General features: G+C 52.1%; 54 protein-coding genes and 1 pseudogene (1 of these 55 running past the window's edge). 27 read left to right on the top strand and 28 right to left on the bottom strand.

What is annotated here, in order from left to right; all coding sequences use genetic code 11:
- From ABDW13_RS11695 to ABDW13_RS11685, 3 genes are all read right to left on the bottom strand, one after another.
- Nucleotides 1-1,483, bottom strand: the 5' portion of a protein-coding gene (locus ABDW13_RS11695) for a DNA topoisomerase III (RefSeq protein ID WP_343552726.1). Its footprint begins 440 nt before the window's first position; 1,483 of the gene's 1,923 nt are visible here — the first part of the coding sequence; it begins with the start codon at nt 1,481-1,483; the stop codon falls past the left edge of the window.
- 21 nt (nt 1,484-1,504) lie between these two features.
- On the bottom strand, nt 1,505-2,548 hold the full coding sequence (gene selD / locus ABDW13_RS11690; protein WP_343552725.1) for a selenide, water dikinase SelD: 1,044 nt from the start codon (nt 2,546-2,548) through the stop codon (nt 1,505-1,507).
- 153 nt (nt 2,549-2,701) lie between these two features.
- Nucleotides 2,702-3,253, bottom strand: coding sequence for an NAD(P)H nitroreductase (locus ABDW13_RS11685; protein ID WP_343552724.1), 552 nt, complete (start codon nt 3,251-3,253; stop codon nt 2,702-2,704).
- A gap of 170 nt (nt 3,254-3,423) precedes the next feature.
- Here ABDW13_RS11685 and sppA point away from each other — a divergent pair, with 170 nt between their 5' ends.
- From sppA to pncA, 3 genes are all read left to right on the top strand, one after another.
- Nucleotides 3,424-5,283: a signal peptide peptidase SppA gene (sppA, locus tag ABDW13_RS11680; protein WP_343552723.1), complete on the top strand. Its 1,860-nt coding sequence runs from the start codon at nt 3,424-3,426 to the stop codon at nt 5,281-5,283.
- Between the two features lie 85 nt (nt 5,284-5,368).
- Entirely contained in the window at nt 5,369-6,382 is a 1,014-nt protein-coding gene (gene ansA / locus ABDW13_RS11675) for an asparaginase (protein WP_343552722.1), read from the top strand.
- 15 nt (nt 6,383-6,397) lie between these two features.
- Nucleotides 6,398-7,006, top strand: coding sequence for a bifunctional nicotinamidase/pyrazinamidase (pncA, locus tag ABDW13_RS11670; protein WP_343552721.1), 609 nt, complete (start codon nt 6,398-6,400; stop codon nt 7,004-7,006).
- A gap of 33 nt (nt 7,007-7,039) precedes the next feature.
- Here the strand turns inward: pncA and ABDW13_RS11665 are convergent, their stop codons facing one another.
- Nucleotides 7,040-7,321 carry a DUF1315 family protein gene (locus tag ABDW13_RS11665; RefSeq protein ID WP_343552720.1) on the bottom strand — a complete coding sequence of 94 codons (282 nt, stop codon included), beginning with the start codon at nt 7,319-7,321 and terminating at the stop codon, nt 7,040-7,042.
- A gap of 2 nt (nt 7,322-7,323) precedes the next feature.
- Nucleotides 7,324-7,734, bottom strand: a complete 411-nt coding sequence (gene msrB, locus ABDW13_RS11660; RefSeq protein WP_343552719.1) for a peptide-methionine (R)-S-oxide reductase MsrB — start codon at nt 7,732-7,734, stop codon at nt 7,324-7,326.
- 338 nt (nt 7,735-8,072) lie between these two features.
- On the opposite strand from msrB, the gene gapA reads away from it, so the two are divergent.
- Both gapA and ABDW13_RS11650 read left to right on the top strand, forming a co-directional pair.
- Nucleotides 8,073-9,071, top strand: a complete 999-nt coding sequence (gapA, locus tag ABDW13_RS11655; protein ID WP_343552718.1) for a glyceraldehyde-3-phosphate dehydrogenase — start codon at nt 8,073-8,075, stop codon at nt 9,069-9,071.
- 74 nt (nt 9,072-9,145) lie between these two features.
- Entirely contained in the window at nt 9,146-10,021 is an 876-nt protein-coding gene (locus ABDW13_RS11650) for a D-hexose-6-phosphate mutarotase (protein WP_343552717.1), read from the top strand.
- Nucleotides 10,022-10,045: 24 nt separating this feature from the next.
- Here the strand turns inward: ABDW13_RS11650 and ABDW13_RS11645 are convergent, their stop codons facing one another.
- Nucleotides 10,046-10,894: an aldo/keto reductase gene (locus tag ABDW13_RS11645; protein WP_343552716.1), complete on the bottom strand. Its 849-nt coding sequence runs from the start codon at nt 10,892-10,894 to the stop codon at nt 10,046-10,048.
- Nucleotides 10,895-10,978: 84 nt separating this feature from the next.
- The gene (locus tag ABDW13_RS11640) at nt 10,979-11,728 is read right to left on the bottom strand and encodes a MipA/OmpV family protein (protein WP_343552715.1); all 750 of its coding nucleotides are present in this window, start codon (nt 11,726-11,728) and stop codon (nt 10,979-10,981) included.
- Between the two features lie 407 nt (nt 11,729-12,135).
- Between ABDW13_RS11640 and yeaG the strand changes: the two genes are divergently transcribed.
- The 6 genes from yeaG to ABDW13_RS11610 all read left to right on the top strand — a co-directional run bounded on the left by yeaG (nt 12,136) and on the right by ABDW13_RS11610 (nt 20,879).
- Entirely contained in the window at nt 12,136-14,070 is a 1,935-nt protein-coding gene (gene yeaG, locus ABDW13_RS11635) for a protein kinase YeaG (protein ID WP_343552714.1), read from the top strand.
- A 91-nt stretch (nt 14,071-14,161) separates the two neighbouring features.
- Entirely contained in the window at nt 14,162-15,439 is a 1,278-nt protein-coding gene (locus tag ABDW13_RS11630; protein WP_343552713.1) for a YeaH/YhbH family protein, read from the top strand.
- 232 nt (nt 15,440-15,671) lie between these two features.
- On the top strand, nt 15,672-17,399 hold the full coding sequence (locus tag ABDW13_RS11625; protein WP_343552712.1) for a potassium/proton antiporter: 1,728 nt from the start codon (nt 15,672-15,674) through the stop codon (nt 17,397-17,399).
- 78 nt (nt 17,400-17,477) lie between these two features.
- Nucleotides 17,478-17,711: a DUF1480 family protein gene (locus ABDW13_RS11620; RefSeq protein WP_343552711.1), complete on the top strand. Its 234-nt coding sequence runs from the start codon at nt 17,478-17,480 to the stop codon at nt 17,709-17,711.
- Between the two features lie 377 nt (nt 17,712-18,088).
- Nucleotides 18,089-19,555: an undecaprenyl-phosphate galactose phosphotransferase WbaP gene (wbaP, locus tag ABDW13_RS11615; RefSeq protein WP_343552710.1), complete on the top strand. Its 1,467-nt coding sequence runs from the start codon at nt 18,089-18,091 to the stop codon at nt 19,553-19,555.
- Between the two features lie 130 nt (nt 19,556-19,685).
- Nucleotides 19,686-20,879, top strand: coding sequence for a multidrug effflux MFS transporter (locus tag ABDW13_RS11610; protein WP_343552709.1), 1,194 nt, complete (start codon nt 19,686-19,688; stop codon nt 20,877-20,879).
- On the opposite strand, the gene dadX is transcribed toward ABDW13_RS11610, so the two are convergent.
- Both dadX and ABDW13_RS11600 read right to left on the bottom strand, forming a co-directional pair.
- Complete coding sequence (dadX, locus tag ABDW13_RS11605) at nt 20,872-21,942, bottom strand: catabolic alanine racemase DadX (RefSeq protein ID WP_343552708.1); 1,071 nt, start codon at nt 21,940-21,942, stop codon at nt 20,872-20,874. The genes ABDW13_RS11610 and dadX overlap by 8 nt on opposite strands.
- A gap of 21 nt (nt 21,943-21,963) precedes the next feature.
- The gene (locus ABDW13_RS11600; RefSeq protein WP_343552707.1) at nt 21,964-23,265 is read right to left on the bottom strand and encodes a D-amino acid dehydrogenase; all 1,302 of its coding nucleotides are present in this window, start codon (nt 23,263-23,265) and stop codon (nt 21,964-21,966) included.
- Nucleotides 23,266-23,759: 494 nt separating this feature from the next.
- On the opposite strand from ABDW13_RS11600, the gene ABDW13_RS11595 reads away from it, so the two are divergent.
- Nucleotides 23,760-25,295, top strand: coding sequence for a SpoVR family protein (locus ABDW13_RS11595; protein WP_343552706.1), 1,536 nt, complete (start codon nt 23,760-23,762; stop codon nt 25,293-25,295).
- 37 nt (nt 25,296-25,332) lie between these two features.
- Here ABDW13_RS11595 and fadR read toward each other — a convergent pair whose 3' ends face one another.
- Nucleotides 25,333-26,052, bottom strand: coding sequence for a fatty acid metabolism transcriptional regulator FadR (fadR, locus tag ABDW13_RS11590; RefSeq protein WP_343552705.1), 720 nt, complete (start codon nt 26,050-26,052; stop codon nt 25,333-25,335).
- Nucleotides 26,053-26,367: 315 nt separating this feature from the next.
- Between fadR and dsbB the strand changes: the two genes are divergently transcribed.
- Nucleotides 26,368-26,898, top strand: a complete 531-nt coding sequence (gene dsbB / locus ABDW13_RS11585) for a disulfide bond formation protein DsbB (RefSeq protein ID WP_343552704.1) — start codon at nt 26,368-26,370, stop codon at nt 26,896-26,898.
- 40 nt (nt 26,899-26,938) lie between these two features.
- On the opposite strand, the gene ABDW13_RS11580 is transcribed toward dsbB, so the two are convergent.
- The 3 genes from ABDW13_RS11580 to ABDW13_RS11570 all read right to left on the bottom strand — a co-directional run bounded on the left by ABDW13_RS11580 (nt 26,939) and on the right by ABDW13_RS11570 (nt 28,650).
- Nucleotides 26,939-27,385, bottom strand: a complete 447-nt coding sequence (locus ABDW13_RS11580) for a YcgN family cysteine cluster protein (protein ID WP_343552703.1) — start codon at nt 27,383-27,385, stop codon at nt 26,939-26,941.
- Between the two features lie 64 nt (nt 27,386-27,449).
- Complete coding sequence (locus tag ABDW13_RS11575; RefSeq protein WP_343552702.1) at nt 27,450-28,109, bottom strand: fumarylacetoacetate hydrolase family protein; 660 nt, start codon at nt 28,107-28,109, stop codon at nt 27,450-27,452.
- A gap of 265 nt (nt 28,110-28,374) precedes the next feature.
- Entirely contained in the window at nt 28,375-28,650 is a 276-nt protein-coding gene (locus ABDW13_RS11570) for a YcgL domain-containing protein (RefSeq protein ID WP_343552701.1), read from the bottom strand.
- 153 nt (nt 28,651-28,803) lie between these two features.
- Here ABDW13_RS11570 and minC point away from each other — a divergent pair, with 153 nt between their 5' ends.
- From minC to minE, 3 genes are read left to right on the top strand one after another with little or no spacing between them, the layout of a single operon-like run.
- Complete coding sequence (gene minC / locus ABDW13_RS11565; RefSeq protein WP_343552700.1) at nt 28,804-29,520, top strand: septum site-determining protein MinC; 717 nt, start codon at nt 28,804-28,806, stop codon at nt 29,518-29,520.
- A gap of 33 nt (nt 29,521-29,553) precedes the next feature.
- A complete protein-coding gene (minD, locus tag ABDW13_RS11560; RefSeq protein ID WP_034828743.1) occupies nt 29,554-30,366 on the top strand; it encodes a septum site-determining protein MinD in 813 nt (270 codons plus the stop codon).
- Nucleotides 30,367-30,369: 3 nt separating this feature from the next.
- Entirely contained in the window at nt 30,370-30,639 is a 270-nt protein-coding gene (gene minE, locus ABDW13_RS11555) for a cell division topological specificity factor MinE (protein ID WP_007889661.1), read from the top strand.
- 55 nt (nt 30,640-30,694) lie between these two features.
- Here minE and rnd read toward each other — a convergent pair whose 3' ends face one another.
- The 5 genes from rnd to ABDW13_RS11530 form a co-directional block, all read right to left on the bottom strand.
- Nucleotides 30,695-31,816: a ribonuclease D gene (gene rnd, locus ABDW13_RS11550; RefSeq protein ID WP_343552699.1), complete on the bottom strand. Its 1,122-nt coding sequence runs from the start codon at nt 31,814-31,816 to the stop codon at nt 30,695-30,697.
- Between the two features lie 98 nt (nt 31,817-31,914).
- On the bottom strand, nt 31,915-33,591 hold the full coding sequence (gene fadD / locus ABDW13_RS11545) for a long-chain-fatty-acid--CoA ligase FadD (protein WP_343552698.1): 1,677 nt from the start codon (nt 33,589-33,591) through the stop codon (nt 31,915-31,917).
- A 209-nt stretch (nt 33,592-33,800) separates the two neighbouring features.
- On the bottom strand, nt 33,801-34,394 hold the full coding sequence (locus ABDW13_RS11540) for a Slp family lipoprotein (RefSeq protein ID WP_343552697.1): 594 nt from the start codon (nt 34,392-34,394) through the stop codon (nt 33,801-33,803).
- A gap of 60 nt (nt 34,395-34,454) precedes the next feature.
- Nucleotides 34,455-35,153 (bottom strand): tRNA (adenosine(37)-N6)-threonylcarbamoyltransferase complex dimerization subunit type 1 TsaB, encoded by a 699-nt coding sequence (gene tsaB, locus ABDW13_RS11535; protein ID WP_343552696.1) that lies wholly within the window; start codon nt 35,151-35,153, stop codon nt 34,455-34,457.
- Nucleotides 35,154-35,205: 52 nt separating this feature from the next.
- A complete protein-coding gene (locus tag ABDW13_RS11530) occupies nt 35,206-37,116 on the bottom strand; it encodes an ATP-dependent DNA helicase (protein WP_343552695.1) in 1,911 nt (636 codons plus the stop codon).
- A gap of 124 nt (nt 37,117-37,240) precedes the next feature.
- Between ABDW13_RS11530 and ABDW13_RS11525 the strand changes: the two genes are divergently transcribed.
- Nucleotides 37,241-37,585, top strand: a complete 345-nt coding sequence (locus ABDW13_RS11525) for a RidA family protein (protein WP_343552694.1) — start codon at nt 37,241-37,243, stop codon at nt 37,583-37,585.
- Between the two features lie 13 nt (nt 37,586-37,598).
- On the opposite strand, the gene ABDW13_RS11520 is transcribed toward ABDW13_RS11525, so the two are convergent.
- Nucleotides 37,599-37,796, bottom strand: coding sequence for a YoaH family protein (locus tag ABDW13_RS11520; RefSeq protein ID WP_343552693.1), 198 nt, complete (start codon nt 37,794-37,796; stop codon nt 37,599-37,601).
- A 110-nt stretch (nt 37,797-37,906) separates the two neighbouring features.
- Here ABDW13_RS11520 and pabB point away from each other — a divergent pair, with 110 nt between their 5' ends.
- The 4 genes from pabB (at nt 37,907) to ABDW13_RS11500 (ending at nt 43,175) form a co-directional block, all read left to right on the top strand.
- Complete coding sequence (gene pabB, locus ABDW13_RS11515) at nt 37,907-39,265, top strand: aminodeoxychorismate synthase component 1 (RefSeq protein WP_343552692.1); 1,359 nt, start codon at nt 37,907-37,909, stop codon at nt 39,263-39,265.
- A gap of 1 nt (nt 39,266) precedes the next feature.
- Nucleotides 39,267-39,836, top strand: coding sequence for a CoA pyrophosphatase (locus tag ABDW13_RS11510; RefSeq protein WP_343552691.1), 570 nt, complete (start codon nt 39,267-39,269; stop codon nt 39,834-39,836).
- Between the two features lie 190 nt (nt 39,837-40,026).
- Entirely contained in the window at nt 40,027-41,391 is a 1,365-nt protein-coding gene (locus ABDW13_RS11505; RefSeq protein ID WP_343552690.1) for an L-serine ammonia-lyase, read from the top strand.
- Nucleotides 41,392-41,612: 221 nt separating this feature from the next.
- Nucleotides 41,613-43,175, top strand: coding sequence for an EAL domain-containing protein (locus ABDW13_RS11500; RefSeq protein ID WP_343552689.1), 1,563 nt, complete (start codon nt 41,613-41,615; stop codon nt 43,173-43,175).
- A gap of 75 nt (nt 43,176-43,250) precedes the next feature.
- On the opposite strand, the gene ABDW13_RS11495 is transcribed toward ABDW13_RS11500, so the two are convergent.
- Complete coding sequence (locus tag ABDW13_RS11495) at nt 43,251-44,816, bottom strand: TerC family protein (RefSeq protein ID WP_343552688.1); 1,566 nt, start codon at nt 44,814-44,816, stop codon at nt 43,251-43,253.
- Nucleotides 44,817-45,325: 509 nt separating this feature from the next.
- Between ABDW13_RS11495 and manX the strand changes: the two genes are divergently transcribed.
- From manX to ABDW13_RS11475, 4 genes are all read left to right on the top strand, one after another.
- Nucleotides 45,326-46,309: a PTS mannose transporter subunit IIAB gene (gene manX, locus ABDW13_RS11490; protein ID WP_343552687.1), complete on the top strand. Its 984-nt coding sequence runs from the start codon at nt 45,326-45,328 to the stop codon at nt 46,307-46,309.
- A 58-nt stretch (nt 46,310-46,367) separates the two neighbouring features.
- Complete coding sequence (locus tag ABDW13_RS11485; protein ID WP_343552686.1) at nt 46,368-47,168, top strand: PTS mannose/fructose/sorbose transporter subunit IIC; 801 nt, start codon at nt 46,368-46,370, stop codon at nt 47,166-47,168.
- A gap of 14 nt (nt 47,169-47,182) precedes the next feature.
- Nucleotides 47,183-48,028, top strand: coding sequence for a PTS mannose transporter subunit IID (locus tag ABDW13_RS11480; RefSeq protein WP_097097131.1), 846 nt, complete (start codon nt 47,183-47,185; stop codon nt 48,026-48,028).
- A 97-nt stretch (nt 48,029-48,125) separates the two neighbouring features.
- Entirely contained in the window at nt 48,126-48,584 is a 459-nt protein-coding gene (locus ABDW13_RS11475; protein ID WP_343552685.1) for a DUF986 family protein, read from the top strand.
- Here the strand turns inward: ABDW13_RS11475 and rlmA are convergent.
- The 4 genes and pseudogenes from rlmA to ABDW13_RS11455 all read right to left on the bottom strand — a co-directional run bounded on the left by rlmA (nt 48,581) and on the right by ABDW13_RS11455 (nt 50,854).
- The gene (gene rlmA, locus ABDW13_RS11470) at nt 48,581-49,387 is read right to left on the bottom strand and encodes a 23S rRNA (guanine(745)-N(1))-methyltransferase (protein WP_343552684.1); all 807 of its coding nucleotides are present in this window, start codon (nt 49,385-49,387) and stop codon (nt 48,581-48,583) included. The two genes, ABDW13_RS11475 and rlmA, sit on opposite strands and share 4 nt — an antisense overlap.
- 140 nt (nt 49,388-49,527) lie before the next feature.
- Nucleotides 49,528-49,737, bottom strand: a complete 210-nt coding sequence (cspE, locus tag ABDW13_RS11465) for a transcription antiterminator/RNA stability regulator CspE (RefSeq protein WP_008110414.1) — start codon at nt 49,735-49,737, stop codon at nt 49,528-49,530.
- 86 nt (nt 49,738-49,823) lie between these two features.
- Nucleotides 49,824-49,895 (bottom strand): annotated as a pseudogene (locus ABDW13_RS11460) (DUF2627 domain-containing protein); the annotation flags it as partial.
- Nucleotides 49,896-50,578: 683 nt separating this feature from the next.
- On the bottom strand, nt 50,579-50,854 hold the full coding sequence (locus ABDW13_RS11455) for a YebO family protein (protein ID WP_343552683.1): 276 nt from the start codon (nt 50,852-50,854) through the stop codon (nt 50,579-50,581).
- A gap of 219 nt (nt 50,855-51,073) precedes the next feature.
- Here ABDW13_RS11455 and ABDW13_RS11450 point away from each other — a divergent pair, with 219 nt between their 5' ends.
- Entirely contained in the window at nt 51,074-51,310 is a 237-nt protein-coding gene (locus ABDW13_RS11450; protein WP_343552682.1) for a YobH family protein, read from the top strand.
- 35 nt (nt 51,311-51,345) lie between these two features.
- Here ABDW13_RS11450 and kdgR read toward each other — a convergent pair whose 3' ends face one another.
- Nucleotides 51,346-52,137 carry a DNA-binding transcriptional regulator KdgR gene (gene kdgR / locus ABDW13_RS11445; protein ID WP_343552681.1) on the bottom strand — a complete coding sequence of 264 codons (792 nt, stop codon included), beginning with the start codon at nt 52,135-52,137 and terminating at the stop codon, nt 51,346-51,348.
- Nucleotides 52,138-52,330: 193 nt separating this feature from the next.
- Here kdgR and ABDW13_RS11440 point away from each other — a divergent pair, with 193 nt between their 5' ends.
- On the top strand, nt 52,331-53,713 hold the full coding sequence (locus ABDW13_RS11440) for an MFS transporter (RefSeq protein WP_343552680.1): 1,383 nt from the start codon (nt 52,331-52,333) through the stop codon (nt 53,711-53,713).
- A gap of 48 nt (nt 53,714-53,761) precedes the next feature.
- Here the strand turns inward: ABDW13_RS11440 and htpX are convergent, their stop codons facing one another.
- From htpX to proQ, 3 genes are all read right to left on the bottom strand, one after another.
- Nucleotides 53,762-54,643, bottom strand: a complete 882-nt coding sequence (htpX, locus tag ABDW13_RS11435) for a protease HtpX (RefSeq protein WP_343552679.1) — start codon at nt 54,641-54,643, stop codon at nt 53,762-53,764.
- A gap of 219 nt (nt 54,644-54,862) precedes the next feature.
- Nucleotides 54,863-56,902: a carboxy terminal-processing peptidase gene (gene prc, locus ABDW13_RS11430; protein ID WP_343552678.1), complete on the bottom strand. Its 2,040-nt coding sequence runs from the start codon at nt 56,900-56,902 to the stop codon at nt 54,863-54,865.
- A 19-nt stretch (nt 56,903-56,921) separates the two neighbouring features.
- Entirely contained in the window at nt 56,922-57,605 is a 684-nt protein-coding gene (gene proQ, locus ABDW13_RS11425) for an RNA chaperone ProQ (protein WP_343552677.1), read from the bottom strand.
- Between the last annotated feature and the right edge of the window lie 66 nt (nt 57,606-57,671).

The following is a 57,671-nucleotide window of genomic DNA, read 5'->3' as shown; positions in this document are numbered from 1 at the left end:
TGGCATCGGTAAATGGACGCGGCGGCTGCGTTTGCTTAGCCAGCACTTCGCCGCGCTCACACAGCAGCTCATCCCCTTTGCTCACTACCGGCAGCGGCGTGCCGTCATTATCTTCATCGCGCTCTTTACTGCCTAACAATGCACGCCAACCCGCTTCCGCCAGGAAACGCGCCTTAGCGATGAATTTCCCCCCGCCGATTTCAAGATCGATGACACATTTACGGAATATCGCATCCGGGCAGAATTGCATCAGATATTGCCGGGCGATCAGTTCATAGATCTTAGCCTCATTATCGCTAAGGCTGACCTTGCTGGCGCGCGCCGTGGGAATAATCGCGTGGTGCGCGTCAACTTTTTTGTCGTCCCAGCAGCGGTTTTTTTGATCGGGATTGAAATCAGCGGGCGGCGTCAGATTGGGTTGATGTGCCTGAATCGCGTTTAAAACCGCATGCCGACCCGCAAAATGCTCATCGGGCAGATAACGGCTATCAGAACGCGGATAGGTGATCAGTTTATGGGTTTCGTACAGACGCTGGCAGCAATCCAGCACATTCTGCGCGCTAAGCCCAAAGCGTTTACCGGCTTCAATTTGCAGCGCAGAAAGAGAAAACGGCAACGGCGCCGTATCGGATTCGCGTTTGTCGTTATAGCCGGTAACCAACGCCGGTTTGCCGTTGATACGTTCAAGCACATGATCGGCCAGCGGACGATGCAGCAAGCGACCTTCTTCATCCTGCCACGGCTCGCACGCATCGCTTGGCACCCAGCTGGCGACAAAGCGCTCCTCTTTTGGCGTGACGATATGTGCTTTGACTTCAAAATAGTCTTTAGGAATGAAGTTCTCGATATCTTCATCACGCCGCACCACTAAGCCCAGTACCGGCGTCTGCACCCGCCCGACCGACAGTACGCCATCGTAGCCGGCATTACGGCCTAGCAAGGTAAAGGCTCGCGTCATATTGATGCCGTATAGCCAATCGGCACGCGCGCGCGCCAGCGCGGAAACGCACAACGGGATGAACTCGCGGTTTTCACGTAAACGCCCGACTGCGCGCTCGACAGCGGAAGGATTGAGATCGTTAATCAGGCAGCGCTGAACGGTTTTTCTTTTCTCGGGAGCCAGTTGCAGGTAATCCAGCACTTCGTCCACCAGCAACTGACCTTCACGATCGGGGTCGCCTGCGTGCACCACCATACTGGCTTGTTGCAACAAGCCTTCAATGACTTTCAATTGCTTGGCGACGGAAGGACGCGGCTGCAAACGCCACTTCTCTGGAATGATCGGCAAATCGGCCAGATTCCAGCGCGCGTAGCGGCTGTCATAACTGTCAGGCTGCGCCTGTTCGAGTAAGTGTCCAACACACCAGGTCACAACCTGGTCATTGCCGCAGGCAATATAGCCGTCACCACGTCGGTGTGGTTTCGGCAACACATCAGCAATCGCACGCGCTAAGCTGGGTTTTTCGGCAATAAACAAACGCATGGATGGCGTCGTTCCTTAACGTCAGGTGACTACAGTAATCAGGGGAAGATCGGATTCGGCGTTAAATAATTCGCCAATTGCTGTGGCTTGAACGCCAGCTTGCAGCGCGCAGCATTGAAATTCTTCTATCTCACCGGGTTGAACCGCAACCAACAGGCCACCGGACGTTTGCGGATCGCACAACAGTGCGCGCGTGGCATCATCCAACGGCGAAATATGTTCACCATAACTGGCAAAATTACGGCTGGTGCCGCCCGGCACCGCGCCTGCCGCGATATAGTCGTCCACACCTGCGAGGCGCGGCACCTGAGCGGCAATCACTTCAGCTCGTAATCCTGAACCGAGGCAGATTTCACTCAAGTGTCCGAGCAAACCGAAACCTGTCACATCGGTCATGGCGCTAACACCGTTTAGTTTGGCAAATTCTGCGCCTGCCTGGTTCAGTTGGCACATCACATCAGCCGCCAGCGACTGATGTTCCGGCCGCAAAAGACCTTTTTTCTCAGCCGTGGTGAGAATGCCAATGCCCAGCGGTTTAGTGAGAAACAACTGGCAACCAGCTTGTGCCGCACTGTTTTTCTTTACGCGCGCCACATCCACAATGCCTGTTACCGCCAGGCCAAAAATCGGTTCTGGTGCGTCAATCGAGTGACCGCCCGCCAGCGCGATGCCTGCGGCCTGACAAGCCGCGCGGCCACCTTCAACCACTTGCTGCGCCACTTCTGGGCTCAGCACATTCACTGGCCAACCTAAGATCGCGATCGCCATGATCGGTTTCCCGCCCATGGCATAAATATCACTAATAGCATTGGTAGCGGCGATGCGGCCAAAGGTAAAAGGATCATCAACGATCGGCATGAAGAAATCTGTCGTGCTTACTACCGCGGTACCGTTGCCGAGATCATAGACTGCGGCATCGTCACGCGTTTCATTGCCAACTAAAAGTTGAGGATCGTGAAACGGCGTTAATTCACTACGCAGAATGGTTTCCAACACCTGCGGCGAAATTTTGCAGCCGCAACCAGCACCGTGGCTGTATTGCGTCAGACGAAGAGGTTCACTCATGGCGGCTTCCTTATGCGCTGATCAGAAGGCGCTATGTTAGCCTGGCTGACAGTTGGTGGTAAGTGTTGCACGACCTAACCTCGATCTTTCGCACAGGCTATGTGCAATCTCTGCAACGACGCATAACCTGCCGCAAAAGCTCGCCGCTGTCTGTCAGAAATAACTGACAAACTCAGCAGTGTCGGGTGCGACCACTGTGGTATTGGCTTTCAATTGTGGTGTGCCGAGATAAAGGAAGCCGACAATCGCATCCTGTTCGCGGCAGCCAAAGGCATCTCGAACTAACGCATGATCGGTCCACGGGCCACTTCGCCAGATACCATTGAATCCTTGTGCCACGGCAGCCATCTGCATCGCCATCACTGCGCAGCCGGCTGAAATCAGTTGTTCCCAGTGCGGCACTTTGGCGTTTTCTTCGCAACGCGCGACGACGGTGATGATCATCGGCGCACGAAATGGCGCAGAAGTGGCTTTGTCGATCGCTTTCTCATCAAGTTGGCTTTCACGCGCGGCTTGCTCAAGTAACTGGCTGAAACGTTCGCGTCCTTCATTCTCAACAATCACGAAACGCCACGGCTGCATCGTGCCGTGATCCGGTGCGCGTAAGCCTGCATGCAGAATATTTTGCAGGGCTTCACCCGCAGGTGCCGGTTCGGCCAAACGTGAAGCTGAACGACGATTAACCAATAAGTCCAATGCATCCATTATTCTTCTCCCGTGAATAAAAAAGCGTGGGCTAATCCTGGCACAGCGGGATCTTTTGTAACAGTCTGGCGCGATTTCCTGCTGACATTTCGCACGCCGCTCTTTAGGATGAACCCGACATCGGGGCAGAGCACGTGCTGGCTGCCCTGCTACGTGAATATGGAGAGTTTATGCGCACATTGTGGCGAATTATTTCCGGTCTGTTCCACTGGAGCTGGCGGGTACTGAATTTTATTCGGGAATTTATTCTTAATTTATTTCTTATTGTTTTGATCCTTGCAGGCGTCGGGATCTGGCTGCAAGTGTCCAGTTCAAACAGCAGTGAACCGGTGCAACAAGGCGCACTGAAAATCGATCTGAGCGGCGTGCTGGTTGATAAACCTTCCGTCAGCAATCGTCTGAGTCGTATCAGCCGCCAGTTGTTAGGTTCCAGTAGCGATCGTCTGCAAGAGAACTCGTTGTTCGATGTGGTGGACGCGATTCGCCAGGCGAAAACCGACAAAAACATTACCGGCATTGTGTTAGAACTGCGCGATTTCGCTGGCGGCGATCAGCCTTCATTGCAATATGTCGGCAAAGCGCTGCGTGAATTCCGCGATGCGGGCAAACCGATTTACGCAATTGGCGACAGCTACAGCCAGGCGCAATACTACATCGCCAGCTACGCTAATAAAGTTTACTTGTCGCCACAAGGCACCGTGGATTTGCACGGTTTCGCCACTAACGGGCTTTACTACAAATCCTTGCTGGACAAGCTGAAGGTCAACTCGCACGTCTTCCGTGTTGGCACCTACAAATCTGCGGTTGAACCGTTCCTGCGTGATGATATGTCGCCAGAGGCGCGTGATGCTGATGGACGTTGGGTTGGCCAGCTTTGGCAGAACTACTTAAACACGGTTGCAGCCAATCGTCAGATTACCGCCGATCAGTTGTTCCCGGGCGCGGCTGGCGTGATTAGCGGATTACAAGCCGTTGATGGCGATACCGCCAAGTATGCGCTGAACAATAAGCTGGTGGATAAGCTGGATACGCGTGCCGCTGCCGACCAGGAATTGGTGAAAACCTTTGGCTGGGATAAGGCGAATAACGATTATCGTAACGTCAGCATTTATGATTACACCGTTAAACAACCGCCGCAAAGTCAGGATGGCAATATCGCGGTCATTCTTGCCAGCGGTGCGATTATGGATGGTGAAGAAAGCGCCGGTAATGTCGGCGGCGATACCACTGCGGCACAGATTCGCGATGCACGCCTGGATCCAAAAATTAAAGCGATTGTACTGCGCGTGAACAGCCCCGGCGGCAGCGTGACCGCTTCAGAAGCCATTCGTGAAGAGTTGGCGGCAGCGCATGATGCCGGCAAACCGGTGGTGGTTTCAATGGGCGGCATGGCAGCATCCGGTGGTTACTGGATTTCAACGCCAGCCGACTACATTGTTGCCGCACCAAGCACCTTGACCGGTTCCATTGGTATCTTTGGCGTGATTAACACGGTCGAAAACAGCCTGAACAGCATTGGTGTGCACACTGATGGCGTGGCAACCTCGCCATTGGCGGATGTGGCGACCACCAAAGCTCTGCCAACTGAAGTGCAACAATTGATGCAGATGACCATCGAAAATGGCTATCGCAACTTTGTTGGTTTGGTTGCAGCCTCGCGCCACAAAACGCCAGAGCAAATCAATGCCATCGCGCAAGGTCACGTGTGGACCGGCAGCGATGCGAAAGCCAATGGCTTAGTCGATGCGTTGGGTGACTTTGACGATGCGGTGGCGAAAGCCGCCGAACTGGCGAAAGTCGATAAGGCGCAACTGAGTTGGTATCAAGATGATCCGGGCGTGATTGATTTGCTGCTGAACCAGATGAACGCATCAGCGCAAGCGGTATTGCCCGCAGCTCTGAAAGTTTGGTTGCCGGCGCCCATGTTAGATGTCATGAGCGCGGTTAAACAGCAACCTGGACTGCTCAATAACCTCAACGATCCGCAAAACCGCTACGCTTTCTGCCTCAACTGCGGCAACGTACGCTAATCTTTACAGCCCGGCCGCTGGTCGGGCTGCTTTTCGTTCGCAATCCACTTATACTGCGCGTTTTAAGGCAAGTCTGAGTTTCTTCATGCAAAAGAAAAATATCTATGTAGCCTACACAGGCGGCACCATCGGGATGCAACGCTCGGCGCAAGGCTACATTCCGGTTTCAGGTCATTTACAGCAGCAGTTGGCGAACATGCCAGAATTCCATCGACCTGAAATGCCTGCATTTACCATTCATGAATATCAGCCATTGATGGATTCTTCGGACATGACGCCGCAGGATTGGCAATCGATTGCCAATGATATTCAGCAGAACTACCACCTGTACGACGGCTTTGTCATTCTGCACGGCACCGACACCATGGCGTTCACCGCGTCAGCGCTGTCATTCATGCTGGAAAATCTTGCCAAACCGGTGATTGTGACCGGCTCACAAATTCCGCTGGCGGAATTGCGCTCCGATGGTCAGCAAAACCTGCTGAACTCGCTGTATGTCGCGGCAAATTATCCGATTAACGAAGTGGCACTGTTCTTTAACAACACGCTATTCCGCGGCAACCGCACCACCAAAGCGCATGCCGATGGCTTCAATGCTTTCGCTTCGCCGAACTTGTCTCCACTGCTGGAAGCCGGCATTCATATTCGTCGCCTCAATACTCCGCCTGCACCGCAAGGCCAAGGCGAACTGATTGTGCATCCAATTACTCCGCAGCCAATTGGTGTGGTGACCATTTATCCGGGCATTTCCGCCGACGTGGTGCGCAACTTCCTGCGTCAACCGGTGAAAGCCTTGATTCTGCGTTCTTACGGCGTGGGTAACGCGCCGCAAAATGCTGAATTTCTGGCCGAACTGCACGACGCCAGCGAGCGTGGCATCGTGGTAGTGAATCTGACGCAATGCATGTCAGGCAAAGTGAATATGGGTGGCTACGCCACCGGTAATGCGCTGGAACACGCCGGCGTGGTCAGCGGTTTTGACCTGACTGTTGAGGCGACGTTAACAAAACTCCACTTTTTGTTGAGCCAGAACCTCACCAGCGCCGAAATTCGTGCCAAAATGCAGCAGAATTTACGCGGCGAACTGACTGAAGATTGATACGGAGCGAAAGTAATGAAGCGGGCATTGATAATTATCGATATTCAGAACGATTTTTGCCCCGGCGGCCCAATGGCGGTGCGTGATGGTGACCAAACGGTCGCGGTAGCAAATCGCTTTGCGCGTGCGTTCCGCGACCGGGGTGAATGTGTGGTGGCCTTGCAAGATTGGCATCCAGCCAACCACGGCAGCTTTGCTTCAATCTCTGGCGAACCGGTGTATACGCTGGGTGAGCTCAACGGCTTGGCGCAAATCTGGTGGCCCGATCATGGCATTGAAAACTCTGTCGGAGCGGATTTCCATCCTGACCTCGATCGCAGCTTGATTGACGCCGTGTTCCACAAAGGCGGCGATGCAGACGTTGATAGCTACAGCGCGTTTTTTGACAACGGCCATCGCCGTAAGACTGAACTCGATAGCTGGCTGCGTGAGCGCGGCATCAGCGACTTAGTCATGTTGGGGATTGCCACCGATTACTGCGTAAAATACAGCGTGCTGGATGCGCTGGAATTGGGTTACAACGTTGAGGTAGTTAAAGAAGGCTGCCGCGGCGTGAATCTCAATCCTGATGACAGCGAAACGGCGTTCAAGCAGATGGCTGCGCAAGGTGCGGTATTAATCTGAAAAAAGGCTGGTGAGAACCAGCCTTTTTACTGCTCAATGCAAGTTAATCCGCGTGACATCCGGCTCGATTCCGAACTCTTCTTTAAGTTGTTTCTTCGATTTGGTCACCATATCGCCACCTTTACCGATGGACATATGTTGCGGATCGTCGTTGTGACGCGCTTGCCACAGCATCACTAGTTGCAGGCAATTGTCCTTTTGCTCTTGTGTCAGCGCCACGCCATCTGGCCATTTTCCGATTTCAACCGCCGTCGCTAACCGCTCGTACACTTCCGGCGTCATCGCTGCTAGCATCGCTTCCAATTCTTGTTTCATGCTCAACCCTCTTGCTGGTTGCCCTGCTCGTCAGTGAAATTCAACGAGGCTGAGTTCACGCAATAACGTTCACCGCTGGGCTGCGGGCCATCCGGGAACACATGCCCCAAATGCGCATCACAATTACCGCAACGAATTTCAACACGATGCATGCCATGCGAGTCATCTTCCAGATAGCGAATCGCTTCGTCATTGAAAGGTTGATAGAAGCTTGGCCAGCCGCAACCGGAATCGTATTTGGTTTCGGAGAGGAACAGCGGAGAGTTGCAAACCAGGCAGTGGTAAATCCCTTCTTGCTTGTTATGCAGCAAGGCGCCAGAAAACGGAGGTTCCGTTCCACGATGCTGAGTTACGTAGCGCTGCATTTCGGAAAGCTGCGCAATTTTTGCCTCGGGTGCGGTGTCTTTAGCCATTTTGAGTTCCGGAGTGTCATTCTGAAAAAATCGACTAGTATTCTAACAAACGATCAACATTTATCGGGTCTTTTTTCGTGCTAACGCTTTCGGCTGATCATCCACAGCGCGATTTTGTGACGCTGATCACCCTTTGCAAATCTCATCCCTTTTTAGCCCGCATTCGGCGTAACATAGGCGCGCAATAAGGGTGCTGCGCAAGCGGTTGCGCAACGAATTATTCCTGGCGTTGGAATTGACCTGTCGCAACAATTGACACGATTCCGCTTGACGCCTGGTAAGGTTTTTGTAATTTTACAGCCAACCTTTTATTCACTAACAAATAGCTGGTGGAATATATGACTATCAAAGTAGGTATCAACGGTTTTGGCCGTATCGGTCGCATCGTTTTCCGTGCTGCACAGCAGCGTTCTGACATCGAAATCGTCGCGATCAACGATCTGCTCGACGCCGATTACATGGCTTACATGCTGAAGTATGACTCTACTCACGGTCGCTTTGATGGCACTGTAGAAGTTAAAGACGGTGCACTGATTGTTAACGGTAAGAAAATCCGTGTTACCGCTGAGAAAGACCCGGCTAATCTGAAGTGGGACGAAGTGGGTGTTGACGTTGTTGCTGAAGCAACCGGTATCTTCCTGACCGACGAAACTGCACGTAAACACATCACCGCTGGCGCGAAGAAAGTGGTTCTGACTGGTCCATCTAAAGATGCGACCCCAATGTTTGTTCGTGGTGCAAACTTCGACAAATATGAAGGCCAGGACATCGTTTCTAACGCGTCTTGCACCACTAACTGCCTGGCACCGCTGGCTAAAGTCATCAACGACAACTTCGGTATCGTTGAAGGCCTGATGACCACCGTTCACGCAACTACCGCTACTCAGAAAACTGTTGATGGCCCGTCTCACAAAGACTGGCGCGGCGGTCGTGGCGCTGCTCAGAACATCATCCCATCTTCTACCGGTGCAGCTAAAGCTGTAGGCGTAGTTCTGCCAGAGCTGAACGGTAAACTGACTGGTATGGCGTTCCGCGTTCCTACTCCAAACGTTTCTGTTGTTGACCTGACTGTACGTCTGGAAAAACCAGCCACTTACAAAGAAATTTGTGCAGTGATCAAAGCTGAGTCAGAAGGCAAAATGAAAGGCGTTCTGGGTTACATCGAAGACGATGTGGTTTCTACCGATTTCAACGGCGAAACCCTGACTTCAGTATTCGATGCTAAAGCAGGTATCGCTCTGAACGACAACTTTGTGAAACTGGTTTCCTGGTACGATAACGAAACAGGTTACTCACACAAGGTTCTGGACCTGATTGCACTCGTTGCTTCTAAGTAAGCTAACCTGTGAACAGACAAGGGGTGACTTCGGTCGCCCCTTTTTTTTCGACTGGATGATGAGAAGGTCTGACAATGCAAGATACGCTCTATACTCTGCCGGTAGTAAACCAAATCACCCCGTATTTGTCTCAGCGCCAACTGGGCGATTTGCCGATTGTGGTGATCAGCCATCCTAAGGTACGCGCGGCGATTGCGCTGCAAGGTGCACATTTGCTGTCCTGGCAACCCAGCGGACAGCAGCCAGTTATCTGGCTCAGTGAGAAAACGCCATTTACTTCCGGTAAAGCGATACGTGGTGGCGTGCCGATCTGTTGGCCGTGGTTTGGCCCTGCTGGCGAGCCTGCTCATGGTTTTGCCCGCAATTTGCCGTGGACGCTGACCGCACATGATGAGAATGACGAAGCAGTGATGCTGACTTTCACCTTAGAAAGCAACGCCCACACCAAGAAGCTCTGGCCACATGATTTCACCCTGCTCGCCCGTTTCCGCATTGCCGAACACTGTGAGATTGAATTAGAAGCTTATGGTGATTATGAAGCTACCGCCGCTTTGCACACCTACTTCCAGATTGCGGATATTGCGCAAGTTGAAGTGAGCGGATTGGGTAATATTTACATCGATAAGGTCAATAGCAACGAAATTGGTACGTCTTCTGACGGTAAGCAAACATACTCGAGCCGTGTCGATCGTGTGCATACCGCCGCGGATGATTGCAACGTGATCCATGATAAAGCGGGTAAACGTCAAATCGAAGTTTATCACCATTATCAAAGTGACGTTGTCACGTGGAATCCAGGTCCAGAATTATCATGCAGCATGGCGGACATGGCCAATGAAGGCTACAAAACCATGGTTTGCGTAGAAACCGCGCGTATTAGTAAGCCGCTGAAAAGCACCGGCGAATCCCCAGCACGTTTGGGAACCACACTTCGCGTCGTCAATAAGTGATATTACAGCGACGCTGCGGCGTCGCTAAACCACATCCAGCGCCGTTTTGTGCTGCGGTGCTGGGAATGCGCGATCAATGATGGCGAGCTCATCGTTATTGAGTTGGATGTTCAATGCCGCGGCATTTTGTTGCACATGCGCGATGCTGCTGGCTTTAGGAATGGCCAACACACCTTGTTGTCGAATTACCCAAGCCAGCATTAACTGCGCCACGCTAATGCCCTTCTGTTGTGCAATTTGCTGCAACTTTGCGTCTTCAAAAAGCGACTGACGCAGACGTCCGGCTTGTGCTAATGGGCAATACGCCATGATTGGCATAGCGCGTTGCTGAGATTCAGGCAGCAAATCATATTCAATCCCGCGCGAAGCCAGATGGTAAAGCACTTGATTGGTTAAACACGCGTTCCCGCCCGGCTCATTCCACAATTCCAGCATATCGTCGCGATCAAAATTGGATACGCCCCAATGGCGGATTTTTCCTTGCTGCTGCAAGGACTCCATGGCGCGAATCGTCTCTTCCAACGGCACATCACCGCGCCAGTGCAACAAATAGAGATCGAGATAATCGGTTTGCAGACGACGTAAACTGCGTTCACACGCTTCAACTGCGTCCATTTCACCGGCGTTCCACGGATAAACTTTCGACACTAACCAAGCTTGATCGCGGCGTCCGCGTAGCGCTTCACCAACGATCTGTTCAGCGCCACCTTCAGCGTACATTTCGGCCGTATCAATCACTTTTAATCCAAGATCCAATCCCGCCTGTAATGCCGTCACTTCCTGATTACGCAGCGCAGCATTTTCGCCCATGTACCAGGTACCTTGACCGATTGCGGGTAATGCGTCTTCACCATGAAATGTAATGGTCTTCATCACTCCTCCTTCTGCTCCATTGTGGGGCGCGTTATTGGTGCAATGTAATAAAAACGCCTCATTGCGAGGCGTTGGATTTCATTATTAGAAGGTGTAACTGACACCGGTCCATAATGTGAACTGGCCGCTTTTGTCGACCATCGGACTGTCTTTGATTTCGCTGGCGAACTGGGTATAACGACCCGAAAGGCTGGCATTCCAGCTATCACTGATTTGGTAGCTGGCGTTCATCTCAACGTACGGTGACCAGCTATCATCAGGATGATACTCGGCGATGCCGGTACGCGCGCTTTCATGTGAAGAAACGCCGTAGTAGTAGCGGTTTTGATTGGCGCTGTTCCACAACGCACCGATGCCTGGCGTTAAGCTGAAGGCACCGAAATCAAAGCGATACAAATAAGTGATATCCCATAACATGCCGTTGCTGTTATTCAATACGTCACCGAGCAGCGCAGTGCGCACAATGCCCCAATCAGCAACATGGCGATAGCTGGCACCGGCCATCAGCGTCATACGGCGCTTATCCAACCCTTTCATGTCGCCCAAATCATTGTCTTTAGGATCGTACTGCTGCGGCGAGCCCAGCACCGTCAGCGACAGCTGATTCTGCGGATCTTTCCACAGGTAATAGCCGCCCTGTAGGCTGCGGAACCAGAAGTTTTCGCCTTCATAATTAATGACAGGAACCGGAATGTAACGGTCCTGTCCACCACGATAAGGTGACTCTGCATAAATGACCGATGCACCGAGAGATAAGGGTTCTGCATGAGTGCCGAACGCCGCAAAATAACAAGGAATAGCCAGAGCAAGCGCTTTAAGTTTGAATTGGTTCACAATTTAATCAGTCCATTAATATAACAATCACACGCAGAGTCTAACCAAATTTTAGCCATCGGTTAACGTTTAATGATGCTGTTCTTACTGGCCGGCGGAATTATCTGAGGCGACGTAAAGGCCGCTATGCTTAGGTTTAATGCCTCCGTGCTTATGAGACTTTGTTATTGATATATCGCTAAATAAGGAGAAAAGTGGCTGCAGATTTTCTGAATGCCTTCTACAGTTAAATGTAAGACGAGACTTTTTGTACGAGCAGAGTAACCATAGGAATTGTGTATCCCGATAAAAAAACGTCAGGTTGGCATAAGGGTTGCTGTACTCAATAAAGAATATCTTCCGGGAGCTGCTAGACCTTTTTATTACGCTCCTTTACCTGTGCTAAAAACGAAAGGACGGGCATCGCTATGAACATATTCGATCACTATCGTCAGCGTTATGAAGCTGCCAAGGACGAAGAATTCTCACTACAGGAATTCCTCGCCATCTGTAAACAGGATCGCAGTGCATATGCCAACGCTGCCGAACGACTATTAATGGCTATCGGTGAGCCGGTGATGGTTGACACTGCGCAAGAGCCACGCCTTTCCCGCATCTTTTCCAACCGCGTCATGGGACGCTATCCTGCCTTTGAAGAGTTTTACGGTATGGAAGAAGCGATTGAGCAAATCGTTTCCTACCTGAAACACGCCGCGCAGGGTCTGGAAGAGAAGAAACAGATTCTTTATTTACTGGGTCCCGTCGGTGGCGGTAAATCCTCACTGGCCGAACGGCTGAAAGCGCTGATGCAGCGCGTGCCAATCTATGTGTTGAGCGCTGACGGCGAGCGCAGCCCGGTAAACGATCATCCTCTTTGCCTGTTCAACCCGCAGGAAGACGCCAATATTCTGGAAAAAGAGTATGGCGTGCCGCGGCGTTATCTCGGCACCATCATGTCGCCGTGGGCGGCGAAACGCCTGCATGAATTTGGCGGCGATATCACCCGCTTCAAAGTGGTGAAAGTGTGGCCATCGATTCTGGAACAGGTGGCGATTGCCAAAACCGAACCAGGCGATGAGAACAACCAGGATATCTCCGCGCTGGTAGGTAAAGTGGACATCCGTAAACTGGAAAATCACGCGCAGAACGATCCTGATGCGTACGGTTATTCCGGTGCTTTGTGCCGTGCCAACCAAGGTGTGATGGAATTCGTCGAGATGTTTAAAGCACCAATCAAAGTGCTGCATCCGCTGCTGACCGCCACGCAGGAAGGTAACTATAACGGTACTGAAGGGATTTCTGCCCTGCCATTTAACGGCATCATTCTGGCGCACTCGAATGAATCAGAATGGGTGACTTTCCGTAACAACAAGAACAATGAGGCGTTCCTTGACCGTGTTTACATCGTCAAAGTGCCGTATTGCTTACGCGTTTCGGAAGAGATCAAGATCTACAACAAATTGCTGGATCACAGTGAGTTGACCACAGCGCCATGCGCGCCGGGTACACTGGAAACGCTGGCACGCTTCTCCATCCTGTCGCGTTTGAAAGAGCCAGAAAACTCCAGCATCTACTCCAAAATGCGCGTCTATGATGGCGAGAGCCTGAAGGATACCGATCCGAAGGCGAAATCCTGGCAGGAATATCACGACTATGCTGGCGTCGATGAAGGGATGAACGGCCTTTCAACCCGCTTCGCCTTTAAGATCTTGTCACGCGTGTTCAACTTCGACCATGCCGAAGTGGCAGCTAACCCAGTACATCTTTTCTACGTGCTGGAGCAGCAGATCGAGCGCGAACAATTCCCGCAAGATTTGGCCGAGAAGTATCTGGAGCACTTGAAAGGTTATCTGATTCCGAAATATGCGGAGTTCATTGGCAAAGAGATTCAAACCGCTTATCTGGAGTCCTACTCCGAATACGGCCAGAACATCTTTGATCGCTATGTAACTTACGCTGACTTCTGGATTCAGGATCAAGAGTATCGCGATCCGGACACCGGCCAGTTGTTTGACCGTGAATCACTGAATGCCGAGTTGGAGAAAATCGAGAAACCGGCCGGGATCAGTAACCCGAAAGATTTCCGTAACGAGATCGTCAACTTTGTGCTGCGTGCACGCGCGCAAAATAGCGGTCGTAATCCGAACTGGACCAGTTACGAAAAACTGCGCACGGTAATTGAGAAGAAAATGTTCTCAAACACCGAAGAGTTGCTGCCAGTGATTTCGTTCAATACCAAGACTTCAACGGACGAGCAGAAAAAACACGATGATTTTGTCGATCGCATGATGGAAAAAGGCTATACCCGCAAGCAAGTGCGTTTGCTGTGCGAATGGTATCTGCGCGTGCGTAAATCGTCATAATCGACGCCTGTAAGCGAAGCAGCGTTTCGGCGCTGCAACAGGAGGCCGGGGGGTCCCGGCCTAAGCTTGCAATGCAGTTTGGGGGATATTTATGGCCTATTTTATCGATCGGCGTCTCAACGGTAAGAATAAAAGCGCCGTCAACCGGCAGCGCTTTCTGCGCCGTTACAAGGCGCAAATTAAGCAATCGATCTCCGAGGCCATCAATAAGCGTTCGGTGACCGATGTCGAGAGCGGCGAATCGGTCTCGATTCCAATTGACGATATTAACGAGCCAAGTTTCCATCAGGGCCGTGGCGGCAGTCGCCATCGCGTTCATCCTGGGAACGATCACTTTGTGCAAAATGACCGCATCGAGCGACCACAAGGTGGCGGCGGCGGTGGCGGCAGTGGTCAAGGCAACGCCAGTCAAGATGGCGAAGGCCAGGACGAATTCGTCTTCAATATTTCAAAAGATGAGTATCTCGATTTACTTTTCGAGGATTTGGCGTTGCCGAATCTGCGCAAAAATCAGCATCGTCAATTGAATGAGTACAAAACGCACCGCGCCGGTTTCACCTCGAATGGTGTACCTGCCAATATCAGCGTGGTGCGCTCATTGCAAAACTCGCTGGCACGCCGCACGGCGATGACAGCGGGCAAGCGTCGCATGTTGCATGAACTCGAAGCCACCTTAGCTGAGGTGGAGAACAGCGAACCGGCGCAATTGCTGGAAGAGGAGCGTTTGCGCAAAGAGATTGCTGAACTGCGTGCGCGCATCGAACGTGTGCCATTTATCGACACATTCGATTTACGCTACAAGAACTTTGAAAAACGCCCAGAACCGTCCAGCCAGGCGGTAATGTTCTGTTTAATGGACGTGTCAGGTTCGATGGACCAGGCGACCAAAGATATGGCCAAGCGTTTCTATATCTTGCTGTACCTGTTCCTGAGCCGCACCTACAAGAACGTTGATGTGGTCTATATTCGCCACCATACGCAGGCGAAAGAGGTGGATGAACAAGAGTTCTTCTACTCGCAGGAAACCGGCGGCACCATTGTTTCCAGTGCGCTCAAGTTAATGGATGAAGTGGTAAAAGAGCGCTATGACCCTGCGCAATGGAATATTTACGCGGCGCAAGCCTCAGATGGCGACAACTGGGCTGATGATTCTCCGTTATGCCACGAGATTTTAGCCAAACATATCTTGCCGGTTGTGCGTTATTACAGCTACATCGAAATCACGCGCCGCGCGCACCAGACCTTGTGGCGCGAGTATGAACACCTGCAGGCAATGTTTGATAACTTCGCGATCCAACACATTCGCGAGCCAGAAGACATCTATCCGGTATTTAGGGAGCTTTTCCACAAACAAGCTGCCGAAGCCTAAGTTGTAAAGCCGGTCAATGACCGGCTTTTTCTTTTCCGCACCGCCACTGATTCCCCCGCAAAAACCTGTTGTTTTTTCATACAAAATTAACCTTATATGGGATGCTGGCCCATAGAATGAAAAAATGTGCAATTAAGCGCTGACAAGTTATTGATAAGGCATTATCTTTCCATCTTGTCTGTGTGAATTCCCCGCAGTTTGTCTTTTTAGTCCCCGCCGCAGGAGAACGCCGTTGAATACCAGCATGATTTACAGTGTGTTTATTATTGGTTCAGTGCTGGTTGCAGCAAGTATTTTGCTCAGTTCCTTTTCATCACGTTTGGGCATTCCAATTCTGGTGATCTTTCTGGCCTTAGGCATGTTGGCCGGGATTGACGGCATTGGCGGCATCGCCTTCGATAATTATCCGGTTGCCTATCTGGTCTCGAACCTCGCCTTGGCCATTATTTTGCTGGATGGCGGCATGCGTACCAAAGCCACCTCGCTCAAGGTAGCGCTTGGGCCAGCGCTATCGCTCGCCACCGTCGGGGTGATGATTACAGCGGGTTTAACCGGCGTGGCGGCGGCATGGTTGTTTAAGCTCGACCTGATGCAGGGTTTTCTGATTGGCGCGATTATCGGTTCAACCGATGCCGCCGCGGTATTTTCGCTGTTAGGTGACAAGGGCCTCAACGAACGCGTCAGTTCAACGCTGGAAATTGAATCAGGCAGCAATGATCCGATGGCGGTGTTTCTGACCATCACGCTGATCGACATGATTCAGCAAGGTCAATCCGGCCTAAGCTGGATGTTCGTGGTGCATCTGGTGCAGCAATTCGGTCTCGGCATCGTGCTGGGTCTCGGCGGCGGCTGGGCATTGCAGCAACTGATCAACCGTATCAATCTGGCGCAAGGCTTGTATCCGCTGCTGGCAGTGAGCGGTGGCATCATTGTGTTTGCGCTGACCACGGTGATGGAAGGCAGCGGCATTCTGGCGGTATATCTGTGCGGTTTCTTGCTGGGCAACAGCCCAATCCGCAACCGCCACGGTATTTTGCAAACCTTTGATGGCATGGCGTGGCTCAGTCAGATCGGGATGTTTATCGTGTTGGGCCTGCTGGTTACGCCATCTGATTTATGGCACATCGCCGTACCCGCCATGATTCTCTCGCTGTGGTTGATTCTGGTGGCGCGCCCGCTTTCGATTTTGGTGGGTTTGCTGCCCTTCAAAGGCTTTACCGGCCGCGAACGCATTTTCATCAGTTGGGTCGGTTTACGCGGCGCCGTGCCGATTATTCTTGCCGTGTTCCCGATGATGGCCGGATTGGAAAACGCCAAACTCTACTTCAACATCGCCTTCTTCGTGGTGCTGGTTTCATTAATGCTGCAAGGCACCTCGCTGGGCTATGCCGCCAAACGCGCCAAAGTGGTGGTGCCGCCAACGGCATCGCCGATCAGTCGCGTCGGTTTAGATATTCATCCGGAAAATCCGTGGGAACAATTCATCTATCAGTTAGGTGCGGATAAATGGTGCGTCGGCGCAGCATTGCGCGATTTACAGATGCCGCGAGAGACGCGTATCGCGGCCCTGTTCCGCGATAACGTGCTGATGCATCCCAACGGCAATACACGCCTGAAAGAAGGTGATGTGCTGTGTGTGATTGGGCGTGAACGTGATTTACCGGCATTGGGCAAAATGTTCAGCCAATCACCACCTGTCGCGCTTGATCAGCGTTTCTTCGGTGACTTCATCCTTGATGCCGAAGCGCGCTTAAAAGATGTGGCGCAGATTTACGGCCTCGAGTTGGATGAAAAAACCAACGATCAGCAATCGCTGGGGCAGTTAGTCATGAGCTTGCTGGGCGGCACGCCGGTGGTCGGCGATCAGGTGGAATGGAACCAGTTGACCTGGACCGTAGCCGAAAAAGAGGACAACCAAATCGTCAAAGTCGGCGTGCGCGTGATGGAAGAGAAGGAATAATCCGAGTCTGAAACGCTCGTAAACTGCGTGTCAGCGACTATGCTGAACTATTCAACCCAGTTAATACGGGAGAAAGTAATGGGACACGTGGTGAAGATTGGGCGTTACGAAATCGTGGATGCAGAGTTCAATACCGACAAGTTGGATACCGTCAGTATTCCCTGCCACACCAATCCCGGCCTGAGTCATCAACTCGACGGCTGGGATGTGGAAACAAGTGTACCTGCATGGATTGATGACGAAGCCGTTGATTTGCAGATCGGACATTATGACAAGCAGCATGATCTGTGGGTGCTAAAAAAACCGGCTTAGGAAACATTCGCCGCCATTACCTCTCATGGCGGTGATTCCGAAAAGTAGTCTTAAAATGAAGCGTTATATTCGCAGTAATTTAACTTTTAACCTTATTATTCAATTCGCTAGCGTTTTATTTCTTTAGTCATTTCTTTCCTTTTCAGACTATTTCCATATTAACTCTGTCAAATAACTCCTGCATACTCTTAAACGTTGCTGCAGCTTTTCGTGACGTGCATCACGTCTCAAACGGTCCTTTCCATGCAGCGCTTATGGCAGCATTGACTCATATCTCGCTGAAAATATTCTTCTTTATCCATTTCAGCAGACCACTCCTGAGCGCGTACTTGATTCTGGTCAGGCCATCTTTTACTTAAGAAAAGAGAGCAGGTTTTATGGCAAGTACTTTGATAATGAATGATGCAACCCGCTCATGGAGCGGACTGCGCAAAAACCTCATCGCAAAAGTCGCACTTAGTTTCTCGGATTTAATCGCATTAAATTTGGCATTGTTTTTATCTGCCGCTACCGTTCAAGGTATTTGGGGCGAATTGGATACCTTTATTCCGCCTCAGCAGATTGAATACCGTTTTATTGCACAATTAGGTTTATCCGTGCTTTGTACCGCGTGGTTTTGGGTACGCATGCGTCACTACACTTACCGCAAACCGTTCTGGTTTGAGTTGAAAGAAGTAATCAAAACCCTGTTTGTTTTCTCACTGCTGGATTTGGCGCTGATTGCCTTCTCCAAGTGGGATTTCTCGCGCATGGTTTGGGTGTTTAGCTGGACTTACGCCCTGCTGCTGCTGCCGCTGATGCGTGCGGTAGTGAAACGCGCGATTAACCGTGCAGGCCAATGGCAGAAGGAAACCATCATTATCGGTTCCGGTAAAAATGCTATGGAAGCTTACGCGGCGCTGCAAAGTGAGGAGATCCTTGGCTACAACGTGCAAGCATTTATCTCACTGGATGATGAGCAGCAGCCGGAAAAATGTAACGGTGTACCGGTGATTACCTGGAAAGATATCAACTGGCAAACCATGGATCGTGACAACACCCAATTTATCGTCGCCACCGAATTTGAGCAGCAAGTGGTGCGCGATAAATGGTTGAAGTTCTTGTCCAAAATGAAGTGCCGCTCCATTTCGGTGATCCCAACGCTACGCGGTGTGCCGCTGTACGGCACCGATATGTCCTTCATCTTCAGCCATGAAGTGATGATTCTGCGTGTGAGCAACAATCTGGCAAAACGCTCTTCACGCTTCCTGAAACGCACCTTCGATATCGTGGTGGCTTCACTGCTACTGCTGTTCCTCGGGCCGGTATTTGGTCTGTTGTGCGCGATGGTGAAACGTGATGGCGGCAATGCGATTTATGGTCATGAACGTGTTGGACAAGATGGCAAGAAATTCAAATGCCTTAAGTTCCGTTCTATGGTCACCAACTCGCAGGAAGTATTGCAAAACCTGCTCGCCACCAGCGAAGAAGCGCGTGCTGAATGGGATCGTGATTTCAAACTGAAAAACGATCCGCGTGTGACAAAGATTGGTGGTTTCCTGCGTAAAACCAGTCTCGATGAACTGCCGCAGTTGTGGAACGTGATTCGCGGTGAAATGAGCCTGGTTGGCCCGCGCCCAGTGATTGAAGCTGAACTGGAACGTTATGCCGGTGATGTGGATTACTATCTAATGGCTAAACCTGGCATGACCGGTTTATGGCAGGTTAGTGGCCGTAACGACATCGATTACGACACCCGCGTGTACTTCGATTCCTGGTATGTGAAGAACTGGGCGTTGTGGACCGATATCGCCATCCTGTTCAAAACCGCTGGCGTAGTAGTACGCCGCGACGGCGCTTACTAATACCCTCGACGCGATGCCTGTGCCGGCTGGCAGGCATCGCTTTTTCTTTCTGCCTTTCTCTATTCGGCTTTCTTTTTCCCGGCAATGTCATTACCCTTCCCGCTTGTTTAACTGGTCGTTTCGGTTCGTAATGCAAAAATTCACTCTAATACTTCTTAGCCTGGTGCTACTGGCACCGCTGGGCATTGATCTCTACCTTCCTACACTGCCGCAAATCGCCGAAGGTCTTAACAGCCCGGTGAGTTTAATCCAGCTTACCATTCCACTGTTTTTACTGGTGATGGGCATTGGTCAACTGGTGACCGGTCCGTTGGTGGACAACTTCGGTCGTAAGCCGATCGCGCTGATTGGTTTGGCGCTGTATATCATTGGCAGCGCGATTGCCGCTACCGCGACGCTTTGGCCGGTGTTTTTCCTCGCGCGTATCATTCAAGGCTGCGCAGTATGTTGTAGTGCGGTGGTGGCATTTAGCGGCGTGCGCGATCGTCTCAGCGGCGAAGATGCAGCACGTGCGTACGGTTTCCTCAATGGCGCGCTGAATATCGTGCCTGCCCTCGCCCCTTTGCTGGGTGGAATTCTGGCTGAAGCCTACGGCTGGCGCATGCCATTCTGGTTCCTGTGCGGCTATGCCGTGGTGATTGGCTTGATTGTGGTGTTGTGGCTACCAGAAACGCGCCCCGCGGATACGTTGCGAGTAAAAGGCTTACCGATTGCGCAATATGCCGCAATTGCCCGTGAACCGCGTTTCCTCGCCTTCGCTTTCGCCAATGCTGGCGCGCTGGGCATGGTGCTGACCTACGTTTCCTTAGCACCACACGTGTTGATGACCGAAGGCGGTTTGACGCCGCTGCAATTCTCCTTCGCCTTCGGCGCCAACGGCTTCTGGATCATGCTGGTCAGCGCCGTGGTGAATAAAACCATCCGTAAAGCCGGACGTCCGTTTTGTCTGGCGATGGGCTTCGCCTTGATGCTAGCCGGTGCAATTTTGTTGGTGATTGGCACCACGCTGTTTCCCGCCGCATGGCAAAACCATTGGGCGCTGTACATGATTCCGGTGGCCGTTTCGGTCGCCGGATTGGCGTTTACCATCGGCCCGGCCACCAGCTATGCACTGGAACCTTATCAGCAGCAAGCGGGCGTGGCGGCGGCATTGCAAGGCTTTATTCAGATGGCGTGTGGTGCCGGCGGCAGCATGGCGATTGTGGCATTGCCAGTGGCAGAAAAATCGTCACTGGCATTGATGATGTTGGTGGGTGCAGCGCTGGCACTGACGGCCTGGCGCTGCAGCAAGAACATGCATGGTCGCGTGACCGCGCTTAAATAACCTCAACCGGAACGCGTGGTGCGAGCGCACACATCAGCTCGTAGCCCACGGTTCCGGCGGCTTTCGCCACTTCATCGATCTTCACCTGATTACCCCAAAGCTCCACTTTTGAGCCAATCCCGGCCTGCGGGCAGGGTTCTAGATCGATCATCATCATATCCATTGAGATGGCGCCCAACGTTTGGGTGCGCACGCCATCGACAGACACGGGCGTACCGGTTGGCGCGTGGCGCGGGTAACCATCAGCATAACCACAAGCCACAATGCCAATGCGTTGCGCGCCGCTGGCGTGATAGCGATAGCCATAACCGACGCCGTCGCCCGCATTGAGTTGCTGCACGCCAATGATCTCACTGCTCAACGTCATCACGGGCTGCAATCCGGTGCTGGCGATATCTTGCCAATCCCCGCTTGGCGATGCGCCATAAAGAATGATACCAGGACGCACCCAATCATAATGCGCCTCTGGATGCCACAGCGTCGCCGCCGAGTTGGACAACGAGCGTGGGCAATTCAAACCTTCCGCCGCCAGCTCCACGCGTTTAAGCGGCTCAACCAAACCTTGTGGATTTTCTGCATCGGCAAAGTGTGCCATCAAGGTCATTTCGCCGACATTCGGCAAAGCGCGAAGTTTTTGCCACGCCGCGTGCGCCAGTTCAGGACGGAAACCGAGTCGATTCATGCCGCTGTTGATTTTGAGATAGACATCAATTGGCGCAGAGAGCTGTGCCTTCGCCAGCGCCTGAATCTGCCAGTTGCTGTGCACACTGGTGGTCAAACGATAGCGATCAATCAGCGTTAAATCTTCCGCATGGAAGAAACCTTCCAGCAGCAGGATCGGTTTTTTCCATCCCTGCTCGCGCAACAAAATCGCCTCTTCCATATTCAGTAGCGCAAAACCATCGGTTTCTGCCAGGCTTTGCCACACGCGAGCCACACCGTGACCATAGGCATTGGCTTTCACCACCGACCAGACATGAGATTGCGGTGCCGCCTGGCGCACCACCGCCAGATTATGACGCAGCGCCTGTTGATTGATGGTGGCACCGGTTGGACGTGACATGCTGTTACTCTCCCTGAAACTTCAACGCGCTGCGTTAGCGTTACGCAGTGGCGACGGATGTGGCTCAAAACCTGGCAAATAGCGCAACACGGACAAATCATCTGCGGCGATTGCCGGTTTCTGACCGGAAATAATATCGGCCAACAGCTGACCGGAACCACAAGCCATCGTCCATCCCAGCGTACCGTGTCCGGTATTGAGATAGAGATTAGAGAGCGGCGTGCGGCCAACAATCGGCGTGCCGTCTGGCGTCATCGGACGTAATCCGGTCCAGAACGTGGCTTGTTCGATATATCCGCCTTCAGGATAGAGATCGCCGACCACCATCTCCAGCGTTTCACGTCGTGCGGGTAACAGTTTGGTGTTAAATCCAACAATTTCCGCCATGCCGCCGACGCGGATACGATCATCAAAGCGCGTCACCGCAACTTTATAGGTTTCATCAAGGATGGTGGAAACCGGTGCCGCCTCGGCATTTTTGATTGGGATGGTTAGCGAATAGCCTTTCAGCGGATAAACCGGGATCGACACAATATCTTTGAGCAACGCGGTAGAATAAGAACCAAACGCCACCACGTAAGCATCGGCTTTGATCACTTCATCACCGCATTTCACGCCATAAATCCGATTGCCTTCACGCAGCAACTGATCGACTGAGGTGTTGTAGCGGAAGGTCACGCCTGCCGCTGCCGCCATTTCGGCCAGGCGTTGGGTGAAGAGTTGGCAATCACCGGTTTCATCGTTGGGCAAACGCAATCCACCAGTAAGCTTATGCGCGGTCGCCGCCAACGCCGGTTCAACGCTTTTTAACTGATGTGCCTCAAGCAGTTCGTATGGCACGCCCGCATCGCGCAATACCGCGATGTCTTTACTGGCGCTTTCGAATTGCTGTTGGGTACGGAACAATTGCAGCGTGCCACCCTGACGGCCTTCATAAGCGATGCCGGTGCTGGCGCGCAACGTTTTCAGGCAATCACGGCTGTATTCCGCGATGCGTACCATGCGGCTTTTATTTTCTTGATAGTGTTGCATGTCGCAATTGCGCAGCATGTTCCACATCCATTCCAGTTGGAACTTGCTGCCATCCAAACGCACCGCCAACGGCGCATGGCGTTGGAACATCCATTTGACGGCTTTAAGCGGCACGCCAGGTGCGGCCCACGGCGCCGCATAGCCGGGAGAAATTTGCCCAGCATTACCTGCGCTGGTTTCCAACGCAGCAGCGGGTTGGCGATCAATTACGGTCACTTCATGTCCGGCCTGTGCCAAATACCAGGCGCTGGCAACGCCAACCACACCACTACCAAGAATCACTACGCGCATAAGCCCCTCGTCGCAGCAAAAGAATAATTAACTAATAACCCATCCCAAAGCAGCATAACTTCACCACCAATCAAATCTTACATTCGACCGACATATTTCACATGTTTTTCACTTATCTGCACACTGAAATCATGCAGCGGGTCAAAAATCAGGATTTTTTATGCCTTAAAGCCATTAACCAGCAAATTATTATGCATCAGGCAGTGCTTTTGTCTTTTTTCAGGAGAAAGCGCCGCAGTCATACATTAGGCTTATAAACAGAGTTTTATTCTGATAATTAATTAAATACCAACACTTGTCATTAGCCAGCGCTTAACTGGCGCATTTCGAATGATTTTCTGCCAAAAGAATTCAATTGAGATCCGGTTTCGGATAAGCGACAGTGGACTATCATTGAAGTGTTCGCTCAGTTTTATTGGGCCATCTTGCTCAGGATGAGGCCTTAAACGATCGTGACAGGATAATACCTGCCGCTTGCAAAACAGAGGTGCGCTATGACGACAATCTTTGACGAGCCAACCCGCAACAGCAAACGACTCAGCGATGGTCCCGACTGGACATTCGAATTACTCGATGTGTATCTGGCGGAAATAGACCGGGTAGCCAAAAGCTACGGGCTGGATACCTATCCGCACCAAATCGAAGTGATCACCTCCGAACAGATGATGGATGCTTATTCCAGCGTCGGCATGCCCATTAACTACGCGCATTGGTCGTTCGGTAAGAAATTCATTGAAACCGAGCAGCGTTATAAGCACGGTCAGCAAGGTTTGGCGTATGAAATCGTCATTAACTCCAATCCGTGTATCGCCTATTTGATGGAAGAGAACACCATGACCATGCAAGCGCTGGTGATGGCGCATGCGTGTTACGGTCACAACTCTTTCTTTAAAAATAACTACTTGTTCCGCAGCTGGACGGATGCCAGTTCGATTGTCGATTACCTGCTGTTTGCACGTAATTACATCACAAAATGTGAAGAGCGTTATGGCGTGGAAGAGGTCGAACGGCTGCTGGATTCCTGCCACGCGCTGATGAATTACGGCGTTGATCGCTACAAACGCCCGCAGAAGATTTCGTTGCAGGAAGAGAAAGCGCGCCAGCAAAGCCGCGAAGAGTATCTGCAAAGCCAGGTGAATACGCTGTGGCGTACTTTGCCGCGCAAAGAGAAGGAGTCGGTGCATATTGAAGCATCGCGCTACCCTTCTGAGCCGCAAGAGAACTTACTCTATTTCATGGAAAAAAATGCGCCGTTGCTGGAATCATGGCAACGCGAAGTGCTGCGCATTGTGCGCAAAGTCAGCCAGTATTTTTATCCGCAGAAACAAACTCAGGTGATGAACGAAGGCTGGGCAACCTTCTGGCACTACACCATCCTCAATCATCTGTATGATGAAGGCAAAGTGTCAGAACGCTTTATGATGGAGTTCCTGCACAGCCACACCAATGTGGTGTACCAGCCGCCGTATAACAGCCAGTGGTACAACGGCATTAACCCGTATGCGCTTGGCTTTGCGATGTTCCAGGACATCAAACGCATCTGCCAATCGCCAACTGAAGAAGATCGCTATTGGTTCCCGGATATAGCCGGTTCCGATTGGCTGAAAACCATGCATTTCGCCATGCGTGAGTTTAAAGATGAAAGCTTTATCAGCCAATTCCTGTCGCCGAAAGTGATGCGCGATTTCCGCCTGTTTACGGTAATGGATGACGATCGCAATAACTTCCTCGAAATTGCGGCGATTCATGATGAAGCCGGTTATCGCGCTATTCGCCAGCAGCTTTCAGCACAATATAACCTGAGCAATCTGGAGCCGAATATTCAGGTGTATAACGTTGATTTACGCGGCGATCGCTCTTTGACGCTGCGTTATGTACCACAACAACGTGCGCCGCTCGATAAGAGCCGCAAAGAAGTGCTGAAACATGTGCATCGCTTGTGGGGATTTGACGTGATTCTGGAACAACAGAATGAAGACGGCAGCGTGGAGCTGTTGGATCGTTCGCCCGCCCGAAGCCCAAGTTTATAAGGCAAAAAAAACCGGACTTCGAAGTCCGGTTTTTCTTTTAGCGCTTGCTGGCTAAATCATCTGGCATGCTTTTCTGCATCTTGTGCCAAATCTCGCCGCTGCGACGTCCATAGGCACGCACGCTATCGACAATCTGCTCCTGCGATGGATTTGCCACGCACAAATCAGCTAATTGCTGATAGAAGTTACGCGCCAGTTCGCGCGCTTCCAGATTGGAGAAATAGTGACGGCCGACACGAATATACAGCCCTTTCAGGCCGTTCAGGATCAAGCCATAAATCGGGTTGCCTGAGGCGAATGCCAGACCACGGAATACGCGATAATCCAGCTCGGTATAGGCTTCCGCTTTGTCTTCCTCGCTCAGCGCATTCTCCAACACTTCACGTGCTTTATCTGGATGATGGCGTAACGCACGGCTAATGAAGATCGAGGCGATATTGGTGCGCACTGACAGCAGGTTATCGATCAACTGCGGCACGCTGTCGTGATCGAGTCGCGCCAGCGTTTCGAGAATGTTGAGACCGGAAGTTTCCCAGAAATCATTCACACGCGTCGGCTTGCCATGTTGAATGGTCAGCCAGCCATCACGCGCTAAGCGTTGCAACACTTCACGCAAGGTGGTGCGCGTTACGCCAATCAGTTCAGAAAGCTCACGTTCGGCAGGTAGAATGGATCCCGGCGGAAAACGACTGTTCCAGATGCTTTCAATAATATACTCTTCAGCAAATCCCGCGGGGCTCTGCGCCTTAATCACCATAGCATTTATTTCTCGTTGCTTTCTTTATCGTAATGCGACTCATCATACCAGAGCGGCTATAGCGGAAATAGCCTGCCAACCGATTAAAAGCGCGCGCTGGCGCAAAATTCAGCCGTGAATTCTGGTTCGCATTAGGGAAAAGCATACGATTGCGCTGCGCTTACCAATGCAGACGCAAATCACCCGATTTATCCTCTTTTCTGCCTGCAACCCGACTTAAGTCATTTTTGTACATGATTTTTTCCCGTTGCCTGGCTGGCACGGTTGCGCTTTTGGTTTACACTGCGAAACATTAACGGTTACTGGAAAAGCAATATGTTGCGATATTTGAATCAATGCTCGCGTGGACGCGGCGCCTGGGCGTTACTGGCCTTGACGGCACTGGCTTTTGAATTAACTGCTTTATATTTTCAACACGTAATGGGTCTCAAACCCTGCGTAATGTGTATTTATGAACGTTGTGCCCTGTTTGGCGTGATGGGCGCGGGCATTGTCGGTGCGATTGCGCCAAAAACGCCGCTGCGCTGGGCGGCTATTTTGATCTGGCTTTATAGCGCGATTGAAGGTGTGCGTCTCTCGTACGATCACACTATGATCCAGTTGCATCCCAATCCGTTTGTTACCTGTGATTTTGCCGCACGCTTCCCAAGCTGGTTGCCGCTGGACAAATGGTTGCCTTCAGTATTCGTCGCCAGCGGTGACTGCGCTGAGCGTAGCTGGACGTTCCTGACGTGGAGCATGCCGCAGTGGATGATCGTGATTTTTGCGGCATATCTGTTAGTGGCGGTGTTGGTGCTGATTGCCCAGCCTTTCAAGCCTAAACGCCGCGATCTGTTCGGCCGTTAAGCGAAAACAAAACAGGCAGCCTTGGCTGCCTGTTGCATGATTAACCGTTGCGATCCGGTCGATCAATAATATGCTCTTCCCAATCGCGCACTTCACTCTCTCGCACCGCAATAAATCGCACCGAGATACGCTGCGCATGCATCGCCTTTTTCGATCCAGCAATCAATGGATGCCAGGCTGGCAAGGTTTTGCCTTCGCCCAATACGCGATAGGCGCAGGTGCGTGGCAACCACTCAAAGCTGGTGAGATTCTCGCGCGTTAGCTTGATGCAATCTTCTTCTAACTCAAAACGGCGTTCGTAATTACGGCACTGGCAAGTTTTGATGTTCAACTGATTGCAAGCAACGTTAGTGAAGTAGATCTCATCCGTGTCCGCATCCTGCAACTTATTCAGGCAACATTGGCCGCAGCCGTCGCACAGGGATTCCCACTCTGCGTCGCTCATTTGGTCAAGGCGTTTCGTCTGCCAGAAAGGTTGTTCAGTCATGATTGCGGTCCGGGTTGATATTAAGACCGCACCTTATAAAGGTTCAGGTGCGGTGATGCAAGTTTTACAGTACGCGAGTGGTGATACCGTGCCCTGCTAACGAGACTTCCAGCTTATCGCCGGAACGCATCGGGCCAACACCTTCTGGCGTGCCAGTCAGGATTACGTCACCCGCGCGCAGGGTGAAATACTGGCTCATGTAGGCAATCAGCGGCAGGATTTTGTGGATCATATCGGCCGTGGAGCCATGCTGACGCACTTCGCCGTTCACCACCAGCTTCAGCTCGGTGTTTTGCGGATCGCCACTGAATTCCGCGGCGGGGATAAAGCCTGATAGCGGGCAGGAATTATCGAAGCCTTTCGATTTTTCCCACGGCTGACCGGCTTTTTTCAAACCGGCCTGCACATCACGCAGCGTCAAATCCAGCGCAATACCATAACCGGCAATCGCTTTGGCCACATGTTCTTCACTGGCCTGCTTGAGTGTTGAGCCAATCAGCACCGCCAGCTCTACTTCGTGGTGCACTTCACCAAAATTGGCCGGGATCGACAGCGGCTGACGCAGATCGCACACCGCGGTTTCCGGTTTGATAAACACCACCGGCTCGGTTGGCGTGGCACTGCCCATTTCCTTTATATGCTTCGCATAGTTGCTGCCGACGCACACCACTTTGCTGACCGGATAATCCAACAAGGCGCCCTGCCAGTTACGATGCTGATACATGCTATTCCCCTGCTTTGGTTATGTTTGCCGCCAGGATCGCTGGCGAATAAGTCTGGTTCACTGCCGGAACGCGGCGAGTTGAGGGAATATATTAGCGGGTTTATCGCGGCTGGCGTGGCGGAAATTGTCAAAAGTCGTTAATCGCTTACAACAAAATCAGCTAACCGGGAGGGAAATTGCCCGTAATAAAGATTTTAAACGGGCAGTTAAATAACGCAAATAACACTGATTATTTCTACAGGATATATTTACAGATGAATCTGAATTAACTTTTTTTACCCTGATCGAGATGAATGTTGAGCAGACTTTCTACCGGCGGAGGAATTTGCAAATAAAAGCCGTGCTCACTTAAACCTTGCTTCACTTTATTGATATCCGCGTTAGCCAGCTTGTCACGCTTATCCAGCGACAACACCATTGCCAGCTGGGGTTTACCGAAGCCGCGCAGCAGTTCTTCCGGAACCCGTGAGAAATCGTCTTTTTTTTCAACATACAGATAAGTCTGTTCACGTTGCGGGCTTCTGTAGATCACACAAAACATATTTTTTACTCGAATTAACCGATGGCGTCACTTGCCTGAATATAGCAGTAACTATAACATGCTTGCAGAACTTCGAATATTGACCGATTGATGTTATTGCCGATTTTATCGGCTCACATTTAAAGGTCGTAAAACAGGACTGAGTCAGCACAGATGTCGCAAACGCCAATCGAATTCAAGGGAAGCAGTTTTACCCTATCCGTCGTTCATCTGCATCATTCGCAACCCGAGGTGATTCGTCAGGCGCTACAGGACAAAATCGATCAGGCACCGGCTTTTTTGCACAATGCGCCCGTGGTGCTGAATGTTTCCGCGCTGACCGGCGATATTAACTGGAAACAGATGCAACAAGCGGTGATGGCGACCGGTCTGCGTATCGTGGGTGTGAGCGGTTGCAAAGACGAAGCCCTGAAAAAGATGATTGCCAGAGCCGGTTTGCCGGTGCTTTCTGAAGGGAAAGAGAATCGCAAACCTGCCAGCGCGCCAGCGCCGGTGATTGAAGCCGCGCCAGTTGTTCCGGCCGTGGTTGCCGATGCCGCCAGCAAAACGCGCATCATTAATACGCCGGTGCGTTCAGGCCAACAGATTTATGCACGCAACGCCGATCTCATCGTCACCAGCAGTGTCAGTGCGGGTGCCGAATTGGTGGCTGACGGCAATATTCACATTTACGGCATGATGCGCGGTCGCGCGTTAGCCGGTGTTGGCGGTCAACGCGACAGCCAAATTTTTTGCACCAACCTCGCCGCAGAGTTGGTTTCAATTGCTGGGGAGTATTGGATGATGGATCAGATCCCAGCGGAATTCTTTGGTAAAGCCGCACGCCTAAGCCTTAAAGAGGGCGAGCTTTCCATTCAGACACTTAATTAAGCCCCTTTTCTTCTGTTAAGGAAATCAACATTTATGGCACGCATTATTGTAGTTACATCGGGTAAAGGGGGCGTTGGCAAGACCACGTCAAGCGCGGCCATCGCCACAGGTTTAGCGCAGAAGGGCAAGAAAACCGTTGTTATCGATTTTGATATCGGTCTGCGTAACCTGGATTTGATCATGGGCTGCGAACGCCGCGTGGTTTACGATTTCGTTAACGTGATTCAAGGCGACGCCACACTGAACCAGGCGTTGATCCGTGATAAACGTACCGAGCAGCTCTACATCCTGCCCGCTTCACAGACGCGTGATAAAGATGCGCTGACGCGTGAAGGCGTGGAGAAAGTGCTGAATGATCTGGCGGCGATGGAATTCGACTTTATCGTCTGCGATTCACCAGCAGGTATCGAAACCGGTGCGTTGATGGCGTTGTACTTCGCTGATGAAGCGATTATCACCACCAACCCAGAAGTTTCTTCCGTACGTGACTCCGACCGTATTCTCGGCATCATCTCTTCTAAATCACGTCGCGCCGAGAACAGCCAGGATCCGGTCAAAGAGCACTTGTTGCTGACCCGTTATAATCCGGGCCGCGTAACCCGTGGCGACATGCTGAGCATGGAAGATGTGTTGGAAATTCTGCGCATTCCACTGGTTGGCGTGATCCCAGAAGATCAATCTGTGCTGCGCGCCTCTAACCAGGGTGAGCCGGTGATCCTCGACGCAAACTCTGACGCCGGTAAAGCCTATGCTGATACCGTAGATCGCCTGCTTGGCGAAGAACGCCCCTTCCGCTTTATTGAAGAAGAGAAGAAGGGTTTCCTGAAACGCCTGTTCGGGGGATAACCAATGGCATTACTTGATTTCTTTTTATCCCGTAAGAAGAACACAGCCAATATAGCCAAGGAAAGGCTGCAAATTATCGTAGCCGAACGCAGAAGGGGCGACAGTGAGCCCCATTATCTGCCACAGCTGAAGCGCGATATTTTGGAAGTGATCTGCAAATACGTAAAAATTGACCCGGATATGGTGACCGTTCAGCTGGATCAGAAAGGGGACGATATCTCCATCCTGGAACTTAACGTCACCCTGCCGGAGCCGGAAGACGTTCCTAAATGATGACAGCGGTTTCCTGATTCTCCCCTGCGATGTTGCGCAGGGGAAATCTTACCGCTTACAGCGCCTGTAAAATCTCGTCGATACGCGCTTTCAGTAACTCACCACGCCAGCCTGTCAGCAGTTCTGGAGTACGCGAAGCGTTCTTCAATCCCCAGTAAACACTCAGCACCTGATTAATCTGGCGACGCGAGGCCAACAACTCCTGGCTGAAACCGCTCTCCTCGCTCACCTGCTGAACCAGCGCCTTGATGGCTTTGAATGCTTGCTTGTAATGCGGATGATCGATCAGATTGGGCAACGGCTGCGGTAATGTCGCTTCGTCTTGCGCCTGCGCTTCGGCAACTAACGCCACCATCGCTTTGCCGTGGAAGCGGATTTCATGGCCGTTCAGTCCTAAATGATCCAGTTCACCGAGGCTGCCCGGCATAAAGCGCGCGACTTTCCACAAATTCTCTTCACGCACCACAAAATTAACCGCCATATCTTTCTGACGTGCGATGTTTAAGCGCCACGCCGCCAAACGCTGCAATGCGGCTAACTGGCGCGGACGTAATTGCCATGCGTTGGTGATATCACGCCAGGCTTCATCCGGTTGCAGCACATCCAGACGACGCTGACACAGCGTATCGCACTCGCTTAACGCCGCCGCCATATTGCCGGCCGCTTCGGTTTGCTCCACCAGCTGATGCGCAATCGGCAGCAAATAGGCCACATCGGCGGCCGCGTATTCGCACTGACGTTCAGTTAACGGGCGCGCCAGCCAATCGGTACGAGATTCACTTTTATCCAGCTCGATTTGATTGAAGTGCATCACCATCGAGGCAAAACCCCACGACAGTGGCTGGCCGGAAAATGCCGCCAAAATTTGCGTATCAATCATTGGATCGGGCAAGCATTTGAAGCGATGCAGGAAAACTTCGAGGTCTTCGCCGCCAGCGTGCAGGAATTTCGTGACCTGCTTGTCTTGCAGTAACGCCACAAACGGCGTCCAGTCACTGATATTGAGGGGATCGATCAGGATTAGCTGGTCGCCGTCAAACAGCTGAATCAGTCCGAGCTGCGGATAGTAGGTGCGGGTACGCACAAATTCGGTATCCAGCGCCACGGCAGCGTGTTGGCGAGCTTTCTCGCACACCACGGCCAGTTGCTCATTTTGGTCGATCAAAGAGTAATTCACGTTGTCTTTCTCGCTGCGGCAAACTCCGCGCAGCGCTCCATGTTAAAAGCAATAAAAACGCCGGACAGTGCCGGCGTTAACCTAAGGAGAATGGCGCATTACTGCCCTTCTCGCTTCGCCTCATCGCGCAATTCGCGGCGCAAAATCTTGCCCACGTTGGTTTTGGGCAGTTCGTCGCGAAACTCAATAATTTTCGGCACTTTGTAGCCGGTGAGCTGGCGACGGCAATGATCCAGCACTTCTTCTTTGGTCAGTGACGGATCTTTCTTCACGATGCAGACTTTCACCGCTTCACCCGACAGATCGCTCGGTACGCCAATCGCCGCGGCTTCACGCACTTTCTCATGCTGCATCAGCACGTCTTCGATCTCGTTAGGATACACGTTAAAGCCCGACACCAAAATCATGTCTTTCTTGCGATCAACGATGCGAATAAAGCCTTCGCTATCAACGGTAACAACATCACCGGTATGCAGCCAGCCATTTTTCAGCACTTCCTCAGTGGAATCCGGGCGTTGCCAATAACCCACCATGACCTGCGGACCGCGAATGCACAACTCGCCCGGTTCGCCCGGCGCAACATCTTTATCTTCATCGTCAACGATGCGGACATCGGTTGACGGCACCGGCAAGCCAATGCTGCCGGTATGGCAGGTGATGTCATACGGATTTACCGACACCAGTGGCGAACACTCGGTTAAGCCGTAGCCTTCCAGCAGATAATGCCCGGTAAGCTTTTCCCAGCGCTCGGCAACCGCTTTTTGTACCGCCATGCCGCCACCGGCAGACAGGCGCAGCGTCGAGAAATCCAGCTTGTTGAAATTGGCATCATTAAGCAGCGCATTGAACAACGTGTTCACACCGGTAATGGCAGTGAACGGGAATTTGCTTAGCTCCTTGACGAAACCTGGGATATCGCGCGGATTGGTGATCAGTAAGTTGGTGCCACCGAGGTCGAGGAACAGCAGCCCGTTCACCGTTAAGGCAAAGATGTGATACAGCGGCAGCGCGGTAACCACCTGTTCCTTGCCCGGACGCAGTAGCTTGCCGTAGGTGGCTTTGGTTTGCTCCAGATTGGCCTGCATATTGCGGTGAGTCAGCATCGCGCCTTTGGCCACGCCAGTGGTGCCGCCGGTATATTGCAAGAAGGCCAGATCGTCGTTGGTCACCGTTGGACGTTGATAGGTCATCTGCGCGCCTTGCTGCAAGGCGTTGCGGAACGGCACGGCACCCGGAAGATGGTATTTCGGCACCAGCTTCTTTACATATTTGACGACAAAGTTAACCAACGTGGCTTTAACCGGAGCCAACTGATCGCCCATGCGCGTCAGCATCACGTGTTTGATTGGCGTCTCCGCCACCACTTTTTCCAGCGTATGGGCAAAATTCGAGACGATAACAATGGCGCTGGCACCGCTATCGTTAAGTTGGTGTTTCAACTCACGCGGCGTATACAGTGGATTGACGTTGACCACCACCATGCCCGCGCGCAGCACGCCAAACAACGCGACTGGATATTGCAGCAGATTCGGCATCATCAGCGCCACGCGATCGCCCTGCTTCAGCCCTAAACCTTGTTGCAGCCAGGCTGCGAACGCGCGGCTTTGCTTTTCCAGTTGCCGATAGGTCATCGGCTGCCCCATATTAATGAAGGCCACCTGATCGGCATATTGCTGTGTGGCATGTTCGAAAAGATCGACCAGAGAAGCATAACGATCGGCGTTAATTTCTGCGGGCACATCTGCCGGATAGCGTTTGAGCCAAACCTTATTCAAAGAATCACCCCGATATTCTTGTTGTGTAGCCATCGCCGCCTCGACAATCAAAGTTGTTAACAATATTTTAACTGATTGTACCAGTTTGCCTGTTTCGGCATTTTCAGGTTGCGAAGCGCATCACTAAATTTCGCGCATCGGTTGCGCGCCCAATAAAAAGGCCCGGTCGCGAGCACCGCGACCGGGCCGTAAAATGTCAGTATAAAACGTTATTCGGTGAGGATGGTTTGTACCTGCGCCGGTTGGCCCAGATTCATGCCCCAATACGGATTCGGTCCCCAATAGCCACCACGATGGCGCGTTGGGCCATACCAAATGTAGGGATCGATCGGCTGTGGTGGCGTCATCACTTGTTGCGTCAGATGCCAGCGCTGATAACCACGCACATCCACCACCACAAAGTTGTAGCTGGCTTTACCGATGTCACCTTTTTCGGTGCCTTTAATGTTGCCGAGCACGGTGATGTATTGGTTATTCAAATCAATCGGATCAACAAAGCCGTGGATGTCGGCAAATATACGTCCCACCGAGGCGGAGCCTAAACGCGGACGCGCGCTGTCATCCAGCGGCTGGGTAGCAATCTCGACACGCGTCAGGCCGTTGAGATTAGTGACTTTCACCACTTTGCCGCCAAAACGTGATTCCTGGCCGACATACAATTGCGGCGCATTCATCACCCGTAATAGATCTTGCTGTGGAAGCTCAGAACTTCCTTTAATAGAATCTGGCACCGAAACACAACCGCTCAACAGCAGTGCGCAGGCTAACAGAGCGCCAGACATCCCTTTACGACTTATTGGCATAGCACTTCTCCTGTTATTTCTCTGATTAGACTGAACTCGCTGAGATAAGTTGCGCGTAGCTTAACGTCCCGGCAACTTTTTCCATGCCACTTCATTGCGTAGATAAACCGGCTCGGCATTTTCCACCGCCACCGCTTCGCCGCGTTGCCAGGCGCTGATTGCCAACGGCAACATATCTTGCGCCGCCGGTAATAAAACCTCTGAGGCGATGAGCTGCGCGCCCGGGGAAGTTAACAGATGCGGATATGCCTGCCAGCCGGTGCCAACCGTGGTCCATTCACCGCTGAGTGCCGCAATACGCGCCTGCGCCGCTTCCGGTTTCAGCACCGCTTCAGTTTCCGCGCCATGCCATTCGCCGTGTTCATCGCGCTGATATTCAGCCCAATAGAGCTCGCCCATGCGGGCATCAATGGCCGCCAGCACCCGCGTAGCGCCGGTTAACCTCCAGGCACCTTGCGCCATGGTGGCTAGTGACGACACGCCAATCATTGGCAGATTAGCGCCAAGCGCCAGCCCTTGCGCAATGCCAATGCCGATACGCACGCCGGTAAAACTGCCCGGCCCGCGACCAAACGCCAGCGCGTCAAGCGCAGTCAATTCTAACTGCTGCGCCAGCAACAGCTCCTGAACCAGCGGGAGAATGCGTTGGGTATGATCGCGTGGCGCGATTTCAAAGCGGGCATCAATCTGCTGCAAATTTTGCAGCGCGGCAGAACAGGCTTCTGTCGCCGTGTCCAGGGCTAAAATTCGGACGGACATAACAACCTCAGAGAGTCAAAATGGCGCGCATCTTACCACAGCATGGCACAAATTAGTGATCCAGCGGCTGACGCACAAACTCGATAGCGCGTGCCAGATCGCGGGTACGCGGCGTTGGCGGCAAACTGTTGAGGAACAAGCCGCCATACGGACGTGAAACCAGACGTTGATCGCAAATCACCAACACGCCACGATCGTCGGTATCACGAATCAAACGGCCCACGCCCTGTTTCAGGGTGATAACCGCATCGGGCAGTTGCACATCGGCAAACGGATCGCCGCCGCGCAGACGACAATCTTCCATGCGCGCTTTAAGTAGCGGATCTTCCGGCGAGGTGAACGGCAGTTTATCGATGATCACCAGTGACAACGCATCGCCACGTACATCGACGCCTTCCCAGAAACTGCTGGTCGCCACCAACAAGGCATTACCGGCTTCGAGGAATTGTTTCAGCAATTGTCCTTTACTGGTTTCACCTTGCAGCAAGACAGGCAACGTCATCGAGGCACGAAATTCAATCGCTAATTCGCGCATCATTTTGTGCGAGGTACACAGGAAGAAGCAGCGGCCTTTGTTGGCATCAATCAACGGCTTCATCATGCGTGCCAGTTGCTTTGCGCCACCGGGATGATTCGGTTCAGGCATGTTGCGTGGCACGCACAGCAACGCTTGCTGGGTGTAATCGAACGGACTGTCGAGGATTAACGTTTTGGCGTTGTCCACGCCCAAGCGGCTTGAGAAATGGCTCATTTGTTCATTTACGGCCAGCGTCGCCGAGGTGAAGATCCAGGCGGCTTTGCGATTGTCCATTACTTCACGGAAGCGTTCCGCCACCGAAAGCGGCGTCAGCGCGAGGGTGAAATGGCGACTGTTGCATTCATACCAGTAGCTGAAGCCGGGTTCATCAATGGCACGCAGACGTTTTAACCGCGTGCGATACAATGCCGCACGTTCAAACGCCGCATCCAGCAAAGCAGAACGGCCTAACGACAGCTTGATGACGTCGTAGCAAAGTTCCAGCGCATCATCCAGCAATGTCAGCATGCGCATGGTGTTGTTATCGCTGAGCAAATCACGCAGATTACCGCGAAAACCGGGCTCGCCGAGGGTTAAGCGGAAGTCCTGGGCGCATTGCGCCAGACGATCGGCTGATTTTTGCAGTTGCTGCACATCGCGTACTTCAGTGCGATAGGCAATGATGATGTCTTTGGCGAGATCCTGAAGCTGACGGCTCGACAGTTGTTGGCCAAAGTATTGGCTGGCGATATCGGGTAACTGATGCGCTTCATCGAAAATCATCACATCAGCTTCGGGGATCAGTTCGCCGAAGCCGCCCTCTTTCACCACCAAATCGGCGAGAAATAGATGATGGTTAACCACCACCACATCGGCATCCATGGCTTTTTTACGCGCTTTCACCACGAAGCAATCTTTGTACAACGGACAATCGCTGCCGAGGCAGTTATCGTTGGTGCTGGTGACAAACGGCCATATCGGGCTATCTTCCGCCACGCCGCTGCAATTGCTGACGTCACCATCGCTGGTTTCTGATGACCAACCGCGCACGCTGATCAAATCACCCAGCGCTTGCACGTTGAGATCGCCGCCGGTTTGATTTTGCTGCTCAAGACGTTCGAGGCATAAATAGTTGGAGCGCCCTTTCAGCAGCGCAGTTTTGCCACTAAATTTTAATGCGCGGGCAATGGTGGGCAGATCGCGGTTATACAGCTGATCTTGCAAGGCTTTCGATCCGGTCGAGACGATCACTTTCTTTTTGGCGCGCAAGGCTGGCGCCAGATAAGCATAGGTTTTACCGGTGCCGGTGCCAGCTTCGACCACCAGCTCGCCACCTTCATTTACCGCTTCGGTTACCGCTTGCGCCATTTCGCGCTGTGCTTCACGCGGTTTAAAGCCCGGAATGGCCTGCGCGAGCGCGCCATCTGCTGCAAAATCGTCTGCCACACTTCCTCACCGAATAGGTAAAAACCACTGTAATTATGTCAGGATTCCACTCAGGCGACCACAACAGATGACATCCGCCCTTGGGATATGGCAGGCTAGCGCAGCAAAATCAAAGGAGAAAAGCATGACCATTACGCGTATTGATGCCGAACACCGCATGTCTGAAGCCGTTGTACACAACCAAACCGTGTATTACACCAGCGTGCCGGAAAATCTCGATGACGATGCGGAAGCGCAAACCGCCAACGCGCTGGCGGTGATTGACGCCATTCTGACTCGAGTGGGATCGGATAAAAGCAAGATCCTCGATGCGACCATTTTCCTGGTCGACAAGGCTGATTTCCCGGCAATGAATCGCGCCTGGGATGCGTGGGTGTCACCTGGCAATGCGCCGGTGCGCTGCACCGTGCAGGCCAATTTGATGAATCCGAAGTATAAAGTCGAAATTAAAATTATCGCCGCGCTGTAAGCCTTATCGGGCGTTATTCGTTGTCGTCTTCTTCATCCTCATCGTCTTCGAACATCGCCCGAACCCGCTCACCTTTATAGGTTTGACGGATTTCCTGCGCCACTTGCGCAATGGCTTGTCCACTCGACATGCCGCCCGCCATCAATTCCTGGATGCGTTCAACCGCTTGTTGCTGCTGTTCATGAGATAACGCTGGAAGACCTGTAAACATAATTCGCTCCTGGTGCAATGGGGACGCATTATTACCACGTGGAACAAACGGGTGCCAGCAACAAAAAAATATGGCAGGCTAGCGACCTGCTTGCTGAAGTGATTTGTCCCATGATGCTAAAACGCCTCGTTCTGAAGTATACGCCTGAAACGCTGTTACACCTTTTCTCTCCGCTAGCCCAACAATCTTGGGCGATGTTGCTGACCTCTGGCCAGGCCGATCACGCCGATAATCGCTTTGACATAATGACGGCCGATCCGCGCGCCACGCTGATCACGCGCGGTGAGAGCACTGAAATTCAATGTGGTGATGAGATCATTTATTCTTCAGCCGATCCGCTTTTGCTGGTGCAACAACAATGCGTAGCGCTTGGCGCTGCGCCCGCTTTCGATCCTGATTTACCGTTTCAGGGCGGCGCGATTGGGCTGTTTGGCTACGATTTAGGCCGCCGCTTTGAGACATTGCCGCAGCACGCCGAGCAAGACCTCAGCACGCCGGATATGGCAGTGGGTATATATGATTGGGCATTGATTGCCGATCATCAGCAGCAAACTTTAACGCTGGTGGCGTTGGATGATGTGGAACAGCGTTGGCAATGGCTGCAAGCGCAAACTGCGCCGCAAACGGACGCTTTTGCCCTGACCAGCGAATGGCAATCGAACATGAGCTTCGAAACCTACGCGCAACGCTTCCATGCAGTGCAGGATTACATCCAGGCCGGTGATTGTTATCAGGTGAATTTGGCGCAACGTTTCGAGGCAAGTTATCGCGGTGATGAGTGGCAAGCCTTTTTGCGACTCAACCAGGCCAATCGCGCGCCGTTCAGCGCTTTTCTACGTTTACCTAACAGCGCAATGCTAAGTTTGTCGCCCGAACGTTTTCTGTCATTGAAGCAGCAAGAGATCGAAACGCGACCAATCAAAGGCACGCTGCCGCGTCTCGACGATGTCGAAGCTGACCTTCTGCAAGCGCAAAAACTGGCAAATTCAGCGAAAGATCGCGCTGAGAATCTGATGATCGTTGATCTGCTGCGCAACGATATTGGTCGTGTCGCCGAGCCCGGTAGTGTGAGCGTTCCGGAACTGTTTGTCGTGGAGCCGTTTCCGGCAGTACATCACCTGGTCAGTACCGTGCGCGCGCGTTTACCTGCAACATTAACAGCTACTGACTTGTTGCGCGCCTGTTTCCCCGGCGGTTCGATTACCGGTGCGCCCAAGATTCGGGCGATGGAAATTATTGAAGAGTTGGAGCCACATCGCCGTAATGCGTGGTGCGGCAGCATCGGTTACCTCAGTTTGTGCGGACGCATGGATACCAGTATCACCATTCGCACGCTGATCGCCGAGAATCAGCACCTGTATTGCGCCGCAGGTGGCGGTTTGGTGGCGGACAGCGATCTCAACGCCGAATATCAGGAAACCTTCCACAAGGTGAACCGCATCTTGCCCTGCCTGCGTGATGAGGCGTGACATGAGTTTGACGCTCGAACAATTCCTTAGCCGCTTTGTGTTGCAGCCGCCGCCAACGGCGAGCAAAAGCGTGATCAGCGGGCGACGCGCAGCGGTGCTGGTGCCGGTGATTGATGGCGCTGAACCGGGCCTATTATTAACACGCCGTTCTTCCCATCTGCGCAAACATGCCGGCCAGGTGGCGTTTCCCGGTGGCATGCAGGATGCCAGCGATGATTCGCTGATTCACACCGCGTTACGTGAAGCGCAGGAAGAGGTCGGCATTCAGCCCAATCAGGTGCAGATTGTCGGCGTGCTGCCGCCGGTCACCAGCAGCACCGGTTTTGCCGTCACGCCTGTAGTCGGCATCATCCCGGAAAATCTCGCTTTGCAGCTTAATCCTGATGAAGTGGAAAGCGCGTTTGCCATGCCACTGGCGGAAGCATTGCGTCTCAGTCGCTATAGCGATCTCACTTTGCGCCGTGGCCATCGCCAACATCAGGTGTGGCTTTCGTGGTATGAGGATTACTTTATTTGGGGCATGACCGCGGGCATCATCCGCGCGCTAGGCCAGCAAATTGCCCTGCCTTAACGCTCCCGTTTCGTTTGCCTCGCCGCGAATATCGATCCACATCACATCCTGAGAAATGGATAACTATTTCTGTGGGTTATAATTAGTTTATTTCATGCGAAAAGCTGCTCATTGTGCAGCATGGGCGATTACTATTAGCCGCATAAACGGCTTGTGCCGTGCAGAATAAGATTTGTGAGGAGTGTCACCGGTGATTAGTGTTTTTGACATGTTTAAAGTGGGCATCGGCCCGTCCAGTTCACATACCGTCGGTCCGATGAAAGCGGGCAAGCAGTTTGTGGATTTGCTGATCGAACAAGGCAAACTGCATGACGTGACGCGCGTGGCGGTCGACGTTTACGGTTCGCTGTCACTCACCGGTAAAGGTCACCATACCGATATCGCAATTATCATGGGCCTGGCCGGATTCGAACCCGCCACCGTCGATATCGATGGCATTCCTGCCTTTATCAAAGACGTAGAGCAGCGCGAACGTTTGCTGTTAGCCAATGGCGCGCATGAAGTCGATTTCCCACGTGAAGGCGGCATGGTGTTCCGCAGTGAAAACCTGTCACTGCATGAAAACGGTATGACGGTGTTCGCCTTCGCCGGTGATTTGCTGATTCTGAGCAAAACCTACTATTCGATTGGCGGTGGTTTTATTGTTGATGAAGAACATTTTGGTCAGCCGGTATTGAACGAAGTATCCGTTCCTTGGCCTTTCCATTCGGCAAAAGAGTTACTGAGTCATTGTCGCGAAAGTGGTTTATCGCTGTCTGGCCTGGTAATGAAGAACGAACTGGCGCTGCACAGCCGCGATGAAATTCACGCTTACTTTGGCAATGTGTGGCAAACCATGCAGGCGTGCATCGATCGCGGTCTCAATACCGAAGGCGTGCTGCCTGGCCCATTACGCGTGCCACGTCGCGCGGCTTCATTGCGCCGCTTGCTGGTTTCATCCAATAAACACTCCAACGATCCGATGGACGTGATTGATTGGGTCAACATGTTTGCGTTGGCCGTAAACGAAGAGAATGCGGCCGGTGGTCGCGTGGTCACCGCGCCGACTAATGGCGCGTGCGGCATCGTTCCCGCGGTGTTGGCTTATTACGATCACTTCATTGAACCGGTTACGCCCGATATTTTCATCCGCTATTTCCTTGCCTCTGGCGCGATTGGTGTGCTGTACAAAATGAATGCTTCCATCTCCGGCGCTGAAGTGGGTTGCCAGGGCGAAGTCGGCGTGGCCTGTTCGATGGCGGCGGCTGGATTGGCGGAATTGCTCGGCGGCAGCCCTGAACAAGTGTGCGTCGCAGCTGAAATCGGCATGGAACACAATCTGGGATTAACCTGCGATCCGGTGGCCGGCCAGGTTCAGGTGCCGTGCATTGAACGCAACGCGATTGCTTCGGTGAAGGCGATTAACTCCGCGCGCATGGCGCTGCGACGCACCAGCGAACCGCGCGTGTCGCTGGATAAGGTGATCGAAACCATGTACGAAACCGGCAAAGATATGAACGCCAAATACCGCGAAACTTCACGTGGTGGTTTAGCGATTAAAGTCCAGTGCGACTAGCCGCTTCGGTGACGATTAAAGCAACAATCGCACATTTTTATGCATAACTGACTACCTCCGTTTAAGTAAACCAGTTACATTAATTTTCGCGCGCGGCCCTCAGGGGCCGCGCTTTTTTTAGTGCCGTTTTTTTTATTCAGCCGCGCTAAACCTGGCCGCCTCAATGCCGATAACCTACTCGTTAATTTGGCTTCAATCTTTGTTTTACAAGGTGGTTACTGATGCTCATTCCCCAGCAATTCGTGGGTCAATTTCGCCGTAAGCGGTTGCTTATTGCGTTGGTGATCGCCTCGCTGGTGCTAATCCTGACGCTGACTTTTCGTTATATCGAAGAGAAGTCGCGTATTGAGCAGCAGTCACTGAATTTTGCGAGTCGCGCCATTGAACGCTTTGACCGCATGTTCTCGCCGCTGGACGTGTCCGCCAATAACACGCTGGGCTTAGTTGGCGTGCCTTGTGCCCAAGTACGTTATCCGTTGATTGAGAAGATCGCCTCGCTGCAAACCGTGCGCACCGTTTTTCTGGTGCAAGACGACAAACTGTATTGCTCCAGCATTTTTGGCCCGCAAAATCTCTCCTTCAGCCAAACCTATCCCGAGCTGGCGATTAACAATCAGCGCATGATGCTGGCGACCGACAGTGATCTATTAAAAGGCTCGCCAGTATTGTTGTTGTGGACGCCCAAGTCGCTGGATAATCACGAAGGTTTGCTGCAAGTCATCAATATTGAATTGATGACTAATTATCTGCTGGAGCCGCAGTTACCGTGGGTAGAACGCGCCATCTTTAATGTTGGCGGTCAAAGCCTGGAATACGGTAATCCGCTGATCGAACCTACCGAACCTTCTGAAGATGAAGTGGCCTACGATCAGGCTTCGTTGCGTTATCCGTTCAGCATCACCGTTTACGGCCCTTCTCCCGCGCGTTTAGCCTTGAACACCTTGCCGTCGCAATTGCCGCTGGCACTGATGCTTAGTTTAATGATCGGCTATATCGTCTGGCTGGCCACCGCCAATCGCATGAGTTTGAGCTGGCAGATTAGCTATGGCATCACCGCCAACGAATTTATGGTGTATTGCCAGCCGCTGATTAACGCCAAAAGTGGCGAATGTGATGGGATGGAGTTGCTGCTGCGTTGGCACAACCAGCGCCAGGGCTGGGTTGCGCCAGACGTCTTTATTCCACTGGCAGAACGTCAAAACCTGATCGCGCCATTAACTCGTTTTGTGCTAGCAAAGGTGGTGGATGAGTTGCCAAATCTGCCACAGTGCCCTTCATTCCATATTGCGATTAACGTCGCCGCCAGCCACTTTCGCGACCGCGCGATTGTCGAAGATTTGCAAAATATTTGGTGGCCAGCTAACCCGATTCCTAAACTGGTGGTCGAACTTACCGAACGCGATGCGTTGCCGGTGATCGACCAATCCGTGGTGTCGCAGTTGCATGAGATTGGCGTGCGTCTGGCGATTGATGATTTCGGTACCGGCCACAGTTCGCTGGCTTACCTGAAAGATCTCAAACCGGACGTGCTGAAAATCGATAAGATTTTTACTGCGGCGATTGGCACTGACGCCATCAACGCCACCGTCACCGATATGGTGATTTCACTGGCACAGCGCCTGAATATTTCGCTGGTGGCGGAAGGTGTCGAAACCGCGGAGCAAGCGCATTATCTGCGTGAACGCGGCGTCGATCATTTACAAGGCTACTTCTACGCGCGTCCAATGCCGATTGAAGACTTCCCGCTGTGGCTGGAGCAACATCAGGCGCAGCTTAGCGCTTAAGCTTTCTCACTGCGCAATACATAAAAAAACGGCCATCCCGCAAGGAATGGCCGTTTTTGTTCAACCCATCAGAGATTACTCTTCGTGTTCTTCGTGGTCGAACGGTTTATCTTTGGTGACGCGTACCAGATCGATACGGTAATCCGTCGCTTCAATCACCTGGAAGTGCAGCGGTGGCAAGTCAATTACTTCACCTGGCAACGGCAACTGCCCTTTCTGCGCAATCAATAAACCCGCTAACGAGGCATGATCTTCATCCGACTTCACCAGATCATGCTGGTCCAACAGTTGTTGCAGCGAATGCAGATCGGTGCCGCCCTTCACTAACCAACCGTCGCCGTCGGCGATGATATCTGGCGTTTCATCTTCGTCCGGGAATTCACCGGCAATCGCTTCCAATACGTCCAGCGGGGTGATCAAACCTTGCACCACGCCAAATTCGTTGGTCACAATGACGAAGCTGCCTTTGGCACGGCGCAGCACGCCCAGCAGATTGATGGGGTCCAGCGTTTCAGGCACTACAATCGGCGGCGTATTGGCAGCAAACGTCGCCACATCCATACCGTGTTCCAGCGCCACCAGCAGCTCTTTAGCACGCACCACGCCAATGATTTCATCCAACTCACCGCGACAGACCGGGAACAAGCTGTGCGGCGTGTCCAGCAACTGAATGCGGATTTCATCCAGTGGACGCGTGACATCAACCCAAGAGATGTTGCCGCGCGGCGTCATGATGCTGCGGATTGAACGCTGCGATAACGTCAACACGCCGTTAATCATGTAACGCTCTTCGTCCTTAAATGCTTCCTGCGGCATCGCTTCAGCCAAGGCAGTTTCTTCCGTAGTCGCCGCTTGCTTGCGCTGACGACCGCCCATCAGGCGCAAAATGGCTTCTGCGGTACGCTCGCGCATCGGGCGATGTTCCTGATGCTTGATAAAGTTACGGCGCGCAATCTGGTTAAACAGTTCGATGATGATCGAGAAACCAATCGCCGCGTACAGGTAACCTTTCGGAATGTGGAAACCAAAGCCTTCGGCCACCAGCGACAAACCAATCATCAGCAAGAAGCTCAGGCACAGCACCACCACGGTCGGATGCGCGTTAACAAAACGCGTCAACGGTTTCGAGGCCAGCAACATCACGCCCATGGCAATCACCACCGCGGTCATCATCACCGGCAAATGGTTCACCATGCCGACAGCAGTAATCACCGCATCAAGCGAGAACACCGCGTCCAGCACCACAATCTGAATCACCACCGCCCAGAAACTGGCGTAACCTTTATTGCCCTGATGTTCCAGCCCACGGTTCTCCAGCCGTTCATGCAGTTCCATGGTTCCCTTAAATAACAGGAACAAACCACCGAACAGCAGAATTAAATCTCGTCCAGAAAAGCTGAAATCGCCTACGCTGAATAGGGGTCGCGTCAGTGTGACGATCCACGAAATCAGCGACAGCAAGCCAAGGCGCATGATCAACGCCAGCGACAGGCCGATCAAACGCGCTTTATCGCGCTGCTTCGGCGGCAATTTATCGGCGAGAATGGCGATAAATACCAGGTTATCAATGCCGAGAACAATCTCCAACACGATCAGCGTTAGTAAACCCGCCCAAATTGAGGGGTCGAAGAGAAACTCCATCAAAGACTCCTTACCAGAACAGTGGGCACGCGAAATGACATCTGCGCTTGAGGGCGAGATGAGTATTCGTTAGCAGGGAATATAACGCTGAAGAGCGTTGAAGCATGCGCAGAGAAGCGCAAAGAACATGTTGAGCGACGTCGGTGACGGTCCATAAAGGTGAGCTGAAGCCCGGTACTCCTAAGTAATAAACAGATGGCTAATGTATCAGTTACATCAACAACGTCAAAAAAATTTATTACATTTACAAATATCTACACAAACGGATGAATAACGCGCAAAAGCGTACATTCGCGCCGTTACGCTCTGAATAGCTGACAAACATCACATAAATTATTTTTTCGATCACTAAAATAAATCGCGACCTTATCGCTGTGCAGCAGATAGTTTCGTTTTATTTATTGATGCATTTCTTCATCTCAGAACGAACGAACCACCTAAAACACTAACGGTAATTTTCATTGATTCCCGGCGATGCCGAGAATCTCCCACGCGAACGGAGGTAGCAAGTGACCATTGCTATTGTAATTGGTACACATGGCTGGGCGGCAGAACAGTTGCTTAAAACAGCAGAAATGCTGTTGGGTGAGCAAGAAAATGTCGGATGGATTGATTTCGTTCCCGGCGAAAATGCAGAAACGCTAATCGAAAAGTATCAAGCGCGACTGGCCGATCTCGACACGTCAAAGGGCGTGTTGTTCCTGGTCGACACTTGGGGTGGCAGTCCATTTAATGCGGCGAGCCGCATTGTGGTGGACAAGCAAGGCTACGATGTCATCGCCGGCGTCAACATTCCGATGCTGGTCGAAACCCTGATGGGACGTGATGACGATCCTTCGTTGGAAGAGTTGATTCATATCGCGGTGGAAGCCGGTCGCGAAGGCGTTAAAGCCCTCAAAACCGAAACTCCTGCACCTGCACCTGCACCTGCCGCTGCGGCTGCTCCCGTTGCTGCGGCAAAAGCCCCTGCCCAACCGCAAAAACCGATGGGACCGGGCGATCACATGAAAATTGGCCTCGCGCGTATTGATGACCGCTTGATTCACGGACAAGTGGCCACGCGCTGGACCAAAGAAACCAATGTCACCCGCATTATTGTCGTCTCTGATGAAGTGGCGAACGATCATGTGCGTAAAACGCTGCTGACGCAGGTTGCGCCTCCGGGTGTCACCGCGCACGTGGTGGACGTCGATAAGATGGTGCGCGTGTGGAACAACCCGAAATATGGCCAGGATAAGGTGATGCTGTTGTTCACCAATCCCACCGATGTGGTGCGGATTGTTGAGCAAGGCGTGGATATCAAATCCGTAAATATCGGCGGCATGGCATTCCGCCAGGGCAAAACGCAAGTCAACAACGCGGTATCCGTGGATGAGAAAGATATCGCCGCGTTCCGCAAACTGAACGAACGCGGTATCGAACTGGAAGTGCGTAAAGTGTCCAGCGATCAGCGACTGAAAATGATGGACCTGATCGCCAAGGTCAATCCGTAGTTCGCCCTTTGCCTGCATCCGTGGGCGAATTTTAGAGACCTTGCAGAGGAGAAATGCAATGGAGATAACCACGCTACAAATCATTTTGATATTTATTGTGGCTTGTATTGCCGGGATGGGATCGATCCTTGATGAGTTTCAATTCCACCGTCCGTTGGTGGCTTGTACCTTAATTGGTGCGGTCCTTGGCGACATGAAAACCGGTATCATCATCGGCGGTACGCTGGAGATGATTGCACTGGGCTGGATGAACATTGGTGCGGCAGTTGCACCGGATGCGGCGCTGGCTTCGATTATCTCAACCATTCTGGTTATTGCCGGTGGTCAAAGCGTTGGTGCTGGTATTGCACTGGCGATTCCACTGGCTGCAGCAGGACAGGTTCTGACCATCATCGTGCGTACCATCACCGTGGCCTTCCAACACGCCGCCGATAAGGCCGCCGAGAAAGGCAACCTGAGCGCGATTAGCTGGATCCACGTTTCGGCGTTGGTCTTGCAGGCGATGCGTATCGCTATCCCGGCGTTGATCGTGGCGATTTCGGTCGGTACCAGCATCGTGCAGGAACTGCTGAGCTCGATTCCAGAAGTGGTCACCAACGGTCTGAACATCGCGGGTGGCATGATCGTGGTGGTCGGTTACGCGATGGTCATCAACATGATGCGCGCAGGCTACCTGATGCCGTTCTTCTACCTTGGCTTCGTTACTGCAGCCTTCACCAACTTCAACCTGGTCGCGCTGGGCGTGATTGGCGTGGTGATGGCGGTGCTGTATATCCAGTTGGCACCGAAATATAACCGCGTTGCAGGTGCTGCAACTGCTGGTCCTGCTAACAATGACCTCGATAACGAACTCGACTAGGAACAGGTGAAATCATGGTTGATACAACTAACACTCCAAAGAAACTCACCCCTGGCGACGTCCGCGGTGTGTTCCTGCGCTCTAACCTGTTTCAGGGTTCGTGGAACTTTGAACGTATGCAGGCGCTGGGTTTTTGCTACTCAATGGTGCCGGTGATTCGTCGCCTGTATCCAGAAAACAACGACGATCGTAAGCAGGCAATCAAACGCCATCTGGAGTTCTTCAATACCCATCCTTATGTGGCCGCGCCAGTATTGGGCGTAACCATGGCGATGGAAGAACAACGTGCTAATGGCGCAGCGATTGACGATGCAGCAATCAACGGTATCAAAGTCGGTCTGATGGGCCCGCTGGCTGGTGTCGGTGACCCGATCTTCTGGGGTACGGTTCGTCCGGTATTTGCCGCGCTCGGCGCCGGTATCGCGATGAGCGGCAGCTTGCTGGGTCCCCTGCTGTTCTTCATTCTGTTTAACGTGGTGCGTATGCTGACGCGTTATTACGGTGTGGCGTACGGCTACCGTAAAGGTGTCGATATCGTTAGCGATATGGGCGGCGGTTTCCTGCAGAAACTGACGGAGGGCGCGTCGATTCTCGGCCTGTTTGTCATGGGGGCGCTGGTCAACAAGTGGACGCATGTGAATGTGCCGCTGGTGGTATCACGCATTACCGACCAGACCGGCAAAACCACGGTAACTACAGTACAATCGATCCTCGATCAGTTGATGCCAGGTCTGATTCCGCTGTTGCTGACCTTTGGTTGTATGTGGCTGCTGCGTCGCAAAGTTAACGCCTTGTGGATTATCGTTGGCTTCTTCGCCATCGGGATCTTCGGTTACTGGATCGGCTTGCTCGGTCTGTAATCATCACCGCCGGGAGCCTGTCTCCCGGCTATTTTATTTTGAGCGGCATGACCTGAGCGCCAACGTTGAGGTCATTTCGGTTGAGGAACAACACCCAATGTCACTGACTGACGCCCTGATTGCCCTGCTGATTGCGGGCTTTGTGCTTTTCGCCATCTATGATGAAGCGATCCTGCCACGCCGCAATGGCCCGACTAAACTGCGTGTCGCTTTACGTCGCCGCCATAAAATCGATAGCGCGATTTTCGTGGTGCTGCTGCTGATTCTGCTGTGGAACAACATCGACAATCACGGCACGCAGCTCACCACCAACTTACTGTTGGTGCTGTGCTTTATGGCGATATGGATTTTCTGGATCCGCAGCCCGAAGCTGCTGATGAAAGAGAGCGGTTTGTTTTATGGCAGTGTGTGGATCGATTATCGCCGTATTCAGAGCATGAACTTGTCGGAAGACGGCATTCTGGTGATGCAACTTGAACAACGTCGCTTGCTGATTGCGGTTAAACAACTCGACGATCTGGAACGTATTTATAACACGCTGGTAGAAGCGCGTTAGTCGCGCTGCCACAAGGTTAAGGTGAAATCGGCATCGCAGCTAAACTCGCTCGATGCCGCCAGGTTTTGCCATACCTCTTCACGCGCGCGCCAGGCAAATGGCGTCATCTGAAGTAAGCTCACCGCAGCCGCGCCGCTCAATGTCATGCTGTAATGCAGGTTTTGCTGGTCGATCTGCTTAAACCCGCTATACACCTTCTCTTCCGCCGCATGCAGCTGCACCTCGCGATAGATTAGTGCTTTAAACTGCTGCAAATGATGGGCGGCGGGCGTGACCGTCAATAAGAAACCGCCCGGCTTAATGACCCGGCTCAGCTCTTTTTCATTACAAGGCGCGTAGATGCGCACCACCGCATCCAATGACGCATCAGCAAACGGTAAACGCTGGCTGGAAGCGACATAGAATTTCACCGCGTGATAGCGTTTCGCTGCCATGCGAATCGCGGCTTTCGCTACATCCAGGCCAAACAGTTGCGCTTGCGGCAATGCCGCTGCCATCGCTGCAGTGTAATAGCCTTCTCCGCAACCGATATCCAGCACCTGCGCAGGTTGTGCGGCTAATTTCTCTGCGAGGATCTGCGCCACGCTGTCGCGCAGCGGCTGATAATGCCCAGCGTCGAGAAAGGCGCGACGCGCTTGCAGCATCTCTGCGCTGTCGCCCGGTTCTTTTGAGCCTTTATGCTGCACCGGCAGCAAATTGACGTACCCTTCTTTCGCCTGATCAAACTGATGCCCCGCATCACAATGGAAACTGTTGGCCTGCGGCAATAAAGGCTGATGGCAAAGTGGGCAAATCAAAGACATAGATAACTCCGGGTTAGCGATTCGCGGCGCAGTTTACCCTGATCATCCGGCAACAGAAAGTGCAAAGAAAAAGCCCTGCTCGATGAACAGGGCTTTAAGATTCGTTTCAGTGGTGCATGGCACCGAGCCTGAGGGCGAAATCAGATTGGGGTAACGTTGACCGCAGCTGGACCTTTCTGGCCGTCCTGAATTTCGAACTCAACGCTTTGGCCTTCGGCCAGAGTTTTAAAACCATTGCCCTGGATTGCAGAGAAGTGTACGAACACATCTTTGCTACCATCAGCAGGAGTAATAAAACCAAAACCTTTAGACTCGTTGAACCACTTAACCTGACCTTTAATCTTTGCCATTTCGCAAATTTCCTTTCGATGTTTATATTGCCCGGAGGCAGACTTACAGATAAACCAGAGACATTACTGAATGAGGCACTAATTTAAGGTTCGGCAAGGAAGCGGTATTCAACGTCAACGTCTTTACTCGTAACTTCTTTACTGAAGATGCCATACATAAACAGAACTGTACCTCGTTTGACCCACGATTTGTTATCACATATCCGCAAATTAATGGCAAGCCATTTTTAAACGCTGATCGACGTGACGCACATAATTAGCTAATTGACCGTGCCGTTGCTGTTTCAGCATATTGACAGCATCAACCTAAACTGCGCACAAACGCTTATTCATCAGTACAGTTAGCGCCAAACAGCGGGTTCGTCAAGCGCAGCGGCGTCGGGTAATTCTGTACAATTAAAGTGGATAACGCTACGCCAAAAATATTGCACTAATATGGCATCACTAAAATATTCCACTAAAAAGTTAGCCAGTTACCCAACAACTGCGCCTGTACAGATATTGTACAAATAGTTTTCTGCGGTATAAGTTATTAATTGTTTTGCACCAAAATCAGGAAAGGACAATTATATTCGCCCCATATAAAAGCATTATCAATTGCTGGCATTTATCTCAATTTTAACTATCTACTCAACAATTAAATGTTAAAAAGAACATCTCAAGGCTTGATTTAACAAACGCGCACCAGGATTAATCTTAGATGATATTCATTTGAAACGTTTCGCTGCTATTAACTCAGATGATAGTGACTAACCGATGGCAACCTATTGCGGATACTGCGCACCATTTCAGTGCGCAGTTGATAACGAAGAACCATCGCGATAAACGTTTTGCTGTGTACTTAGCGCTCGGGGATCATCCGGATAAAATCGCGTTTCCCTTCTGTTTCTTCCTCTGCTGCGGGTTTTGCGCTGACAGGTTGTGCATCAACTAATCGACGTAATAGCACATTCTGTTTCTTCTGCTCTTCTACTAATGCTTCCAATAAACGGATCTGTTCACTGGCGCGTACGCTAGCCCGGTTAACGAAGAACCAGGCAATAAAGGCCACAATAATGATGATGGCCAGGACGCCATAACCAAACAGCGGACTGGTGTTTGCGGCTAACTCGTTCATAACTGCCTCTGTAGTCAAAAAACAAACCTCTACTCCGCCGCCGATTCTACTCGTTGCTGGCACAAAAGATAATGGGTGGCGGCTAAAAGCAGATTATCCCGCAAAGATTCTCTCTTTCAGTTATCTCTGATCGATCCGCTGGCGAAAGCGCGGCATGCTGATAAAGTAGAGCCGGCAGCAACTTCGGAACAGCTGCGTTTTGTATCACAAGGAGAAAATATGAAATTACTCGTTAGAACGATTATGGTGCTGGCACTGATTTGGCTAGCAATGCTATTGACTGGTTATGGCGTGCTGACTGGCAGCAACAAGAATGCGGCTGGTTTAGGGTTGCAATGTAGCTACCTCACCGCGCGCGGCATGATTACAGCACAGTATCTGCACACAGACAGCGGCATCGTCGGCGTAACGGATTGTCCGTTGCTGAAGAAGAGTGGCGAAGTGGTCGATAACTGATCATCAGGCGGGCTGGTAACAGCCCGCTCTTTCACTCAGAAAGGATAGTCGTGGTAGCCCATCTGTTCGGACAGATTGCGCGACGCATGATGCAACATCGCGACATATTCGTTTTTCGCTTCTTCAGAAAAACGGATGGTTGGGAATGAGATACTTAACCCGGCAATCACCACACCAAAGCGATCAAAAACCGGCACCGCGATGCAGCGTAAGCCCTCTTCCTGCTCCTCATTATCTTCGCCAAAACCTTGCGCCTTCACCTGATCCAACACCTCAAGCAACGCTTCCACCGTGACAATGGTCTTGGCCGTGCTGCGCCTGAACTCTACTTCGCGCAGAATATCTTGTACTTCCGCACGTTCGCGCCATGCCAGCAGCACTTTACCGATTGCCGTAGTGTGCAGCGGGTTGCGTCGTCCGATACGTGAATACATGCGCAGGTTATACAGTGAGTCAATTTTGTGGATGTAGACGATGCTGTCTTCTTCCAATGCGCCCAAATGGATAGTTTCTTTGGTGAGACGTGACAGTTCGCGCATCTCGATATCGGCACTGCGAATCAAATCCACGTTCTGCAACGCTTTTGCGCCCAGCTCGAACAGTTTGAGCGTCAGTGAATATTTCTCACTTTCCCCTTCCTGCGCCACATAACCCAAGGTTTTCATGGTCTGCAGAAAGCGGTAAACGGTGCTTTTTGACATCAGCACTCGTTGTGATAACTCAGTAATACCGTGATCGCGCTCTTCGCCTAACGCTTGCAAAATGCCAAACACTTTCATCACCGATGAAACCGAGTCGGGTTGCTTATCGTTATCCTTACTCGCCATGGCGCGTATCCTTTTTTGACAGTGTTTCAAAAAAAATGGAACAGAATCGGCAGTATAGGCGTTTTACCACAACGGCGGCAATGTCTTGCATGGCATGACACATTCGCACGTAATTTTATGTCAATGAATGCGGTGCTTTTCGCCAGCGAATTGATTAGCATGATGATATTCACTTCCTTCACTTATTCTACTTATGCCCGCAACTGCTCCTCAGGATGGATTACCCGTTCCACAACGTTATGGCGCGATTTTAACTATCGCGCTCGGCATCATGATGGCGGTGCTGGATGGCGCGATTGCCAACGTGGCGTTACCCACTATCGCCCGTGAACTCAATGCCAGCCCGGCTGAATCAATCTGGATTGTTAACGCCTATCAGATTGCCATCGTCATCTCACTTCTTTCCCTGTCATTTCTGGGCGATATGCTCGGTTATCGTCGCGTCTATCAAGTGGGTCTCGGTCTGTTTATCGCCACGTCGCTATTCTGCGCGCTCTCCTCATCGCTCAATATGCTGACCTTCGCGCGCGTGCTGCAAGGCTTTGGCGGCGCAGCGCTGATGAGCGTAAACACCGCGCTGATACGTATCATCTATCCGCAACGCTTTTTGGGGCGCGGCATGGCGATTAACTCACTGATCGTCGCGGTTTCCAGTGCGGCGGGACCAACCGTTGCCGCGGCAATCTTGTCGATCGCCAGTTGGAAGTGGTTGTTCCTGATTAACGTGCCACTGGGCATTGTGGCGCTGTGGCTGGCGTTACGTTTCCTGCCAGACAACACGCAAAAAGCTAAGCAGCAGAAATTTGATGTGCCCAGCGCCATCATGAATGCGCTGTTTTTTGGTTTGCTAATTTCGGCGTTAAGCGGATTTTCACAAGGACAAAATGGCTGGCTGATTACTGGCGAGTTGGTTGCATTACTGCTGGTTGGCGTGGTGTTTGTGCGCCGGCAATTGGCGATGCCGGTGCCACTGTTGCCGGTAGATTTGCTACGTATCCCGATCTTTTCACTATCAATCGGCACTTCAATCTGTTCATTCTGCGCGCAAATGCTGGCGATGGTGGCATTGCCATTTTTCCTGCAAAACGTGCTTGGGCGTGATGAAGTTGCCACCGGTTTGCTATTAACGCCGTGGCCGTTGGCGACGATGGTGATGGCGCCGATTGCCGGACGACTGATTGAGAAATTCCACGCCGGATTATTAGGCGGCCTGGGATTGGCGATGTTTGCTGCGGGGCTGTTTTTGCTGGCCTTGTTGCCAAGCCAACCAACCGATGCCGACATTATCTGGCGCATGATGCTGTGCGGTGCCGGTTTCGGCTTGTTCCAGTCACCCAATAATCACACCATCATCACCGCCGCACCACGCAATCGCAGCGGCGGTGCCAGCGGCATGTTGGGCACCGCGCGTCTGGTTGGACAAAGCAGCGGTGCGGCGCTGGTCGCGTTGATGTTTAACTTGTTTAACGACAGCGGCACGCACGCATCGCTGCTGCTGGCTGGCAGTTTTGCCAGCGTTGCCGCCATCGTCAGTATGGCGCGTATGACGCAGTCACGAGAAATCGCTGAATCGTAGAAACAGCAAGGGCGCCAATCGGCGCCCTTTTCATTTCAAACACGACAACTATTTGATGTATTCACCGCTGCGCAGCGCTTCGATACGTTTATCCAGCGGCGGATGCGACATGAATAACTCGCTCAACGATTTGTTTTTACCGTTGATGCAGAACGCCATCATGCTGCTAGGCTCCTGCGGTTCGTAGCTGGTTTTCAGACGTTGCAAGGCAGCAATCATCTTCTCGCGGCCAACTAGTTTCGCAGAACCCGCATCGGCGTGGAATTCACGGTGACGTGAGAACCACATGGTGATCAAGCTGGCGAGGAAGCCGAACAACAGCTCCAGCACCATCGACACCGCAAAATAGACCATCGGATTGCCGTTGCTGCTCTCGTCGCCATCACGGTTGCCGGACAAGAAGCCCGAAGCAATCTGCGCCAGAATACGCGAAATAAAGATAACAAAGGTGTTCACCACGCCTTGAATCAGCGTCATGGTGATCATATCACCGTTAGCGATGTGCGCGATTTCGTGCGCCAGCACCGCTTCCGCTTCATCGCGGCTCATGTTTTGCAATAAACCGGTCGACACCGCAACCAGCGACGCATCACGACGTGCACCCGTCGCAAAGGCGTTAATGTCTGGCGCGTGGTAAATCGCCACCTGCGGCATGGCAATGCCGGCCTGCTGAGCCTGGCGGCCAACGGTTTCCATCAGCCAGCGTTCCGTTTCGTTACGGGGTTGTTCAATCACTTCACCGCCAACGGATCGCAACGCCATCCATTTGGACATCAGCAGTGAAACAAACGCACCGCCAAAGCCAAACAGACCTGCCATAATCATCAGACCTTGAACACTGCTTGACTGAATTCCTGTCAGACTCAGAATCAGTCCGAATACCAACATCACCGCTAGGTTGGTGAGCAGGAAAAGAGCAATACGCATCATAAAAGTTAATCTTCCTCAGTTGTTCTCGCGCTTATGCGCGGATATCTATCCTAGGGTCATTGCTGCGCTTTTCAAGCAACCTTAATCTTTAAGTGCCTAAAAAGACATAACTTTACATTAGAGCTTGAAGCCGGCTATTTGCCGCATTAACGCATCTGAACAATGATTTTAGCCTAAAAAAAAGCACCGCCTAAGCGGTGCTGTTTCATAAGCCAAGGGTTATTTCGCCGCTTCGGCAGCAGGTTGGTTTTTCTCCAACTGCGCCATGTCGTTAGCGATTTTCACCGTTTCATCCAGATACGGATCAGGCTCTTTGTAGTCTTTCGGCAGATCGTCCAGGCTCTTCAGCGGCGCTTTGCCTTCGGCTTGATAACGCGCGTTGATTCGCTCAAGACGCAGTGCATCATCTTCATGATTCTCTTTCTCACGTTGCGCAAGATTAAGCGACACGATATTGCGTTTGTCTTTCATCGCGTCGAAGCGCGCAATATCTTTCATGATGTACTGGAATTCACGATCTTTCGCGATACGGTCGGCATGCTCTTTAGTCAGCTGCGGCACCATCGGCGCGATATCACCGGTTTTGGTGTAGCTTGCCGCATTTACACTGTCCCACGGCAATGCATTGTCCTCGAATTTCTCGCCAGTTTCTGCCGCTTCCACGCCGGTTGGCATCAGCAGATCAGGCGTTACACCTTTACGCTGCGTACTGCCGCCGTTGATACGGTAGAACTTCTGAATGGTGTATTGCACTGAACCCAGCGCAGGCCATTCTGGACGCAGCATCTGATCGTAGATGCGATTCAGAGAACGGTACTGCTGCACCGTGCCTTTACCGAAGGTCGGCTCACCGACAATCAGCGCACGACCATAATCCTGCATCGCCGCCGCGAAGATTTCAGACGCTGAAGCACTGAAACGATCGACTAACACCACCAGCGGACCTTTGTAGTAAACAATGCCATCGTTATCGCTGTCTTGACGCACGCGACCATTGTTATCACGTACCTGCACCACTGGACCGCTTGGGATAAACAGACCAGACAGTGAAACCGCTTCGGTCAAAGCGCCGCCACCGTTAGTACGCAGATCGATCACAATGCTGTCGACGTTTTGCTTTTGCAGTTTCTGCAACTGCACTTTGACATCGTCAGTTAGGCCAACGTAGAAGCCAGGAATATCCAGTACGCCGACTTTCTCTTTGCCGACGTTATGCACGGTGCCTTTTACCGCACGATCTTCCAGACGGATCTTCTCGCGCGTTAAGGTGACGGTGCGGGTTTTGGTGCCCTTGCCAGCTGGCAGGATTTCCAGGCGCACTTTGCTGCCTTTCGGTCCTTTGATTTTCGACACCACATCATCCAAACGCCAGCCGATCACATCTTCCATCGGCTTGCCTGGCTGACCGACACCAACAATGCGATCGCCGACGCTGATCATTTTGCTCTTGCCCGCCGGACCACCTGCGACCATTGAGTTGATCACCGTGTAGTCGTCGTCCATTTGCAGCACGGCGCCGATACCTTCCAGCGACAGGCTCATTTCGGTGTTGAATTGTTCGGTGTTGCGCGGTGAAAGATAGTTAGTGTGCGGATCGATTTCGTGCGCGAACGCGGTCATCGCCAGCTGGAACACATCTTCACTGTTGCTTTGCGCTAAACGACGGATAGCAAAGTTGTAACGCTTGGTCAGCGTTTCACGAATCTCTTTGTCATCTTTACCGGCCAGTTTCAGGCTCAGTTCGTCATATTTAACTTTGGCATCCCACAGCGCATTGAGCTCATCAACGCTCTTCGGCCATGGCGATTTTGCCCGGTCAATGTCAATGGTGTCATTGCCGGTGAAATTCATTGGGCGGTTCAGCACGCTCAGCGCGTATTGATAGCGCTCAAAGCGGCGTTTCTGCGCCAGATTGTAGAGATCGTAAAATACATCCAATTTACCGCTGCGGAATTCGTCACCAACGGTGGTTTTCTTGTCGGCATATTGCGCGACATCAGAAGCCAACAGCACGTTGTGGCTGTAATCGAGCAGATTCAGGTAGCGATCAAAAATTTTCGCTGAAAAGTCCTGATTCAAATCGAATTGGCGGTAATGAGAGCGGGTAAAACGCGAGGTGACGCGTTCACTAACGGTAGGATGCTGCGGGTCTTCGTGTAACTGGGGAATCTGATCAGCGCGGGTAATGTTGTCTGCGCTAAAGGTGGGACCTGCTAATAGCAGGCCCGCGATCATACTGATCTTTAAAATATTGTTCATGCCAGGGTCAGCCTCCGTTTCAGAACTGCAAATGTTCTGCGCGCACAATCATTGCCATGCCGGAAGCGAGCTGAACCCGAACGCCATCTTTAGTAATTTCAAGAATGGTAGCGTCCATTGCACCTTTACCTGCGGTCACTTTAATGTTCTGGCCGGGTTGCAACGTTGAGGTGTCAGTAACAGGTTTAGCTCGCGGCGGTTGCGGTGCAGTACGCTCAGCAGCGGCGGCACGCGGTGCCTGCTGTGGACGTGGCTTACGCGGCGCATCGCCGTTCGCAGCAGGTTTACGCGGAGCAGGCTTGCGTGGACGACGTTCAGCGGTCTCTTCACCGGCTTCGCGCTTCTTCGCTTTTTGCTGATCACGCTGCGCCTGAACGCGAGCTTTAGCTTCTTCCAGTTGCTTGCGCGCATGTTCTACGTGTTGCTCATCCAGCACGCCACAGGCGTTGCCGTCGAGATCAACACGGATGGCACCCGCTTTGATGCCATAAAGATAACGCCAGCTAGAGGTATATAGACGTAAGGCAGAACGCAGTTGCGTCTTGCTCAGGCTTAATTCGCCTTGAACACGCTCGACCAGATCTTGAAAAATGCCGATTTTGAGCGGACGCGCCTCGCCTTCGGCGCTAAAGCATTGCGGAAAACGCTCCGCCAGAAAGGCGATGACTTCTTTACTGCTATTCAACTTAGGTTGATTTTCCATGAAATTTCCTGATTACAACGGATTTGCCGACCAGAGCAGGCATGAACAGGCGACATTATAATGACA

The organism is Pantoea sp., from assembly GCF_039594315.1.
Lineage (GTDB): Bacteria > Pseudomonadota > Gammaproteobacteria > Enterobacterales > Enterobacteriaceae > Pantoea.
Note: the sequence above shows the minus strand (reverse complement) of the source record. Positions and strands in the feature narration are given on the sequence as shown.

Coding starts and splice junctions, on each gene's coding strand:
- ABDW13_RS11500 (WP_343552689.1), top strand. CDS start 41,613: ATGCTCATTCCCCAGCAATTCGTGGGTCAATTTCGCCGTAAGCGGTTG.
- ansA (WP_343552722.1), top strand. CDS start 5,369: ATGCAAAAGAAAAATATCTATGTAGCCTACACAGGCGGCACCATCGGG.
- ABDW13_RS11570 (WP_343552701.1), bottom strand. CDS start 28,650: ATGTTTTGTGTGATCTACAGAAGCCCGCAACGTGAACAGACTTATCTG.
- wbaP (WP_343552710.1), top strand. CDS start 18,089: ATGGCAAGTACTTTGATAATGAATGATGCAACCCGCTCATGGAGCGGA.
- cspE (WP_008110414.1), bottom strand. CDS start 49,737: ATGGCAAAGATTAAAGGTCAGGTTAAGTGGTTCAACGAGTCTAAAGGT.
- ABDW13_RS11665 (WP_343552720.1), bottom strand. CDS start 7,321: ATGAAACAAGAATTGGAAGCGATGCTAGCAGCGATGACGCCGGAAGTG.
- gapA (WP_343552718.1), top strand. CDS start 8,073: ATGACTATCAAAGTAGGTATCAACGGTTTTGGCCGTATCGGTCGCATC.
- ABDW13_RS11595 (WP_343552706.1), top strand. CDS start 23,760: ATGACGACAATCTTTGACGAGCCAACCCGCAACAGCAAACGACTCAGC.
- tsaB (WP_343552696.1), bottom strand. CDS start 35,153: ATGTCCGTCCGAATTTTAGCCCTGGACACGGCGACAGAAGCCTGTTCT.
- fadR (WP_343552705.1), bottom strand. CDS start 26,052: ATGGTGATTAAGGCGCAGAGCCCCGCGGGATTTGCTGAAGAGTATATT.
- htpX (WP_343552679.1), bottom strand. CDS start 54,643: ATGATGCGTATTGCTCTTTTCCTGCTCACCAACCTAGCGGTGATGTTG.
- ABDW13_RS11450 (WP_343552682.1), top strand. CDS start 51,074: ATGAAATTACTCGTTAGAACGATTATGGTGCTGGCACTGATTTGGCTA.
- pncA (WP_343552721.1), top strand. CDS start 6,398: ATGAAGCGGGCATTGATAATTATCGATATTCAGAACGATTTTTGCCCC.
- minD (WP_034828743.1), top strand. CDS start 29,554: ATGGCACGCATTATTGTAGTTACATCGGGTAAAGGGGGCGTTGGCAAG.
- ABDW13_RS11575 (WP_343552702.1), bottom strand. CDS start 28,109: ATGTATCAGCATCGTAACTGGCAGGGCGCCTTGTTGGATTATCCGGTC.
- ABDW13_RS11455 (WP_343552683.1), bottom strand. CDS start 50,854: ATGAACGAGTTAGCCGCAAACACCAGTCCGCTGTTTGGTTATGGCGTC.
- ABDW13_RS11480 (WP_097097131.1), top strand. CDS start 47,183: ATGGTTGATACAACTAACACTCCAAAGAAACTCACCCCTGGCGACGTC.
- ABDW13_RS11510 (WP_343552691.1), top strand. CDS start 39,267: ATGAGTTTGACGCTCGAACAATTCCTTAGCCGCTTTGTGTTGCAGCCG.
- ABDW13_RS11685 (WP_343552724.1), bottom strand. CDS start 3,253: ATGGATGCATTGGACTTATTGGTTAATCGTCGTTCAGCTTCACGTTTG.
- pabB (WP_343552692.1), top strand. CDS start 37,907: ATGATGCTAAAACGCCTCGTTCTGAAGTATACGCCTGAAACGCTGTTA.
- ABDW13_RS11645 (WP_343552716.1), bottom strand. CDS start 10,894: ATGAAGACCATTACATTTCATGGTGAAGACGCATTACCCGCAATCGGT.
- ABDW13_RS11475 (WP_343552685.1), top strand. CDS start 48,126: ATGTCACTGACTGACGCCCTGATTGCCCTGCTGATTGCGGGCTTTGTG.
- ABDW13_RS11485 (WP_343552686.1), top strand. CDS start 46,368: ATGGAGATAACCACGCTACAAATCATTTTGATATTTATTGTGGCTTGT.
- ABDW13_RS11630 (WP_343552713.1), top strand. CDS start 14,162: ATGGCCTATTTTATCGATCGGCGTCTCAACGGTAAGAATAAAAGCGCC.
- ABDW13_RS11540 (WP_343552697.1), bottom strand. CDS start 34,394: ATGCCAATAAGTCGTAAAGGGATGTCTGGCGCTCTGTTAGCCTGCGCA.
- proQ (WP_343552677.1), bottom strand. CDS start 57,605: ATGGAAAATCAACCTAAGTTGAATAGCAGTAAAGAAGTCATCGCCTTT.
- rlmA (WP_343552684.1), bottom strand. CDS start 49,387: ATGTCTTTGATTTGCCCACTTTGCCATCAGCCTTTATTGCCGCAGGCC.
- ABDW13_RS11495 (WP_343552688.1), bottom strand. CDS start 44,816: ATGGAGTTTCTCTTCGACCCCTCAATTTGGGCGGGTTTACTAACGCTG.
- ABDW13_RS11580 (WP_343552703.1), bottom strand. CDS start 27,385: ATGACTGAACAACCTTTCTGGCAGACGAAACGCCTTGACCAAATGAGC.
- ABDW13_RS11520 (WP_343552693.1), bottom strand. CDS start 37,796: ATGTTTACAGGTCTTCCAGCGTTATCTCATGAACAGCAGCAACAAGCG.
- ABDW13_RS11525 (WP_343552694.1), top strand. CDS start 37,241: ATGACCATTACGCGTATTGATGCCGAACACCGCATGTCTGAAGCCGTT.
- ABDW13_RS11600 (WP_343552707.1), bottom strand. CDS start 23,265: ATGCGCGTAGTGATTCTTGGTAGTGGTGTGGTTGGCGTTGCCAGCGCC.
- ABDW13_RS11610 (WP_343552709.1), top strand. CDS start 19,686: ATGCAAAAATTCACTCTAATACTTCTTAGCCTGGTGCTACTGGCACCG.
- ABDW13_RS11650 (WP_343552717.1), top strand. CDS start 9,146: ATGCAAGATACGCTCTATACTCTGCCGGTAGTAAACCAAATCACCCCG.
- dadX (WP_343552708.1), bottom strand. CDS start 21,942: ATGTCACGTCCAACCGGTGCCACCATCAATCAACAGGCGCTGCGTCAT.
- ABDW13_RS11620 (WP_343552711.1), top strand. CDS start 17,478: ATGGGACACGTGGTGAAGATTGGGCGTTACGAAATCGTGGATGCAGAG.
- minC (WP_343552700.1), top strand. CDS start 28,804: ATGTCGCAAACGCCAATCGAATTCAAGGGAAGCAGTTTTACCCTATCC.
- ABDW13_RS11440 (WP_343552680.1), top strand. CDS start 52,331: ATGCCCGCAACTGCTCCTCAGGATGGATTACCCGTTCCACAACGTTAT.
- dsbB (WP_343552704.1), top strand. CDS start 26,368: ATGTTGCGATATTTGAATCAATGCTCGCGTGGACGCGGCGCCTGGGCG.
- yeaG (WP_343552714.1), top strand. CDS start 12,136: ATGAACATATTCGATCACTATCGTCAGCGTTATGAAGCTGCCAAGGAC.
- msrB (WP_343552719.1), bottom strand. CDS start 7,734: ATGGCTAAAGACACCGCACCCGAGGCAAAAATTGCGCAGCTTTCCGAA.
- kdgR (WP_343552681.1), bottom strand. CDS start 52,137: ATGGCGAGTAAGGATAACGATAAGCAACCCGACTCGGTTTCATCGGTG.
- sppA (WP_343552723.1), top strand. CDS start 3,424: ATGCGCACATTGTGGCGAATTATTTCCGGTCTGTTCCACTGGAGCTGG.
- prc (WP_343552678.1), bottom strand. CDS start 56,902: ATGAACAATATTTTAAAGATCAGTATGATCGCGGGCCTGCTATTAGCA.
- selD (WP_343552725.1), bottom strand. CDS start 2,548: ATGAGTGAACCTCTTCGTCTGACGCAATACAGCCACGGTGCTGGTTGC.
- minE (WP_007889661.1), top strand. CDS start 30,370: ATGGCATTACTTGATTTCTTTTTATCCCGTAAGAAGAACACAGCCAAT.